Consider the following 56,053-nt stretch of genomic DNA (forward strand, 5'->3'; position numbering starts at 1 on the left):
ACGGCAACCGAGCCGAATCCACCTCGCGGCGGACCGAATTCGGCTCGGTTGTTGCGATTCGGCGTCATGACACACACAACTCGAGCACGAGCGGACATCCGTCTCGGCGCGTCCGGCTAGCCTGAGTCCCTGGCCCCGGCGCGACAGGGGGCATTTCGGGGTGGAAGGCCGCATCTCCCGGGCGCCAGGCGAACCCGACGTCGCACCCAGAGGCGTGTGCCATGAGATGTTTGCGTGCCCTTTTCCTGACGGTGCTGCTCGCCGGTTCGGTGACGATGGGCCACGCAGCGGCCCAGCCGCCCGCACCGCCCGTGCCGCCGAGCCTGCCCGCACTGCCCGATGTTTCGGGATCGTTGCTGCCCGGCCTGCAGGAGTTGATCGATCGGGTGATCCCGCCGCCCGCGATCGTCACCGCGCCGCGACAGGACGGCGCGGTGCTGGAGACCGCGGGCCTCTCACCGACGCTGGCCGCGCTGCGCGAGGCGGTGCTGCCCGCGCCGGTCGGCGATCCGATCTTCGACGCGTGGCCGCCCGGCCTCGCCGACTACACCGAGGGCCAGATCATCGAGGTTCGGGATGTCACCGCCACGGCGGGGCTGCTGGTGCTGGTGCCGTTCCGCCGAGCGCTGCTGATGAAATACCGCACCACCGACGCGCACGGCAGGCCCTCCTTCGCCACCGCGACACTGGTCGTGCCTCCCGGCGTGTGGACCGGCCCCGGCGATCGCCCGGTGGTGGTGAACAACCTGCCGATCGACGCGCTCGGCCGCGACTGCACACCCGGATACAGCCTGGCCAACGGGTGGACCGACAACACCAGCGTCACCGACTTCATTCCGCCCACAACGCAATTGGCGCTGTTGCGGGGCTACGCGGTGCTGATTCCCGATCACGAGGGTCCCTGGATGGCCTACGCCGAACCGTATGTCGCGGGCCACGCGGTGCTTGATGCCATCCGTGCCGTGCGCAACCTGCTGCCCGAGGAGTTCGGCGCCAGCGGGTTCGGCATGTTCGGCTACTCCGGCGGCGCCATCGCCACGCACGGCGCGGTCAAGCTGATCGCGGACTACGCGCCGGAACTGTCCGAGGTCGTCGTCGGGGCCGCGCTGGGCGGGGTGCCCGCCGACTACGAGATCCTGGCGCGCAGCATGAACGGCAATCTGGCCTCCGCGGTCTTCATGGCCGCGGTGTTCGCCATCGGCAGGGAGCGCCCCGAGATCCTGGGCCGGATGAACAACCTGGCCCAATGGATCGCGACCTCACCGGCGAAAGATCTGTGCGGCAGCGTCTTCGGGGCCGCGGGCGTGCTGATGCTACCCATCGACATCGCCGCCAACTTCGCCGATCCGCTGGATTCGGACTTCGCCGCCGAGATCTACCGGGTGACGCGAATGGAAGGCAGGCGCTCGGCGGTGCCGCTCTACATCTTCAACGGCGACCAGGAGTTCTGGATCCCGGCCGAGGGCGCGCGCAACCTCTATCGCGAGCAGTGCGAGCTGGGGGCTTCCGCGGTCTATCGCGGGGTGTTCGGCGAGCATCTCATCGGCGCGGTGATCGGCTATCCCGAGGCAATGTTGTGGCTCGACGAACGTCTGCGCGGCGCCCCCGCGCGAAACGAGTGCTGACCTGCCACTTCTTTCCTCCGGCGTTGCGCTGATGCGCCGCCACGCGATTAACTGACATGACGCTGTACCTCGACACCCCATCCGCCGCCCAGCAAGCCGAGGCGCTGGTCGGGCGGCATTTCCGGCTCGCCGACCACTACGAAGTCGGCCGCGAGAAGATCAGAGAATTCGCCCAGGCCGTGCAGGACGATCACCCGGCGCACTGGAGCGAGGACGCGGCGGCGGCCCTCGGCTACGACGGTCTCGTCGCGCCGCTGACCTTCCCGGCAATCGTCTGGCTGCAAATGCAGCGAACCCTGTTCGAAACGGAGCTCACCGGCTACGACATCAGCCAGGTGCTGCACACCGAACAGCAGGTGCGGGTGCACCGCCCGATCGTCGCGGGCGACGATCTGGTCAGCGAGTGCTCGTTCGAGTCGTTCCGCCAATTCGGCGCGATGGACATACTGGTCATGCGTAGCCTGCTCCGCGACGGCGCAGGGCGGCCGCTGCAAACCGCGCACAGCACCGTCGTCGCGCAGACCGGCGTCGAGCTGGTCGGCGATCTCGCCGCGACGGTGGCGGGCGTCGTGCAGCCGCCCGCCACGCGGGGCGATACCGGCCGCCCCGGCGCGGCGCGGATGGCCGAGTGCGCCGAAGGCCCGGCGGAGGTCGCGGAAACCAGCGACCGGCCCGGCCGGATTCGCTTCGAGGACCTGCGCGTCGGTGATCGACTGCCCGAGCATCGGGTGGCGCTCTCGCGCGGCGGCCTGGTCAACTACGCGGGCGTCTCCGGCGACACCAATCCCATCCATTTCAGCGACGAAATTGCCAGGGCGGTGGGGTTGCCCGACGTCATCTCGCACGGTCTGCTGACCATGGGCTTCGGCGCGGGATACCTGACGCGGTGGCTCGGTGATCCCGGTGCGGTGGTCGACTACGGCGTGCGCTTCGCCGGATTCGCGCCGGTGCCCGCGGACCGCAACAGCACGATCGAATTCGGCGGGCGCGTCAAGGAATTGGATCCGGTCGAACGCACCGCGACCGTGCTCGTCACCGCCACCTGTGGTGACCGCAAGCTGTTCGGCAGGGCCAGCGCGCGGGTCCGGCTCGCCTGAACCCGCTCAACCTCCCTGCATCCAGATCTGCTTCAGGCGCAGGTGGTTCTCCCACCAGGCCGAGATGGCCGCGGGATCGGAACCGACCGGGGGAGGCGGTGATTCGCCGGGGAACAGGCCGTCGCCGTTCGGCGCGCCGACCGCCGTCGTGGTCGGTACCTCCGGTGTGGCGGCCGGCTCCTGACCCGGCGCCGCGGCTTCTCCACCGGGTGTCGCCGGTCCGTCGTACTGTGTCGGTTCCACTGTCCTCGTATGAGTCTCTGGACGCGGGTCGTTCGGATCGTACGGATCGGCCGGGTCGCCGGGGTCGATAGGCCGCGCGGCCGGACGCGGCGTCGGCCGCCCGGGGTTCTGCGGCGCGGCGGAGGTCGGCGCCTGAATGGTGGACTCGATCACGATCGGCGGTGCGGAGGGGTCGGCCGGGTCCGGCGTGGCAGGGGCCTGGGCCTGGGCGGTCTTGTGGTCCGGTTGGCGTGCCCACACCCCGTTGTCGGTGACGTGGGCGACCGCGATGCCGGACGCGGCGAGCACCGCGGCCGCCGCCGCGCCGACCGGCAGCATGACACCGGCTCGCCGCCGCTCGCGGGTGGCGAGCGCCGTGGCGCCGCTCGGCTCGTGGCCGTGCTCATGTCCGGAATCCTCGGGCAGCTGTGCGGCCGCGATGCGGGCGGCGCCGAGCGCGGCCGCGGTGTGCGGCTCGTCGACGATCTCCGCGGGGACACCGAAGGCGCGCTCGCACTCGCGGCGCAGTTCGGCCGTGACGGGTGCGCCGCACAGCGCGACGCCGTCCAGCGTCAGGCCCTGGGACAGCAGCGCGGGGCGCACGCGGTCGTGCGCTTCGGCCGCGGGATCGGATCCGGCGCGCCACGTGCCCGAGCCGAGAATCCTGGAACGTGCGGCGTCCGTGAGGATGAAGGTCAGATCACGGTCGGCGACCTCGAGTACCAGAATGGTTTCGAATCGGTAGAGACTCGGGACGTCACGGACGAAAGCGAGCAGCGCCGAGCGCACCGAGACCAGCGAGGACGTCCGCCACCGGCCGGTGGCCAGGTGGGTGACGATCGCGCGTCGCTCGTCCACCGTCCGGTACGTCAGCGCTATGTTCTCGATGAGCGAGAGCGTCCGGTCGGCCAGCGCTTCGAGAATCTCAGGGATCGTCTCGGCCACGGTGGCCGCGCCGATCTCCTGTTCCACCTCCTCGAGCGGGGCCGATGATGGTTCGTCCGCTGTCGGATGGGAGAGCAGTACTCCGCGGACCGACCATCGGTCCGCTGAAACGCCAACGGTTGCCATACAGATCACCTCTGCTTACGCGACTCCTGAAGATTCGTCGCGGGCCCGTGCGCCGATGGGTCCGAGACCTGTCCGCTGCTTACTCGATATAGCGGCGGGATGCGCGGAAACGTTAGCTCGCCGGATGCCGCGCCCGGTCCGAGCGCGCTGCGCGGGTCCCAGCCGTGCACGTCCCGCCGGGGTTGCCCCGGCCCGCGAAGCCGTTGCCACGCGTGCCCCGGCCGTCGGCGTGCACAGACAACTGTGCATGTCTTACGCACGACACCAGCCTATGCCCTGGAGAGTCGGCACGAAATCATGGCAAACTCGGTGAATGCGTGCTCCGGAAGTGCGACATGCGGCCGAATCTCCTTTTCCAGGAAAGCATCCCGGCGTCGGCGATGGCCCGACGGTGTTGCGGATGCTGCTCGGCGGGCGGTTGCGGCGATTACGCGAGGCCGCGGGCATCTCACGCGAGGACGCGGGCGAGTCGATCCGCGGCTCGCACTCCAAGATCAGCCGCTTGGAGCTGGGGCGCACCGGATTCCGCGAACGGGATCTGGTGGATCTGCTCACGCTCTACGGGGTGGCAGACCCGACCGAGCGGGAGGAGTTCCTCGCGCTCGCCCGCCAGGCCAACGCCTCCGGCTGGTGGCATCGTGACAACGACTGGTTGCCCAAATGGTTCGACACCTACCTCGGGCTCGAACAGGCGACCAGGTTGATCCGCTGCTACGAGCCGAGAGCCGTACCCGAACTGCTCCAGACCGCCGACTACGCGCGGGCGCTGCTGTCGCTGGCGCACCCGAACGAGTCGTTCGCCGCGATCGAACGCCGGGTGGCGTTGCGTATGCGCCGTCAGCACATCCTCACCAAGCCGGAGCCGCCGCGGATCTGGCTGATCGTGGAGGAGGCGGCGTTGCGCAGGCGCATCGGCGGTTCCGCGGTCTGGCTCGAGCAGCTCGACCGGCTGCTCGCGGCGGTCGACCAACCCAACATCACCCTGCAGGTGCTCGCCGACCACGTCGGCGGACCCGCGCTGGCCGACGGCGCGTTCACCATGCTGCGGTTCACCGAGGCCGACCTGCCCGACATCGTCTACCTCCAGCAACTGACCGGCGCGCTGTACCTGGACAAGGAATCCGACCTGGCCGCGTATCGCGCCGTCGCGAATCTGCTCTCGGTGCACGCCGCGCCGCCCCAGTACACGCGCGGTTTGCTGGAAGCGCTGCGCGACCGTCAACCGCCGACCGTGGACCAGCCGACCGGATCGGTCTAGCCCGGCTGCCGCGCGGGCGCGACCGAGCGGCAGCCGAGACGAGCAGACCGCCCCGGCGGTGCGACGGTGTTGGGAGCGATGTCACGCCGACCGGGACGGTCTGCCACAGCGGCTCCGGTACTTGTCGCGCGGCAGGCCGCTGCGGGTCGGCCTGCGCCGGAGCCGTCCCGGCGAGCATAGCCACGGGCTCGGTGGACCGGCAGGTCGGCGAGCGGAATCTGGGGCATGCCCAGCCGCGGCCACGTAGCGCGTTGAATTCTCACAACGCCGCGCCGGAGGTCCGGCCGCGCCCGCGTTCGCCGGACGTCAGAACGAGCCCGGCGCGATCGTCCCGATGATCGGATGCGGCGCCGCGTCCTCGGCGCCGCCGGTGAGCAGGCGCTTGAGGATCTTGCCGGTCTCGCCGCGGGGCAGCGCGTTGAGGAAGGTCACGTCGCGCGGCACCGAGAAGCGGCTCAGCCGATTGCGGATGTAGTTCCGGACCATATCCGAATCCAGGCCCGCCCCTTCGCGTTTCACCACGAAGGCGGCCAGGCGCTGGCCGTACTCGCGATCGGGAACCCCGACCACCGCGACCTCGCGGACCTGCGGCAGATAGGCCAGCGCCTCCTCGACCGGGCGCGGGAAGACGTTCTCGCCGCCGGAGATGATCATCTCGTCATCGCGGCCCGCGATGAACAGCTTGCCCGTGGCGTCGAGGAAGCCGAGGTCGCCGGTGTCGAGCATGCCGTCGGCCTCGTCCGGCGGCGCGGCGTTGACGTAGCCGTCGAAGAGCATGTGGTTGCTGACGAAGATATGCCCCGTCGCGCCGACGGGCAGCGGCTTGCGGTCCGGGCCGAGCACCGCCACCTTGGTGCCGAGCGGCGGCTTGCCCGCGGTGGTCGGCGCGGCGCGCAGGTCGGTGGGATCGGCGATGGTCGCCCAGGACACCTCGGTGGAGCCGTACACGTTGTAGAGGACGTCACCGTAGGTGTCCATGAAGTCGAGCACGGTGCTGGCGGCGAGCGGCGCGCCGCAGCTGGCGACCACCCGCAGGCTCGAGGTGTCGTAGCGGGCGCGCACGTGCGCGGGCAGCTCCAGGATGCGGTGGACCATGATCGGCACCGCGATGAACGTGCTCACCCGGTGTTCGGCGATCAGGCGCAGGCAGTCCTCGGCGTCGAACTGCGCGGGAAGCACGACGGTGGAGCGCAGCGCGGTGCTCAGCTGTAGCGCGGCCAGCCCCCAGGTGTGGAACAGCGGCGCGGGGATGAGCATCGTCTCGTCCATCCGCAGCGGAATGCGCGACAGCAGCGCGGCGATGGTGCTGAAGCCCTTGGCGTGTGGGCGGCGCGCGCCCTTCGGGGTGCCGGAGGTCCCCGAGGTCAGCACGATGAGCTTGCCGGGATGCGAGGGCTTGCGAAAGTTGTTCTGCCCCATGGCCGCGAGATCGTCGAGGGTCGTTCGCCCCGGCACCGGCTTGGTCCGGTCGGTCGCGTAGCGCGGCAGATCGGCGTGCAGGTACTGCACGAGATGGTCGAATTCGCCGTCCACGAACAGCGCGGTGAGCTTGTCGCGCTGCACGACCTCCTCGATGCGCCGGGCGGGCAGGCCGGTGTTCAACAGGGCGACGTCGATGCCGAGCTTGCCCGCGGCGACCATGATCTCCACCATGCCGCCGTGGTTGCGCGCGAGCAGGCCGATGGCATCGCCTGCTCGCAGCCCGAGCGTGGCCATGGCGCCCGCGATGGCGTGGGTGCGCTCGTGCATCTCGTCGAAGGTGCGTGCGCCGTGCGCGTCGATGAGTGCCGTGCGCCCCGGTGCGAACGCGGCCGCGGCGGCGTAGCCGCCCGCCAGGTTGAATCCCCATTCCGAGAGCCTGCGCAGCTGTTTGAGGCCGAGGTCGGGCCGGTGGGCGCGCAGTACGCCGGTGGTCATCATCTGCCTGGCCACCTCGGCGCGGCGGCGGACGGGGGAGTTCTCGCCATTGACCACGACCGAGGTCGCCGCGCCGCGCACCAGATCGGCGATCCGGCGCAGGCCGCGCTCGGTCCAGGCGATGATCGCGCCGTTGCCCGCGTCCGCGACGGACGGATGGATGCGGCCGGGGCCGAAGAAGGTGACCGAGATGCGGGTGCGTTCCTCGGTGCCGCGCAGCCGGATCGAGGCGAAGCTGCCCAGCGTCGGGCTGACCAGCTCGAGGCTTTCGTACCACCGCCCGATGCGTAGCTGGATCACCTGGGTGCGGACGCCGACCCGGGCGGTGCCGACCCGGAAGCGCAGCATCTGGTGTCCGCCAGCGGATTCCAGCGGTTCGCACGCGCCGATTCCGGGAAAGACGCGGGGATAGGTCTGCGGCTCGCGGAGCAGGTCCCACACCGCCTGGCGGGGGATCGGAAATTCCGCGGTCACATCGATGACGTCGGTAACCACTGGCTTGCAATTCTCGTCGGCCGGTTCGAACAGCTCGGGTCGGCGGAGATTTCATTTGTAGCTCCCGGCGCAATCTTGGTCAAGAGTCCGGTGTTTGGCCTGGTGGTCGACTGTTTTCTCGCCTATTAACAAGCGAATTCGGCTGTGGTCGAACACAACTCGAAGCGGCGCGACGGCTTTCTGAGACGGCAATTCCCGAGATGCACACGGGGTGGATTTCCGGGCAATTTTGGACAGCTTTGTGAGAACTCATAACCGGGCGGCGTGAATCGCGGGCGTTTCCCCGGGTCGCCCCGTGTTCGCGTCCGGTGGTGGTCGCCGCGCAAGCGAACGCCGGGCGCCCTCGCCGTCGGGTGGGGCGGTTCCGGGCGCTCGTCCGCGGGTGGTGCCCGGGTATGAGGTCGGGGTTCGCGATCCCGGGGAAACTAATGTCCCAACGGGACAATATTGATAGGATGGGTTCATGGGCACCGGCGACGACGTCGACCTGGACGGCCGCAGGCTGCGCACCCGCCGCAGCCGCGAGGCGCTGTCGCGGGCCGCGTTCGATCTGCTGACCGAGCGCGGTCTGGTCGCGGTGAGCGTGGAGGACATCGCCGAGCGGGCCGGCGTCACCCGGCGCACCTTCAGCCGCCACTTCCCGTCCATCGAGGCGGCCATTCTCGGCGACATCGACCAGGACATGCATCTGCTGAACGAAGCGCTGGCCTGCCGCCCCGCCCACGAGCCGCCGCTGCGGGCCTATCGCCACGCGGTGCACGACTGGCTGACCGCCGAATACACCGGGGTGCGGGCCGGGCTGCTGACCCGGCGGTGGGCCCTGTTCCAGCGCTTCGACGACGAACCGGCCCTGCTGGCCGGCTATCAACGCATCCGCAACGAGGGCCAGCGCGAATCGGTACGAATCCTGGCCGCGCGCCTCGGCGTGGACCCGGCGGAGGATCTGCGCCCGGCGACGGTCGTCGCGGCCTGCTCCGGGCTCATCGTCGCGGCCTTGCAGACCTGGGCCGCGGGGGTCGACCCGGACGGCCTGCCCGACCTCATCGAGGGCTTCTTCGACACCCTCGCCGGGTTGGCCACCGACATCGAGTACGAGGAGTCAGCGTCATGACCAGGGAGCGCCCGGTCGGATCGGCGGGCATCGTGCGCCGGACCTGCCGACGGATGGGATGGGACCGCAATCCGATGCGCCGCCGCGAGGACCGGCTCCAATCCGGGGTCGGCATGCTGCTGACGCTGTTGTTCTTCGTCGTCGTCCCGGTGGTGGCGATCGTGCTCGGCGGTCGGGTCTACGAGACGGAAACCCTTGCCACCGAAAGCCGTATCGCCGAGCTGCATCGCGTCGACGCCACTGTGATCGAGGTGGGCAAGGCGCCGCTGTACGCGCCGATCACGCCCGCGCGGGTGTCCTGGGTGGACGGCCAGAATGTCGCGCACGTCGAGGACTACCGCTCCAGCACACTGGTGAAACCCGGTGCCACCGTGAGCATCTGGCTCGACCCGAGTGGCCGGGTGGTGGAGCCGCCGTCGGAGACCCAGGCGCTGAGCCGCGCGGTGCTGATGTCGGGCGCGGTGTCATGCGCGGTGCTGGTGTGCTTCGCGACCGGGTACTACCTGCTGCGCGCGAGTTTGGACCGCAGGCGTGCGCGCCGGTGGGAAACCGAATGGGCGACGGTGGGACTCACCTGGGGCGGTCGCGGCGCGGTCTGAGTCCTTCCCTGTCGCAGGCATGAATTCCGTTGCGAGAGGTGCGATCCGGCGAGCGGGGCGTCCGGCGCGATGAAGTGCGGCGTGCCCGCCGGGTAAGGGTAGGGAACAAACCTCGGCAGGCACGCCACTGTGTCCGGCCGCTGCGCGGCGAACGAGGGCCGGACACGAATCCGAGGTTAGGCGATGGGATCACCCGATGTCGTCGTATGGACGAACATCCGGCGATCCCACGACCCATCACCGGATGTGTTGTGAGACAGCACAACCGGCGTATTCGGCTAGACGGGGAAGAGGCTGTGCTTGCGCGGATTGTGCTTCGGCTTGGGATCCTTGTCGCGCAGCAGCCGCAGCGCCTTGCGGATCTCCAGGCGGGTCTGCGAGGGCTCGATCACCGCGTCGATGTAGCCGCGCTCGGCGGCGATCCACGGCGTCGCCATGGTGGCGTTGTAGAAATCGATCATCTGCTCGCGAACGGCCGCGCGCTGCTCGGCGGGCGTCGCCTCCAGCTGCCTGCGCCCGATGATGCCGACCATGCTCTCGGCGCCCATCACGGCGATCCTGGCGGTCGGCCAGGCCAGGCTGATGTCGGCGCCGAGCTGCTTGCAGCCCATCACCGCGTAGCCGCCGCCGTAGGCCTTGCGGGTCACCACCGTCACGACCGGCACGGTGGCCTCGATCACCGCGCGGAAGAACCGGCCGCCGCGCTTGATGACGCCGCTGCGCTCCTCCTCGATGCCTGGCAGCACGCCGGGGGTGTCCACGACGAACACCAGCGGCAGGCCGTAGGCGTTGCACAGGCGGATGAAGTGGGTGGCCTTGTCGGAGCACCGCGCGTCGAGGGCGCCGCCCAGCACCATCGGCTGGTTGGCGATCACGCCGACGCTGCGGCCGTCGACCCGCGCGAAGCCGGTGATGAGGTTCTGCGCGGTGCCCGCGCTGACCTCGTGGAAGCCGCCGTCGTCGAAGATGCGCACGAGGATGTCGTGCATGTCGTAGCCGACCTTGTCCGAGTCCGGGATGATCGAGTCCAGCTCGAGATCGTGCTTGGTCATCTCCGGCTCGAGCCCCGGGTTGACGACCGGCGGCTGCTCCAGGCAGCTGGAGGGCAGGTAGCCGAGGTACTCGCGCACCCAGTCGAAGGCGGCGCGCTCGCTGTCCGCGACGTGGTGCACGGTGCCGTTGGTCGCCTGCACGGCCGCGCCGCCGAGTTCTTCGGCGCTCACGCTCTCGCCGGTGACCGCCTTGATGACCTCGGGGCCGGTGACGAACATGTAGGACTTGTCGGTCGCGACCAGCACGTCCATGTTGACCGGGCCGTACACCGAACCGGCGGCGCATTTGCCGAGCATGATCGCCACCTGCGGCACGAAGCCCGACAGGTCCTCCTGGCGGCGGCACATCAGCGCGTACCAGGCCAGCGAGGCGACCGCGTCCTGGATCCGGGCGCCGCCCGAATCGTTGATCGCGATCACGGGGCAGGCGTTCTCGTAGGCGAACTCCATGGCCGCGGCCACCTTGCGGCCGAACATCTCGCCGACCGAGCCGCCGTGCACGGTCTGATCGTGCGCGATCACCACGACCGGCCTGCCCTCGATGTAGCCGCGGCCGGTCACCACGCCGTCGCCGTACATCGCGTTGCCGGAGCCGGGCTGGCGCATGAGCGCGCCCATCTCCACGAAGGTGCCGGGGTCGAGCAGCATCCGGACGCGCTCCCGGGCGCTGGGGATCTCCTTGGCCTTGCGTTTCGCGATCCCTGCCTCGCCTGCGGGCTCCTCGGCGAGCTCCAGGATGCCCCGGAGCTGCTCCAGTTTTTCTCGCGTACCGGTCATATGTCTGGGTAGTCCTTCCCACTCGACGTTGCGCCCGGTCCGCGGTACGGAGGCGCGGCGCTCGATGCTATCGGTGATGAGACGCCCGGCACACTCCGGCCACCCTTCTCACACGACAACTCGCAGCGGGCTTCGCCGCGCGCTTGGTCGGATGTCCTATCGTTCCCGCGACGCGCGGGGTTACGCGTCCGAGCGCAATTGCCGACCGGTCCGGAAAATATTCTGCGCGCCCGTGCGTCCCGAGCCCGTGACATTTTCATCCGGCACCGTTCGGGTCGGTCGGAGCAACCATGCCGTGCGACGGTCGTCGCGCGAAAAGCCGTGATCTGCTTGTGATTACGCCCAACTCCTCCTGTGCGATCTGATGAAAAGCCCGGAACTCGGTAACGCGCCGGGATATCGGCGCGATCGCCGCTATTGTTCGACAGTCATGGCGGGCACACAGGCCGGTTCGGGCTTCAAGACTCTGCGTACCAAGCTAGTGGAACACCTGAGATATCCGGCGCGCGGAGTGCCTCCCGGTGATCTCGCGACGATAACGCGGAGTTGTCTCGCCGAGGCGATGGAGGTACTCGATCCCGGCGCATTTCCGGCACCTCCGGAACCCGCGGAGATCGCCGGAACCGCAATTCGCTGGGCGCGCGAGGGCATCGGGCTGGAAACGGTGCTCGAGGCGTATCACGACGGGATTCGCTCCGGGCTGGAATTCCTCGCCGCGCAGGCGGGCGACGGCGACTCCGACCAGGTGATGGCCGGGGCCACCCTGATCGTCCGTGCGCTGGAGATGGTCACGGTGGCGGCCTCGGCGGCCTACGTCGAGGAGCATCGGCTGGTCGCCAAGGAGCATCAGACCGCGGCCCAGACCCTCGTCTCGGCGCTGTTGAGCGGGCACGGCGTGGCCCAGCTCGCCCGGCAGACCGGCATCGCCCTCGCACCGGCTTACCAGGTGGTAGCGGTGTCCATCCCGCAGCACGGCGACGAACTGCGCCCCGGCGGCGGGGCGACGGCCGGGCGCCGCAAGCTGCGCAGAGTGCAGGCCGCCCTCGCCAATCCGCTGGGCTCGCGAGCGCTGTCGCTGTTGTCCACCGAAGGCGGCACCGTGCTGGTGCCGATCGACGAGGCGTCCGCGCTGACGCCCCTGGCGATGACGGCCGAGGTGCTCGAGGTGGTGAGCGAGGCCGCCGAGGTTCCGCTGACGGCGACCGTCACCGCCGGAGCCCGTTGCCGCATACCGGAATTGGCCGGGCGTGCACACGATCTGCTCGGCCGGATCCGCGCGGCGAACCGCCCTCCCGGCCTGTATCCGTTGGCCGATCTGGGGGAATCGATCGGTTGTGACTCGCCCCAGCAGGCCGACGGGACGGCAGTCACCTCCCCCAACAAACGGCGAATGGGGCGTTCGGCCTGAGTTTTCGGCCCTATCGTCGAAGGCGCCTCGACCTTCGAGGCGGGCAAGGAGTGACCAGTGACCACCGCGTCGACCGATCTGGACCTGCTGCGCGAGTTGGAACCGGTCGCCGAGCGGCTGCTCGACGACCATCTCCGCAAGGCGAAGGACTGGAATCCGCACGACTACGTGCCGTGGGACGACGGCCGCAATTTCGCGGCGCTCGGCGGAATCGATTGGGAGCCAGGACAATCCACACTGTCCGAGGTCGCCCGGGTCGCGATGATCACGAATCTGCTCACCGAGGACAACCTGCCCTCCTATCACCGGGAGATCTCGGAATCCTTTTCGCTGGACGGCGCCTGGGGCACCTGGGTGGGCCGGTGGACCGCCGAGGAGAATCGGCACGCGATCGTGATGCGCGATTATCTGGTGGTCACCCGCGCGGTGGATCCCGTTGCGCTGGAAGCGGCGCGGATGCAGCACATGACCGCCGGTATCGCGAAACCCGTGAAGGGGCCGCAATTTCTGCGTTCGGTGGCGTATGTGACATTGCAGGAATTGGCGACCAGAATCAGCCACAGGAATACCGGGAGCGCGTGCGATGAACCCATCGCGGAGCGTATGCTGCAACGAATCGCGTCCGACGAGAACTTGCATATGATCTTCTACCGGAACCTGAGCGCCGCGGCGCTCGACCTCACGCCCAATGCGATGCTGCGTGCCATCACCGACATCGTCACCCAGTTCCAGATGCCCGGCCTGACCCAGCCCGGCTTCCGCCGCAACGCCGTGCTGCTCGCCAAACACGGCATCTACGATCTGCGACAGCACCTGGACGTGGTGATACGCCCCGTGCTGCGTGCCTGGAACGTCTTCGATCGCACCGATCTGTCCGGGGACGGCGAGCGAGCCCGCGACGAACTGCACGCCTACCTCGAGGACCTGGAGGCGCGGGCGCGCCGTTTCGAGGAACAGCGGGAACGCGCCGCCGCCCGCCGAGCGGAGGGAGCCGCCGCGATCTCATGAGACGAGTGTCGATCACCGCGGCGGCGCTGGCCCTCATCGCCGCCGCGACCACCGCGCCCGTGCTCGGCGAGGTGCTCAGCGCACCCGCGGGCTCCGCGGCCGCGCCGACCCAGCCGCCCGCCGTCGATCCGAAGATGACCAGAACCGGTCTGCTGACCATCGAGACCGTCGGTCCCCGCCGCGACCGCCTGCACATCGCCTCGGCCGCGATGCGGAGGGTCATCGTCGTCGACGTCCTGCGCGGGTCGGGCGAGGGGCCGCGGCCCACGCTGTACCTGCTCGACGGGGTCGACGGCGAGCCGACCTCCGGCTGGCTCACCAAGGGCGGCGCCGAGCAGTTCTTCGCGGACAAGCCGGTCGACGTGGTGCTCACCACCGGCGGCACCGGCAGCATGTACAGCGACTGGCAGCGCCACGACGCCGCGCTCGGCCTCAACCGCTGGGAGACCTTCCTCACCGAGGAGTTGCCGCCGATCGTGGAATCACTGCTCAAGGCCGACGGCCGCCGCGCGATCGCAGGCGTCTCCATGGGCGCGCAGGCGGCGATGATGCTCGCGCAACGCCATCCCGGCCACTACCTGGCGGTCGCGGGGATGAGCGGCTGCTACTCCACCGCCGATCCGCTCGGTCACGCGGTCACCACCATCACGGTGGCCTCGCGCGGCGGCAACGCGGAAAACCTCTGGGGCCCACCGAGTTCCCCGGAATGGGTGGCGCACGACAGCCTGCTCGGCGCGGACCGGCTGCGCGGCACCGCCATCTATCTGTCCGCCGCCTCCGGCGCCCCCACCGGCGCCGATCTGGCCGCGGTGGCGGCGGCGCCGTCGGTCGTCGACGCGCTGCGCCTCGCCGGGGGAGGCGCAGCGCTCGAGGCGGGCGCCCGCGCGTGCACCGAGCGCTTCGCCGCCCGGCTCGCCGAACTGCGGATTCCCGCCGAGATCGAGTACTCGGACGCGGGCATGCACACCTGGCCGGATTTCGAGGCTCAGCTACCGCGCGCGTGGCGGGTGCTGGCGGAGGCGCTTGGGGTGCCTCGAGCTGGCTGAGTGTGCCCCGAGTCGGCTGAGTGTGCCCCGAGTTGACTGAGCGTGCCCCGAGTTGACTGAGTGTGCCCCGAGTTGACTGAGCGTGCCCCGGTGGCTGAGCGCCGCCGGAATGGGCGAGCGGCGGGCGCGTTGAGAAGAGATATGACCGCAGCACTGCCCTCCGTCCGCTTCTCCATCCTGGACCGCTCGCGGGTGCGGCGCGGGCAGTCGCACCCGGCGGCGCTGCGCGAGACAGTCGAGTTCGCGCGGCTGGCCGAGGAGTGGGGCTATCATCGGTTCTGGGTGTCCGAGCATCACAGCGTGCCCGGCGTCGCCGGGTCGGCGCCCACCGTGCTCGCCGCTGCCGCGGCGGCCGCGAGCTCGCGCATCCGGATCGGCACCGGCGGGGTGATGCTGCCGAACCATCAGCCGCTGGTCGTCGCCGAGCAGTTCGGGGTGCTGGAATCGCTGTATCCCGGTCGCATCGATATGGGCCTCGGCCGGTCGGTCGGCTTCACCGACGGGGTCCGCCGCGCGCTGGGGCACGACAAAGCCGACGCCGACGATTTCGACGATCAGCTCGCCGCGGTGCTCGACTACTTCGCGCACGGCAAGCACGGCGTGCATGCGTGGCCCGCCGAGGGCCTGCGGGTGCCTGCGTTCCTGCTGGCCACCGGCTCCGGTGCGGATCGCGCCGCCCGATTCGGGCTGCCGCTGGTCGTCGCGGCGGTGGCCGGAACCGATCGGATGGTCGAGGCGATCGATCGGTACCGCGCGGGATTCCGCGAAACAGCCTGGGGGAGTGCGCCGTACGTGGTGGTGTCGGGAACGGTCCTGATCGCCGACAGCACCGAGGAGGCGCGACGGCTGCTGCTGCCCGAAGCCTGGGCAGGAGCTTGGTCGCGGACCCGAGGTGAATTCCCGGCCTTGCTGCCGCCGGAGGAGATCGAGTCGGCGCCGATGACCGAGCGCGAGCGTCGCATGGTCGCGGAATCGATGCGGGATCAGATCCACGGCACCGAGGACGAGGTCGCCGAGGCGCTCGAGCAGCTGGTCACGCGGACCGGAGCGGACGAGATCCTCGTGCACACCAGCACCTACGACCGCGTCGCGCGCCTCGAATCGCACCGGCGGCTGGCCCGGCTCACCGGTTTGCTTCCCGCGGCGGGGCGCAGGGCGGCTTAGCCGCAGACGCCTCGCGCTCGAACCGCGCCTCGGCGGCGGCGTACCCGAACAGCCGACGGCCCTCGCAGCGCAGGTCCACGGCCAGGGTGGCGGTGCGGTGGCGCCGGTCCAGCCCGGTGACCCGGCCGCGGAGGGCCAGGCGCACGCGGTGGCCGGGCCGGATCCGCAGGCCGTGGACGCCGGGTGCGACCTGGGTGCGCAGCCGGGTGAGGGCGGCGGGATCACCGAGCCAGTCGGTGAGATATCCGGTGGCGAGCCCGAGTTCGTACATCCCCGGCGCCTCCGCGCTCGACAGGCCGGTCACCGCGGCGTATTCCGCGAGGTCCGCCGCGGCGACCTCGAGCAGCTGGACCGGAAGTTCGTCGCCGACGCCGAGGGAAGCGAAATCAACTGCGGTGCACGGCATTCGGTCGGGTACGGGAGGTGGGGCCGTCTCGATCGGGCTCCGGTCGGCGAAGGTCTCCGCGACCGACGACGCGGCTGCTGCGGTGCGCGCCCGCCCGAGCAGCGTCGTCGTCCCGGTCTGCCGCGCGTGACCGTCCTGATCGACGAGCGCGCTCCGGATCGTGAGCACCTCGTAGTCGGAGAAGTATCGCGAGGATTCGACGTGCACCCGGCAGTCCAGGTGATCGCCCGCCACCAGTGGCCCGGCCAGGTCGAGCACGTGGTCGGCGTGCAGGACGCGCGCCGCTGCGGGGCCGGTGCACGCGGCATCGAGCAATTCCCGGTGCACGTGGCCGAGGAATACCGCGGAGAAAGTCGGGGGAGCGACGAGGCCGGAGAAACCGAGTCGATGCGCGGCGTCCTCGCGCAGATGCGCCGGATGGAAATTGCGGACGGCGCGGGCGAATTCGCGAATTGTCGTGGAGCGCACCACACAGCGCGACGATGATCCGTTGCGAGACAGGGGTGTGACGAGGTCGTTCATATTTGCTCCCATATTGCTCGTCCGTCGAGGATCGTCGGTGGGTCAGGCGGGTGTGCCGAAAGGGGAAGCTGGCACGCGCTCGGAAAGACCGTGTCCAGCATGGTATCTCCAGTGATCGGCCATCGAGTGGCCCTCGATGGCGTTGAAACGTCGCTCCATGATTGCGCGGGATCGGCCCGATACCTCGTGATGGTGGCGATATCTGGAGATCTCATCGTTGGGCGACCGCCCGATTGGAGGGTTGCACGCCTGATCGGGAGGCATACCGGAAATTCGTCCTGCGGCTCCGCTATCGATCCGGCGAAAGCCTGCCCGGCGCGGACTGTGCACGTTCCCTATGGCCGTGGCGAACGCTTCGTGAAGTGTCCAGATACCCGTTCGCAGTGTGGGTTTCGCCGTTCATCCGGTCCTAGCGTTGGCGCAGTTTCGGCCCCGCCGACCGACACGGCGGCGCTGCGAACCGAAGGACCCGCGAACGAGGGGACGACGTCGTTCCTACCGAAAGGCATTCGATGAAACGAAGTACCTGCGGCCGTGCGCTCGGCGCCGCGGCGGTGTCGATCGTCTCGGTGCTCGCCATGAGCTTCACCGGCGTAGCAGCCCAGGCCGACCCGGCGCCCGCGCCGACCGAACAGGCCCTTGCGGAGCTCATCGCCGCGGGCCGCGTGGCGACGCCGGTCGCCGGGCCGGGTGGGTCCGGTTCGGCGTGCACCTCCGGCAGCGGTGCGGGTTCGGGCAACGGCTCGGGTAACTGCTACGGCGGATCGGGAAGCAGCTCCGGATCGTCCGGCGGATTCGCCAGCGACACAGTCGGTTACGGCCCGTCGAAGACTTCCTGGGTCGAGGCGTTCGGCTACGGCTTGGCGAACCCCGACGTCGCCCCGCCCGGCGCCAACGACTGGAAATGCAAGCCGACGGCCGAACACCCGCGCCCCGTGGTGCTACTGCACGGCACCTGGATGAACGCCTACAACGGCTTCGCGTTCATGGGCCAGCCGATCAAGGACGCCGGTTTCTGCACCTTCACCTTCAACTACGGCCGAGCCAACCTGCTCGAGGGCGGCGGTCTCGGGTCGGTGCTGCCCGGCGTGATGGGCACCGGCTACATCCAGGACTCCGCCAAGCAGCTCGCCACCTTCGTCGACCGGGTGCTCGCGGCCACCGGCGCCTCGGAGGTCGACATCGTCGCCCATTCGCAGGGCGGCTCGATGGCCAACTGGTACACCAAGTTCGAGGGCGGCGCCGCCAAGGTGCAGAACCTGGTCACCTACGGCGCCACCCATCACGGCACCAGCCTGGACGGTATCGGTGCGCTGGGCCGGGCGATCAACAACCTCGGCATCGACATCCTGGGTTTCATCGAGATCTTCGTCGGGCATGCCGGCATCCAGCAGACGATCGGATCGGATTTCGTCAACAAGCTCAACGCGAACGGCGACACCGTGCCCGGCGTGGACTACACGATCGTGGGCACCCGCTACGACGAGGTCACCAACCCCTACGAGCTGACCTTCCTGCGAGCGGGCCCCGGCGCGACGGTGCACAACATCACCCTGCAGGACGGATGCGAGCAGGACCTCTCCGACCACCTCATGATGATGTACTCGCCGCGGGCGCTGTCGATCGCCTTGCGCACCTTGGATCCGGTGGGGCATCCGCAGCTCGAATGCGCGCCCAACCCCTGGCTGATCGGAGGTGGCGGCCGATGATCTGATGACCGGCCGGCGCTCGGGGATGGCAACCCGACGCCCGCCACCGCGCCCACCGAGCCGGTAACGCATGCACCGTCGCTCGGTGGGTTTCGGCTGTCCCGGCGTCCTCGGTCGTGCTCAGCGCTGTGCGCGCAGGTATTGGGTCCCGTCGTCGATGCCGAATTCGATCCACATAGGCAGGTGGTCGCTCATCCGGTAGGTGCGCCAGTCCTTGAAGCTGCGACCGGGACGTTCGGCGCGCTCGCCCGCGTAGTCGGCTTCCTGGTCGAGGGTGTAGACGTGGCGGTAGAAATCGAACACGCCCGCGCGACCCGTGGGTTGGAGGGCGGTGAGTTTCTCGTAATAGGCGATCTGGTCGTAGTGCCTGTCCTTGGCGACATTGCTGCCCGGAACCGCCTGCAGTTCGTCGGGGACCAGGAACCCGGCATCGGTGATCGCCCGCATGGTGACGTCACGACGGTTGAAGATGTTGAAATCGCCCAGTATCAGCACATTTCCCGGGCGCGGCGGCTGCCCGGGCTCGTATTGCGGGGCGCCCGACAGCCCGCGCGCGTTCTTCGCGATCAGCTTCGCCAGTGCGGTGATCTCCCGCAGTCGCCGCGGATCGTCGGCGGTGCCCGTGCCGTAGTAGATGTGCACGGTCGCCAGCGTCAGATACGCCCAGCCCGCGCGGAAACTCGCCACGTACGGCGACCGCGCGAACTGCACCACGTCGTCCGTCGCGCCCGCTGGCTCGGGCAACACCAGTTCCGCGGCGAGCCCGGTGAAATCCACCTTGCGCCGGTCGAACAGATACGCCATCCGTTCGGTGTTGCCCGATCGCCCCAGCGTCACATCGGTGACCAGGAAATCCCACCAACTCCCCAGATGCCGCCGGATTCGCTGGAGCGGATACAGCCCGTCGCGCACTTCCTGCACCGCCACCAGATCGAAGCGACTCATGATCTCGGCGAGATAGAAATACGACTCCACGGGCCGGAAACCGTACTTGCCTGAGTCGAACTCGCGAATGTTCCACGTCGCCAGCAACAGCGAGTCGGTCGCCGACCGCGCGGGCACCTCCGCTGCCAACCCCTCCCGAAGCCGCAACAGCCCGTCGATCACGCGACCACGCGCTCCCGCGTCGGTGATGTGCTTCAAGTCGGTGTAGTTCGGCACAACGGCCTCCCCTCAGGGCGCCTCGGAACGACGAGGGCGTTCGGGCCGGGACACCGCGCGGGCTATGCCTGCGGTGCGTGCACCAGTCCGGCGCCGACGTCGGCCGGATCGGTATCGGGGGACAGGTCGTCGAAGCGAGCATCGCCGATCAGCTTCGCCTGCAGGAAGATCGGTGCGAGTTGCCCCTGAGCGGTGAGCTTCTCCGCCCACAGTGCCGCGACGCCCGCCGCGTGCGGAGTGGCCATGCTGGTACCGCTCATCGTCGCCGTACCCCCACCGACTCCGGCGCTGATCACCCCGACTCCCGGCGCTGACACCGTCGCCCGCGTGTTGGAGAAGGGCGCGACGGTGAGACGTCCGGGGGTGCCGCCGAGTGCGCCGACGGCGATGATGCCTGCCGCCGCGGCGGGCGGTGCGACACTGATCTCGAACGGCGGCCGCTTGTCCCTGCCGCTTTCGTTCCCGGTGGCGGCGACCACCGTGGGCTGTCCGACACCGGCGTTGAGGAATTCGATCAGCTTCTCGAAGAGCTTCACATTCGCCGTGTACGCGTCGAGCGCTGCCGATGTGGCCACGGGTATCGACACACCGCGCTCGTTGACGAGCTTCTCGACGAACCCGGGGAAGTCGATGCCCAGCGACATCGAGATCACGTGCGCGCCGTTGTCCCGCGCCCAGATCATCGCCTCGGCGAGCATGTCGCTTCCGCCGCCGTTCGGGCCGAGTACCTTGCCGATCAGCGCCCTGGTGATCCCCTTGGCGACGCCGATCCGGAGGCCGTTTACGTCGCGGCCGAAAATCGTTCCCGCACAGTGCGTGCCGTGGCCGTCCTTGTCGTTCGCGCTGCCGCCGCCGGTGAAGTCGTTGGTGATCAATTCGACGCCGGAGAAGGCCGAATGCGACGAGTCGATGCCCGTATCGAGGACCGCCACCGTGATCCCCGCGCCGGTGAAGGGCGAGGTGGTGGCTCCGACGGCCCTAACGCCCCAGGTCGCCCTGCCCGCCTCGGCGGCTTCGCCCGCCGCCCGTTCGGTCGGTTCGACGAGCTTCATGGGCATCGCGGGGCAGAAGCCGATCACGGTCGGATCGTTCACGACCGTGCGCAGCCGCTCGCCGCTCGCGCCTTCGTCGATATCGATCGTGATGTCAGCTCCCGCGTCCATGGGTATGGCCGCCGCGCCTGCGTTCAGGTCACGCAGCACCGAGCGCGCGGGCGCGCGGAGAACGACGAGCTTCTCTTCCGCGAGAAGATGCGCTTTTCGCTTGGTCATGATGGCTCCCCGAGTGGACGAGATGGGTGGTCGATGACGAAAAGCCTGGTCCGTGCGGGCACGGAAGGCGCGAGTAGCCGACTACTCGTTTTCCGGCGCCGACGCCCTGATCCTCGACCTCGAGGACTCGGTGCCGCTCGCCGAGAAGGCCGAGGCCCGCGGTACCGTGGCTGCCACCATCGACCGCCTCCGCCGACGGCGTCCGTCGGCCGAGGGTGTCATCGCGCTGGCGGAGGCGATGTCGGCTCACGCGTGACGGGACAGGCCACACGGTCGGCAGGGGTGGGCGCACCGATCGCCCACCTCTGCTCGATCCGTCCGTAGCGCCATACCAGCAGCGCCGCCGCCCAGGTGGCGACGAACAGCCCGACCACGACATAGCCGAGGACGGTGAGGTCGAGTCCGGTGATCCAGCCCCAGAAACCGCCGGACCAGCCTCGTTGTTCGGCGAGCAGGCCGAGCAGTTCGACGGTGCCGACGAGCAGCGCCACCGTCACCGACAGCGCGGTGACGGTGATGTTGTAGTAGACCTTGCGGACGGGTTCGGCGAAGGCCCATCCGTAGGCGAAGTTCATGAACGTCCCGTCGACGGTGTCCAGCAGGCTCATTCCGGCGGCGAACAGGACGGGCAGGCAGAGGATCGCGTACCAGGGCAGCCCGGCGGCGGCGCTCGTTCCGGCGAGTACCAGCAGCGCGACCTCGGTGGCGGTGTCGAATCCGACTCCGAAGAGCAGGCCCACCGGGTACATCTGCCACGGTCTGGTGATCGCCTTCAGCACCGGCCCGAGGAATCGGTTCATGAATCCCCGTTTGTCGAGCTGGTTTTCGAGTTCCGCCGCGTCGTATTCCCCGGCCCGGGCGCGCTGCAGGACACGGATGACGCCGATCAGCACGGCGATGTTGACGATGGCGATGAGGTACAGGAACGTGCCGGAGACTGTGGTGCCGAACAGTCCGGTGTAGTGCTGCAACCCGGAGGACTCGTCCTCGATGGGGCCCGCGAGCGCCCTGATCCCGATCGACAACAGGAACGCGAGTCCGAACACGACGGTCGAATGGCCGAGCGAGAAGAAGAATCCCACCGAGAGCGGCCGCTGCCCGTCGCCCATCAGCTTGCGGGTGGTGTTGTCGATCGCGGCGATGTGATCGGCGTCGAAGGCGTGGCGCAAACCGAGCGCGTAGGCGGTCAGGCCGACACCGAGTCCGAGTGTCTGCCCGCCGATGTCGAGATTCCGCGGGACGACGAAAGCGATCAGGGTGATCCAGCCGATCAGGTGCAATGCCGCGATCACGGCGAACATGCCTGCGACGCCGAACCATTCGGAGCGGGTCAGCGCGTGTCGTACGACGTCGAGGCGGGATCGTCCGGAGGAGCGAGTCATCGCGGCGCCACTACTTTCGGGACAGCCTGTCGTTCGTCACGCGCAGCTGGCGAGCCGTGCTGTCGGCGAGCACGTCGACTTGGTTCGCCTCCAGCGGTCCGCACAGCCGATCCCAGTGGAGCGCTACGAGATCGTGCGCGCGCACCTGCGGCGCGGGAGAGTAACCGTCGACCCACACCGGGATCTGCCGTGGCTGCGGCGCGGACAGCGCGAGCCGATGTCCGTCCCATTCCAGGCGGCGCGCCAGCACCGTGAGCTCGTCCCCGGTCCGGGCCGCGACCGCTCCCCAGGTGATGCGGCAGTTGTCGAGCACGCGCACGGGGTGTTCGTCGTGTCCTCGCCCGAGCAGCCGGGTCCACGGATAGACGCCGAAGACGTGGAAGCAGTGGTTGGCGGCGGCTTCGGGCGCCAGGTCCGGCGTCAGATGCGCCCAATAGTGACCGGCGACCGGCTCGATGACGGACAGGAGCTCCGCGAGGAACTCCGCCGAATCCAGGCCCGCGCCGATTCCGCCTCCGAGCCAATACGATTCGACGAGCCGACGGTCCAGCGGGTCGTCGATTCCGGTCAGCCGCGACATCACCCGAAGGTACGGCCACGCGCCGGAGAACTGGCGCGCCATCGCCCTGACCGCCGCGGGCGGCAGGGTGGCCATCGGTGCGGTCTCGGCGGGTCCGCAATAGCCGAGCGCGTTGGGCGCGTGGGCGTATCGGGCGAACATCTCGGTACCGTCGATGCCACCCGCGTCGCGTCCGGTGCGCCCGCCGCCTTCCGTCGTCTCGGCTACCGGTGCCGGATCATGGCCCATGTCAACAGATTCGCGGCAGCTGCTCGCCGGCCGGGAGGTCGACCACGCGGGTGCCGCCCAGCGCCGTGCGGGCGACCACCATGCCCGGGTGCTCCTCCACGCAGACCCCGATCGCCTCGGCGCGTCCGCCCAGCGGGTGCCCGCGCATGGCCTCGAGGACCCGCTCGGCGTCCTCCGGCGCGACGAAGGCGATCAGTTTGCCCTCGTTCGCGACGTACAGGGGATCCAGGCCGAGTAGTCCGCAGGCATCGCGAACCGGCGCGGAGACAGGGATCTTCCGCTCGTCCAACGAGATGCCGACCTGCGCCACCCCCGCGATCTCGTTCAGCGTCGCGCCCACCCCGCCGCGCGTCGGATCCCGCAGCACGTGCACGTCGGCCCCGGTGGCCAGCATCGCCGCGACCAAGCCGTGCAGCGGCGCGGTGTCGCTGCACACCGTGGTGCCGAACTCCAAGCCTTCGCGACAGCTCAGCACCGCCACGCCGTGCAGTCCGATCTCCCCGCTGACCAGGACCGCGTCGCCGGGCCGTGCGCGCTGCGGGCGGATGTCGACTCCGTCGTCGATCAGCCCGATACCCGCGGTGTTGACGTAGACGCCGTCGCCGTGGCCCGCGTCGACGACCTTGGTGTCGCCGGTGACCAGTTTGACGCCCGCCCCGAGGGCCGCGGTGCCCATGGCCGCCGCGATGCGGGCGATGTCGGCCAGCGCGGTGCCTTCCTCGAGAATGAACGCGGTCGACAGCACCATCGGCCTGGCGCCGGACATCGCCAGGTCGTTGACGGTGCCGTTGACGGCGAGCTCGCCGATCGAACCGCCGGGGAACTCCATCGGCTTCACCACGAACGAATCGGTGGTGAACGCCAACCGGGCGCCGCCGAGCGTGACGACCGCCGAATCGCCGAACCCCGCTTCGGCCGCCGACCCGAACGCGGGCAGGAACAGATGCTCGATCAGTTCGCCCGACATCGCCCCGCCTCCGCCGTGCCCCATCACGATGGTGGGCGAATCCCGCAGCGGCATCGGACAGACCCAGCCGTCCATGTCGATGGCCGCGGGCGGCTCGGTCTCGTCAAGCATGAGCGGCCTCCGCGGGTAGGTCGAGCCGCCGGTACAGGTAGTAGGCGGCGCACGCGCCCTCGGACGAGACCATGGTGGCGCCCAAGGGATTCCGTGGCGTGCACTGCTTGCCGAAGGCGGCGCATTCGTGCGGCTTGATCAAGCCCTGCAGCACCTCGCCGGACCGGCAGATAGAGGATTCCTCGGTATGCAGATCGTCGACGGAGAATCGCTGCTCGGCGTCGTACTCGCGGTAGCGCTCGGACAGCCGCCAGCCGCTGCCGGGAATGACGCCGATGCCGCGCCAGGCCCGGTCGGTGCGCTCGAAGACGTCCTCGAGCATCGCCTTGGCGGCCGGGTTGCCCGCCGCGGCCACCGCGCGCGGATAGGCGTTCTCCACCTCGTGCCGCCCGGACTCCAGCTGGATCACCGTCCGGCGGATGCCCTCCAGGATGTCGAGCGGTTCGAAACCGGTGACCACCACGGGAACCCGATACTTCTCGGCCAGCGGCGGGTACTCGCCGGTGCCCATCACGGTGCACACGTGACCGGCGGCGAGGAACGCCTGCACCCGGCAGGCGGGCGATTCCATGATCGCCGCGATGGCCGGTGGCACCAGCACGTGCGAGACCAGCAGCGAGAAGTTGGGCACGCCGAGCCGTTTGGCCTGATACACGGTCATGGCGTTGGCGGGCGCGGTGGTCTCGAAGCCGATGCCGAAGAACACCACCTGCCGGTCCGGGTTCGCGCGAGCCAGTTCGAGCGCGTCGAGCGGTGAGTAGACCACGCGCACGTCGCCGCCTTCGCTCTTGACCCGGAACAGGTCCTTGGAACTGCCGGGCACGCGCAGCATGTCGCCGAACGAGCAGAAGATCACGCCCGGCCGCGCGGCGATCTCGAGCGCCTTGTCGATCACCTCGAGCGGTGTGACGCAGACCGGGCAGCCGGGGCCGTGGATCATCTCGATCTGGTCGGGCAGCAGCTGATCGATCCCGTGCCGGATGATCGAATGCGTCTGTCCGCCACAGACCTCCATGATCGACCAGCGTCTGGTCGTGACGGCGCGTATCCGGTCGAGCAGGCCTTTGGCGAGCTGGGGATCGCTGAATTCGTCGAGGTATTTCACGACGTCACCTCCGGATCGTCTCGCTGTGGGGTCGTTTCGGGATTCTCGACTCCGGCCTGCTTCGCGGCGATGGCGAAACCGTCGCCGAACTCCTCGTTGAGCACACCGAGGTGTTCGAATTCGGCCAGGGTCTGCAGCGCGGACTGCTCGTCCAGGCGCTGGATCGCGAATCCGACGTGGACGACGACGTAGTCACCGACCGCCGCGTCCGGTATGTATTGCAGGCATACGTCTTTGTGCACGCCGCCGAAGTCGACGACCGACATCATCGTGCCGTCTCGCTCGTGCAGGCTGAGCACCTTTCCGGGAACCGCCAGGCACATCGTCGCTTCTCCTTCCGCTCATCCCGCTCCGATGGCGAGTAGCTGGCCGAACGCGAGGCCGCCGTCGTTCGGCGGCAGCCTGCGATGACACAGGACTTGAAAGCCGTTCTCCCGCAGCAATCTCCGCGTCGCGGAGAACAGCAGCGCGTTCTGGAACACCCCGCCCGACAGGGCGACCGGCAGCGACGCCGTTCCGTATTCGACGGCGAGGGCCAGAATCAGGCGCGCGACCGCCGCGTGGAAGCGCGCGCCGATGACATCGGCCGGTACCCCGGCCCGCACATCGGCCACGACCGCGGCGATCACCGGCGCGGGGTCGATCGCGGTGACGCCGCGATCGCGCGGGGCATCGATCGCCGGGACAGCGAACTCGTAGAGCCCTGTTCCGGGATCCGCACCGCGGGACAACCCCTCCAACTCGATCGCCGCTTGGGCCTCGTAATCCACTTCGTGGCGCACCCCGGCCAGCGAGGAGACCGCGTCGAAGAGCCTGCCCATGCTCGAGGTCGGGACACATCCGAAACCGGTGTCCAACTGGTGCGCCAGCACCTTTCGCTCCCCGGCCGGGCACGCACGCACCGAGGGGATGTCCTCGGTCCAGTCGATGCCCGCGGCGCGCAAGTGCGCCAGGGCCATGCGGTAGGGCCGCCGGACGCTCAGGTCGCCACCGGCGAGGGGGACGTAGCGCAGATGAGCGAGCCGCCGGTATCCCTTGTAGCCAGCGGCAAGGACCTCGGCGCCCCAGATCGCCCCGTCCGGCCCGAACCCGGTGCCGTCGAAGGCGATTCCGAGCACGGTCGCGGCGGGGTCGAGACCGTTCTCGCCCATCACCGCGGCGATGTGGGCGTGATGGTGCTGCACCGTCCGTAGCGGACGCCCGTCCGCGTGCTGCTCGGCCCACGCGGTGGATCGATACCGTGGATGGGCGTCGGCGGCCAGCTGGATCGGCCGCACGGCGGTGAGCTCCTCGAGATGCCGCTCGGCCTCGGTGAACGCGCGCAGCGTCGCCAGATCGTCCATGTCGCCGATGTGCTGGCTCAGCCACGCGTAGCGGCCGTCGGCCACCGCGCAGGTGTTCTTCAGATCGGCGCCGACCGCGAGGGTGGGCGGCATCGGCGCGGGCAACGCGAGAGGTAATGGCGCGTATCCGCGCGAGCGGCGCACGGGTAGTTCGACGCCGTCGACCAGCCGCACCACCGAATCGTCACAGGGCACGATGATGCGCCGGTTGTGCGACAGCCACGCGTCGGCGAGGCCGACCAGACGTTCGCGCGCGTCGGCGTCGTCGTGGCAGATCGGTTCGCCGCCGAGGTTTCCCGAGGTCATCACCAATGCCCGCGGTCCTGGCGGATCACCGGGCAGCCCGAACAACAGCAGGTGCAGTGGTGAGTAGGCGATCATCACGCCGAGATCGGGATTGCGCGGGGCCACCGACGGAGCCGGGGCCGGGATTGCCTCGGAGACAGGTGATTTCGCATCGGTCCGGCGGCGCGGCAGCAGGACGATCGGCCGGGCGGGGCCGGTCAGCAAGCCGGCGGCGGTGTCGTCGACCTCGACGATCGCGCGCGCGGTCGCCAAGTCCGGCGCCATGATCGCGAACGGTTTGTCGCCGCGCCGCTTCCGGCGGCGCAGCTCGGCCACGGCGTCCTCGTTCGCCGCGTCGCAGGCCAGGTGATATCCGCCGATGCCTTTGACCGCGAGAATTCCACCGCGGCGCAACAACTCTCGTGCCGCGGCGATCGGCTCCCCCGCGCCCGGACCGGTATAGCCGAGGGTCGGGCCGCAGCCGGGACAGGCGATCGGCTGCGCGTGGAAACGACGATCCGCGGGATCGGCGTATTCGCGAGCGCACGCGTCGCACATGGGGAACTCGGCCATCGACGTCCGGTCGCGGTCGTAGGGCAGGCTCGCGATGATGGTGAATCGGGGGCCGCAGTTGGTGCAGTTCACGAAGGGGTGCCGGTAGCGGCGGTTGGCCGGATCGCGGAGTTCGTCGGCGCATTCGGCGCAGATCGCCACATCCGGTGAGGCCAGCGTGCGTCCGCCGCCGTCGCGGGTGGTGTCGGCGATGTGGAAACCGGTGCCGCCGCGCACCGGCGTCTCGGTCGATTCGAGGGATTCGACGACGGCCAGCGGCGGCGGGTGCCAGCGGACGCGGCGCTCGAACTCGTCCAGATCCCGTGCGGCGCCCTCGACCTCGATGACGACCCCGGAGCTGTCGTTGGACACGCGGCCGGTCAGCGACAGCTCGGCCGCCGTCGTATAGACGAACGGCCGGAATCCGACGCCCTGCACCACGCCGCGGACCAGGATCCGCCGCCGGGTCCGCATCACGGCTCCTCCCCGCGCCCGAGCAAGTTCAGACCCGCGAGCGCCTCGGCCGCGCCCGCCTCGTCGGTCTTCTCGACCGCGAAACCCATATGGATGATCACCCAGTCGCCCGCGCCGACCGAGCCCTCGTCGAGCATGCCGATGTTCACTTTGCGCGTCTCACCCGAGACGTCGACCAGGGCGATCTGACCGTGGTAGCCCTCGGCCAGTTGCACGACCCGGCCCGGAATTCCGAGGCACATCGGTCACACCTCCTGTCGATCGAGCAGCTCCGCCACGACCGAATCGACGGCGCTGGCCGCGGGCGCGAGCGCCGCCTCGACCAGATCGGTGAGACCGATCCCCTCCGCCACCGAGACGACCTGGCAGCCGACGATCACCGTGCGTGGCACCGTGCCGCCGAGCGTCCTGACCATCGAGAACACGGCCTCGGGGTTCATGGCGTGGGCGTCGAGCTGGGTGAGGGGGTCGTTCGTCTCGTCGGCGCGGAACACCTCGACCCGGCCGGGAGCGCCCCGATCGGGTAGCGCGTCGACGAGCACCAGCGCGTCCCAGTCGTCGAGCAGGTCGTAGGCGAGGTGCATGCCTCGGATCCCGTAGTCGGTGATGCGCACGCTCGGCTCACGGTGGGGCGGCAGTCGCCGCACCACCGCAGGGCCGAATCCGTCGTCGCTCAGGAAGATGTTTCCGATCCCGGCGACCAGCACCTTCGTCGTCTCACCCCTCCTTTACCCGGTCGGCGCCGTCGCGCCACCGACTTCGGTGGCGCCCACGTCGCCGGTGGCAGTCTCGTCCGGTCGATGTGTCCTCCCGATCGCTACATGTGGCGGATCTTCAGATACCGCCGGATATCCGGTATCGACCGCAGCCCGATGAGGGCGAACACCGCGGCGATCGCCGCGAGGATGACGACCGCGATCACTCCTACCGTTTCCATGGCCGACCCTTCCTTTCATTTCCGTTGGTCTTGCTCGGACGGTCTGTCCAGCGGCTCGATCTCGTCGGGCGCGAAGTAGAGGTAACGGCCGTACCACTCGTGCAGGTCGGCGGCGGGGTCGTTGTCGATGACCACCCCGACGTGCACGTCGCCGTCGACGTCTTCGTGCACCGACACCACCCGCGCCGTCTCGCCGTCGTAGAACAGGTCGTGGGCGTCGGCGCGCCGGGACGGATGCAGACGGACCCGGCTGCCGCGGTGCACCAGCACGCCCGCGACGACGACGGCGTCGGATTCGGGTCGGACGGCGTTGTCGGCCGAGGGATCCCACCAGTCGACACCGTCGGGAACCTCGGGAAGCACACGCGGCCGGTCCGCGGGCTCGCGCAGCACCCCGTGCAGCCGATCCAGCTGCTCGGGAGTGGTGGCGTCGCAGCGGTCGACGATCCGCGCGGCCAGTGGATCGGTGGCGCGCGCCTGGTCCTTCTCCTCGTCGGTCAAGGTCATCACGCGCAGCGTCAGGATCTCGTCGATCTCGGTCGAGTCGAACAGCGGACCCTCGCTCTGTTCGGCGATCTGCGGGTGGTCGTAGAGGATGATCGGCGAGACGAGCAGCAGGCTCCGGTCACCATCCGGCCCGGCGAGGACCGGGAAGCATCGGTGGTGGCCGCACTGCTCGGCGGCCGCGGCCGCTTCCGGCGGGGGCTCCAGCAAGGACACGAACTCGCCGCCCTCCAGCTCCGCGATCACGTGAGCGCCGAGCAACGAGCACGCGAGCGCGTCCTGCTTGTCCCGGGGCGCGGCGGCGATATTGCGCACCGTGATCGTCACGCGGCGGCAGCCCGCCACGTGGTCGACCGACAGCTCGAGCAGGCCGTCGATCGGCTCGCGGGTGCGAACGAGCCTGCCCGCGTGAGCGCCCGCGGCATCGTGCACTTCCTCGACATCGACACCGCCCGCGACGTGCACCCGAAACACCGTGTGCTCCAACGGCATCGGTCCGTAGTCGATCTCGTGTTCCACGCCCTCGTCCCAGCTCACCAAGGTGCGGCCGTCGACGTCGAGCTCGGCGACCGGACTGCCGTGCCGGTCTTCGACCGTGCGCCGCTGCAATTGCAGGAACCGGACGGCGAGGCCGAGCGTGGCGGCGTCGCCCGCGACGACGGGGAACTGCGCCCGCAGCATCGGGTCCTCGCCGAGCCCGGCCTCGGCGGCGCCCTCCGGGCCAAGTACGCCGAATTGCCAGCGGCACTGGTTCTTTCGAGAGTTCGCCCGATACGGGTACAGCAGGTATCCCTCGTACAGCACCGCGTCGGCGACCGCGCGTGCCCTTGCGCGCGCGGACCGGACAGATCGTCCCGTGGTCATGTCGCGTCCCGAGCGGTCGTGAGGAGTTTGGTCACCGCGTCGTCGTAGCCGAGCAGGCCGCGTTCGGATTTGTAGGCCGACAAGGCGTCGAGCGTCTCGCGGGACAAGCGGATCCAGTCGGAGTTGGGGAAGTGCGCGGCCATCAGGTCGTGCCACACCGAGACCGGCATGTCGAAGGTGTCCTCGCGATCCCACGGCACCTGCTGCACCGCGAAACCGCCCTCGCCCCTGATGAATACGGTGCCGCTGAACAGAAACCGCAGCGGCACCGTGCCGTCGCGCAACGCGTGCAGGTACTTCGATCCCGCGACCTCGAAGTCGTAGGTGCACTGCATCGGCAGATCCACTTCCGCGCCCCCGGTGAAGCCAGGAATCGTTGTCGCGCAGTGCATCCAGAGAAAGGTGCGCTGCGTGTCCTCCCATCGTTCGCGCGTGCCGAAGAGGTCCGTCAGCCCGGCTGCTTCCTCGTCGGTGTAGGAACGGCGGCGCGGTTCGATCCTGACCTGCGCCCGCAGCGCGATGGCGTGCACGGGCTCCTCGGCCAGCGCCGCGATGCCGACGCGCGCCGACAGTATCGGCGTCACCGCGTACGGCTCGGGCTTGATGCCGAGCACGGCGAAGGTGATCGAATAGGCCGGGCTCATCGCGCACCGCCCGTTCGCGCCCGCGCCGTCATCGTGGCGAAGAACTCCTCGATGTACCGGTGCGCCTCTTGGCCGCCGTCGAATCCGCGCCACAGCAGCCGCATCCGGCCGACGAACTCGTAGCACGCATCGATGGGCAACAGCAGACAGGCGCCGGGACCGCCGCGGTGCGGCATCCGGATCAGCAGCGCCTCGACATCGTCGGCCGCGACGTCGAGCTGCGGGTGGCGCTCCAGGATCGCGTGCCACCGCGGCAACGGAAGTTCGGACTCGGTCGCGCCTGCCGGGCCGGGATAGAAGGCGACGGTGCGCCCGAGCGAGGAGTTGCGGAAGAAGAAGGCCAGTCCGACCGGGATCTCGAGTCCGTCCCACTCCGCTTGGTCGACGACCACGTCCGGGAACGCCAGGTAGCGATCCGGCACCGCCCGATAACGCAGGTCCGCCGCGCTGTCGGTGAACAGCAGATAGCAGCCGCGGCATACGCACATGAGCTGCCTGCCCTCGATGCTCACCACGTGCTGGTGCGGCTCATGAATGGGTTCGGCGCACATCTCGCAACGCTCACCGGCCGGGACCGGAGTCGGTCGCGGCGCGGTGAGACGTCGCAGCACGCCGAACGGGGACGTCATCCGGCCACCTCCGCCGGAATCGCCACCGACAGCTCGCCCGATCGCACCAGCACCGGCAACGGTTCGAGGTGCCCGTCGCCGTCGACGCGCGCGCCTGCGTGGACCGCGTCGAAATGCGCCCCGCACGATGGACACCGCAGCACGGCGTCGCCCACGGGGAAGCCGAGGCGGCGATGCAGCGCCGCGCCAGCCATGGAACCGTCGCAGGCCGCACACCGGTCGCGGTAGACGAACAGCTCGTCACCGACCCGGCAGGCCAGCACCGCGACCCCGGCCACCGCGAATCCGCCGACTTCACCCGGCCCGATCTCGTCGAGCTCGGGCACGGCGATCCAGCTGCCCTGGTGCTGACTGTGCACGCGCGTGAACAACGACTCCGCCGCGATCACGCCCGAGCCGGACGCCGGTTCGGCCGCGACCACTTCGATCGCCGTGATCTCCGGCGCCGCGGCGCGCACCGCGTCTTCCACGGCCAGCTCCAACGTCACCGACGACGACGGGCAGCTGCGGCAGCTGCCCGCGAACTCGAGTTGCACGACACCGTCCTCGATGCCGCGCAGCTCGACGTCGCCACCATGGGAGCCGAGGTAGGGCCGCACACTGTCGAGCGCGGCGCGCACCCGTGTCGTCACGTCGTGCGGATGCAGTCCGTGCACCAACAGCAGGCTCGCGACCAGGTCGTCTCCGGTGAGCCGTTCGATCGCCGCGTCGTCGAGCAGGTCGATGATGCGCTCCAGGCCCGCGCCGTAGAGGTCGGCGACCTCGCGGACCAGTTGCTCGGCCCGCTCCCTGGCCGCGACGCCGCCCACGGAGCTCGATTCGAGCAGGGTCTCGATGCGCTCGCCTGCGTCACGCCAGCGAGCGTCATCGAGTGCTGCCCCGTCGTGTCCGTTCACAGTGCCCATCTCTTCTCGCGGGCGCGTCATCGGCTACTCCGCGGTGAGCGACTGAGTGGGGGAGTGCACCGTCTCCAGCGTCTTTCCTTTGCCGAGGTACATGTGCACGCCGCACGGCAGGCACGGATCGAAACTGCGCACGGTGCGCATGATGTCGATGCCCTTGAAATGCTCCCTGTCGTTCTCCTCGAAGATCGACTGGCCCTGTACCGCGTCCTCGTACGGCCCCGGCGTGCCGAAGCTGTCCCGCGGGCTCGCGTTCCACGGCGTCGGCGGATACGGGTGGTAGTTGGCGATCTTGCCGTCCCTGATCACCATGTGATGGGAGAGGACCCCGCGCACGGCCTCGGTGAAACCGCAGCCGATGCTCTCGTCGGGAACCTCGAACGTCTCCCAGGTCTTGGTCTTCCCGGCGCGGATCTCCTCGATCGCCTTCTCGGCGAAATGCAGCGCGCACGCCGCCGCGTAGGCCTGGAAGTAGGTCCGGGCGCGGTCGCGTTCGATGGTGTTGCTGCCCGCCGCCGGGATCTTCCATTCGAGCTCGACCGGTCCCTTCAGGGCGGTCTTGGGCAGGTTGATCTGCACGCTGTGCCCGGTCGACTTCACGTAGCCGATGTCGACCAGCCCGGCCAGCGCCGTGACCCACAGCCGCGCCAGCGGTCCGCCGCCGGTGTCCAGCGCCAGATGGTCGGTGCCGTCGAACCAGCGCGGTGACATCACCCAGCTGTACTTGTCCTCCAGGTCGCGCTTCTGCGGCTTGGGGTTGGTGTGCTGGTTCCACGGGTGGCGCCGATCCACCGGATTGCCGAGCGGATCGGTCTTCACGAACATCTCCTGATCGGACCAGTCGTCGTAATACGAACTGCCCAAAAGGATTCGGATGCCGAGGTTGATGTCGACCAGGCTGGTGGTGAGCAGCTTGCCGTCCACCACGATGCCGGGGGACACGAACATCTTGCGACCCCAGTCCTCCATGTCCTTGTACGCGAAGTTGCATGCCGCCGGGTCCTGGAACGAACCCCAGCACCCGAGCATCGTGCGGCGCAGGCCCACCTTGTCGTAGCCGGGCAGCGCCTCGTAGAAGAAGTCGAACAGATCGTCGTGCATCGGCACGGCCTTCTTCATGAACTCCACGTAGCGCATCAGACGCGTCGTGTAGTCGGTCATCAGCTGGATGGTGGCGACGGTGCCGACGCCACCGGGATACAGCGTCGATGGATGCACGTGCCTGCCTTCCATCAGGCAGAACATCTCCCGCGTGTACCGGCTGACCTGAAGCGCCTCGCGGTAGAAATCACCGCTGAACGGGTTGAGGGCCCGCATGATGTCGGCGATCGTCCGGTATCCGTGCGCGTCCGCGTGCGGAGCCTCGGTGCGCTCGGCGCGGGCCAGCACGCCGGGGTTGGTCTCGGAGACCATTTTCTCGCAGAAGTCCACGCCGACCAGGTTCTCCTGGAAGATGTTGTGGTCGAACATGTATTCGGCGGCCTCGCCCATGTTGACTATCCACTCGCCGAGGTTCGGCGGCTTCACCCCGTAGGCCATGTTCTGGCAGTAACACGAGCAGGTGGCGTGGTTGTCACCGCAGATACCGCAGATGCGGCTGGTGATGAAGTGGGCGTCGCGCGGGTCCTTGCCCTTCATGAAGATGGAGTAGCCGCGGAAGATCGACGAGGTGCTGTGGCACTCCACGACCTGCTGATTCTCGAAATCGATCTTGGTGTAGATACCAAGGCTGCCGACGATCCGGGTGATCGGATCCCACGCCATCTCGACGAGGGCGTTCGGGTCGATCTTGCGGTGCGACGGCTCCGGAACGATCTGAGTCATCGAAGTCCTCCTACCACGTGCGGGTCGCGCCGGATTCCAGCTTTTCGCCGCGGTGTCGCCAGCGCGGCTCCTTGTCCACAGTGCGGCCGGTGACGTGCCGCAGGCTTCGGATCACCGATCCGTACAGTCCCGAGGTCATCGACGAGAACTTGCCACCGGGTGGCTCGTCCATGAACGGCATGAACTTGTCCGGGAAACCGGGCATGGTGCAGCCGATGCAGATGCCGCCGACGTTGGGGCATCCGCCGATGCCGCTCATCCAACCTCGTTTGGGCACATTGCATTTCACGACCGGGCCCCAGCAGCCGAGCTTCACGATGCACTTCGGCGATCCGTACTCGGTGGCGAAATCTCCCTGCTCGTAGTACCCGGCGCGATCGCAGCCCTCGTGGACGGTCGCGCCGAACAGCCACTTGGGCCGCAACGCTTCGTCGAGCGGGATCATCGGCGCCTGGCCCGTTGCCATGTAGAGCAGGTAGGTCAGGGTCTCGGAGAGGTTGTCCGGTTGGATCGGGCAGCCCGGCACGCACACGATCGGAATACCGGCCTTGCTCTTCCACTCCCACCCGAGATAGTCCGGCACGCCCATCGCACCCGTCGGGTTTCCGGCCATCGCGTGGATGCCGCCGTAGGTAGCGCAGGTGCCCGCGGCCACCACGGCTGTGGCCTTCGGGGCGAGGCGATCCACCCATTCGCTGGTCGTCATCGGCTGGTTGGTATCGGGGTTGTTGCCGAACCCGCACCAGTAGCCCTCGGTGTGGAGCTGCTCGTTGGGGATCGATCCCTCGACCACGAGGACGAACGGTTCCAGTTCGCCGCGGTCGGCTTTGAAGAACCATTCGAGGAAATCGTCGGCCCCACCGGCCGGACCGCATTCGAAATCGATCAGCGGCCAATGGACGGCGACCTTGGGGAGACCTGGGAGCGCACCCAGAGCTATCTCCTCGATGCTGGGCTGGGCAGCGGCAGTCAGCGCCACCGAGTCACCGTCACAACTGAGGCCGGCATTGATCCAGAGAACGTGGATCAACGTATCTTCGGCTTTGACTGCTTCCTGAGTAGGCATCAAATGCCACCTTTCGAAGCTGGAGCGCCGTACAGACGTCTCAGTGGTAAGACCGTACGGAATGTGACACTCGTCACGTCAGTCTAGGCGGGGGTTGTAGCTTCCTCAAGGGAGGCGGACGGCGGGGACAACTGCCCCGAAATCCACGCGTACCAGCTAGGCAAGCCCTCGCCCGTGATCGCGGACACCGGCAGAATCGGCACGCCGGGATTGATCGAGTGCGCGTACTCCGCGCACCGGGTGAGATCGAAATCGACGTAGGGAATCAGGTCGATTTTGTTGACGACCACCAAATCGGCGGCCGCGAACATGTGTGGATATTTCAGCGGCTTGTCGGTGCCCTCGGTCACCGAGAACACCACGACTTTGGCGAGTTCTCCCAAATCGAACAGCGCGGGGCACACCAGGTTCCCGACATTCTCGATGAACAGCAGCGTGCCCGGCGCGGGGTCGAGCTCGTCCAGCGCGTGCCGCAACATTTCGGCATCCAAATGGCAACCCGAGCCCGTGTTGATCTGCACGACCCGGCACCCGGTCGCCTTGATGCGCTCGGCGTCCAGCAACGTCTCCTGGTCGCCTTCGATCACCGCGACGGGGCGATCGTCCAGATCGCCGAGGGTGCGCTCGAGCAGCGTCGTCTTGCCCGCGCCCGGCGAGCTGGTGATGTTCAGGGCCACGATGCCGCTGCGGCGCAGCCGTTCTCTGTTGTGCTGCGCCAGCCGATCGTTCTTGGCGAGCACCTTCTGCTCCAAGGTCACCGTCTCGGTGACCGGCACGTGCACGTGGTCCGCGTGGTCGTGATCGTGGCCGTGCGGGTCGTCGTGCTCGTGGTAGTGGCCATGGCCCTGATGGTGCTCGTGGTGGTGCTGATCGTGCTCGTGCGGCTGGTCGCGGAGGACCGTGATCATGGCCGCCGAATCGCCGCCGCATCCGCAGGTTGCGCACATGGTTCGCTCACCTCCATCGTTCGTATTCGAAGCTCCCGCCCGGATCTGACCTCGACGTCGGCGCTGCCGCACGGACAGAGCAGAATCAGGTCGGCGAGGTCGAAATCGGCGCCGCAAGACCGGCAGACCGCGGTGCCGGGCACCGTCTGGATGACGAGCGCCGCACCGTCCGCCTCGGTCCCTTCGGTCGCCAGCTCGAAGCAGAACCGCATCGCCTCGGGCACAATCGCGCACAGCGCTCCGACTTCCACGGTGACGCTGTGTACCCGTCGGCCCGCCGCATGCTCGCACACGGCGTCGACGACACTCTGAGTTATCGCCATTTCGTGCATCGTGGCCTCGGCTTTTCGGAGTTGGCCTCATTCGAGGCTACTCCGCAGCACATCGCGCCTGCGTCGTAACGGAGAATCCTTCGCGTGGCGGCGGGCGGCGCGGTTCAACCTTGTCTCAACCCACGCGCGCGAGAGTGATCCGCACCACGACATGTCGTGTGATCCGATCCGTGACTCAGCGAGGAGTATCAGCCATGACCTACGCCAAGCCCGGTGCCGAAGGCAGCGTCGTCGACTACGCGCGCCGCTACGACAACTTCATCGGGGGCGAGTGGACCGCGCCGGTGGAGGGCCGCTATTTCGAGAACCCGTCGCCGGTGGACGGCGAGGTGTTCTGCGAGGTGGCGCGGTCGACCGCGCCCGATATCGAGCTGGCGCTCGACGCCGCGCACCGTGCCGCCGACGCCTGGGGCGCGACCTCGACCACCCAGCGCGCGAATCTCCTCAACAAGATCGCCGACCGGATCGAGGAGAATCTCGAGTCGCTCGCGGTCGCCGAGACCTGGGACAACGGCAAGCCCGTCCGCGAAACCCTGGCCGCCGATCTGCCGTTGGCGGTCGATCACTTCCGCTACTTCGCCGGGGCGATCCGCGCCCAGGAGGGCAGCATCTCCGAAATCGACGCCGACACCATCGCTTACCACTTCCAGGAGCCACTGGGCGTGGTCGGTCAGATCATCCCGTGGAACTTCCCGATCCTGATGGCGGTGTGGAAGCTCGCGCCCGCGCTGGCGGCGGGAAACTGCGTGGTGCTCAAGCCCGCCGAGCAGACGCCCGCGTCGATCATGAAGGTCGTCGAGCTCATCGCGGACCTGCTGCCGCCGGGTGTTCTCAACGTGGTCAACGGTTTCGGCGTGGAGGCGGGCAAGCCGCTCGCGTCCAATGCGCGGGTGGCCAAGGTGGCGTTCACCGGTGAGACCACCACGGGCCGGCTGATCATGCAGTACGCGAGCGAGAACATCATTCCCGTCACGCTCGAGCTCGGTGGCAAGAGCCCCAACATCTTCCTGCCCGACGTGGCCGCCGCGGACGACGAGTTCCTGGACAAGGCGGTCGAGGGTTTCGTGATGTTCGCGCTCAACCAGGGCGAGGTGTGCACGTGCCCGTCGCGGGCGCTGGTGCACCGCTCGATCTTCGACGAATTCATGGGCCGCTGCGTGGCGCGCACCAAGGCCATCAAGGGCGGCAATCCGCTCGACGAGAGCACCATGATCGGCGCGCAGGCCAGCAACGACCAGTACGAGAAGATCCTGTCCTACATCGACATCGGCAAGCAGGAAGGCGCCGAACTGCTCACCGGCGGCGGGCCGCGCAAGGTGGAGGAGTTCGCGGGCGGTTACTACATCGAGCCGACGATCTTCCAGGGCCGCAACGACATGCGGATCTTCCAGGAGGAAATCTTCGGTCCCGTGGTGTCGGTGACGGCGTTCGACTCCGTCGACGAGGCGCTCACCATCGCCAACGACACCCTGTACGGGCTCGGCGCCGGGGTGTGGACGCGTGACGGCAACACCGCCTACCGGCTCGGCCGCGGCATCAAGGCGGGCCGGGTGTGGACGAACTGCTACCACGCCTACCCGGCGCACGCCGCGTTCGGCGGCTACAAGAAGTCCGGCATCGGCCGCGAGAACCACCGGATGATGCTGGACCACTACCAGCAGACGAAGAACCTGCTCGTCAGCTATTCGACCGCGAAGGCCGGGTTGTTCTGATGCCCGACCGCGTCGAGCGGGTCGGGCTGACCGAACGCGCGGAAGCGTTGCTGCGCACGCTGATCGAGCGGCACGGCCCGGTCATGTTCCACCAGTCGGGCGGGTGCTGCGACGGGAGTGCGCCGATGTGCTACCCGCGCGGCGACTTTCGCGTCGGAGCGTCGGACGTGCTGCTCGGCGTCCTGCCGATGGCGACGCCGTTCTGGATGAGCGCCGATCAGTTCCGCTATTGGCGTCACACCCATCTCACCGTGGACCTGGTGAGCGGGCGCGGCGGCGGGTTCTCGCTGGAAGCGCCCGAGGGCGTGCGGTTCCTGATCCGCTCGCGGTTGTTCACCGACGCCGAGACCGCGGCGCTGGAGGCGCAGCCGCCACCGCCGCGCGGCGCGGATTCGACGGCGCCGGACGCCGCGAACTCCTAGCGAAGACAACGCGCCCGGCTCCGGCATCGGCCTCGTCGCCAGTGCCGGAGCCGGGCGCGCGACCGCCTTTCCCCGACCTCCGGTATTCGCGGCGCGCGCGGGTTACCCTCGGTGCGGCGAGGATCGCGGCTTCCTGCGGCCGTGCGAGGACGAACGCAGCGAGGAACCGCGGACGGCCGAGGACGGAGGGAAGCAGTCGCGAGATGGCAGGACACGACTCCCTCTCGCAGCGCCGCGCCGCGTTGGAAAAGGAATGGGCGCGCTGGGTGCCCGCCCGCGCGGCGGCCGCGGGGATCGACAGCTCCCAGCTGCGCGGCGAAGTGGCCCAGTCCTGGATGAGATCCCGGCGCACCGTCGATCCCGAACTGAACTGCGCTCCCGCCGCCGGTGACGACGTGGGCAGGCGCTGGGCCGAATCCCCACTGCGCGCGCCGATGTCGGAACTGTCCGACCACCTGCACGCCATCACCCACGATTCCGATTTCGTCGCCGCCGTCACCGACGAGGACGGCACCATCCTGTGGTCACACGGCGGGGCGGTGATGCGCAGGCGCGCCGAACGCGTCGGCTTTGCGCCGGGCGGTCGATGGGACGAGACCCACATGGGCACCAACGCACTGTCGCTCACGCTGCGCACCGGGCAGCCGAGCAGTGTGTTCGCCGCGGAGCATCTGGTGGCCGCACTGCACGAGTGGGTCTGCTACTGCGCGCCGATCCGCGGCGCGGACGGACGGCAGCTCGGGGTGCTCGACCTGTCCACCACGTGGGACCGGTCGCACCCGCTCGCCATGTCGACCGTGCGGACCTTGGCCACCGCCATCGAGGCGAAATTGCAGCAGAACAGGCGGGCACTCGCGCCCGGCCCCAGGCTCACCTGTCTCGGCGGCGCCGAACTGATGCGCGAAGACAAACGAATCCCACTGCGACGCAGACATTTCGAGATTCTGACCTTGCTCGCGCTGGAACCCGACGGTTTCACGCCGGAGCGATTGCAGCTGGCAATCTACGGCGACCGCGCGCCCGCGGCGAGCACCGTGAAGGCCGACGTCTCCCATCTGCGCCGCACCGCGGTCGGCGACATCACCAGCCGAATCTACCGATTGGCGACCCCGCTCTCGTGCGACGCCGCCGACGTCCTCGCCGCGCTGGCGGCCGGGGACACCGCCACCGCGGTCCGGTTGTATCGCGGTCCCTTGCTTCCCGGTTCGCAGACACCCGGCATCGTCGAATGGCGCGAGTACCTGGAGGTCGGCGTCCGCACCGCGGTCCTGGCCTCGGACGACCCCGCGCTGGCGCTGCGATACGGCGAGAAAGCCCTCACGGACAGCGAGATTCACGAGCACGCCTGCCGTCTGCTACCCGCCGCCGACGCGCGGCGCGCGATCGCGACCGCTCGCCTGCGCGCGGCGACGCGCAGCTGAGCCGCACCGGCGTGGCCGCGTCACATTCGACGCGGTCGGCTACATGCCGGAAATGAACGTACTGTGCGCCATCGGCGACTACAGCACACAGAGCGACCAGCCGATCGTGAAGAACGTGAAGGTGACCGTGCAACCATCCGGCTGACCGGTTTCCCGGTGTTCTTTCGAAAGCTGCCGCATGGCACGACCAATGGTTGCGCGGTGGTGTGTATCGCTTGTCGGACAATGCCTGCCAGGTCTTCGGCGAGTCGTCCCGGCACTGACGCCGCTGGACCGGTCGTATGCGACTCTGTTCAGAGGATCGCGCAGGTGGTGATGGTGAGCATGAGGAGAGTCAGGGTGGCGCCGAAGCCGACGCCTCCGGCGCGGATCGCCGCCCACACGGTGGCTCCGTCCGCCTTGGCGAGCAGGGCGGCCACCATGCCCGCGACGAGGGCGCTCGAGACCGCGGAGGTCATCAGCAAGGCTTTCGTGATGAGCGACATGGCTTTCCGTTCGGGAGAGTGGTGAAAGTGCTGGTCTCCATACAGCCCGCGGACGTCGATGATCACCAGCCGCCGAAGCCGGATCCGTGCGGCCGTGCCCAGGTCGGCGGCGGTTTCCCGGGTTTGCGACTCGTACCGAGTCGGGCCGAGCCGGATCGGGGACCGCGCCGGTGAGCGACGGGGATTCTGCGCGGGCGGTATTCCTCGCCAGATGGCGCGAATTGCATGCGGCGGCAGGGGCGCCGTCGCCGACCGCGATGGCGCGGGCGATCGGCGGTGCGGTCCCGGTCAACACCTTGTCGGGCTGGTTCCACGCGGACGACGACGTGGTCGTCGTGCCGCGCGACGAACGCGGATTCGAGACCGTGCTGCGCTATCTGTACGGCAGGTCCGGGCGAGTGCCCGCCGGCCGTGCCCTGGATGGGCGAACGCTGTCGAGCTGGCAGCAGCTGCGCCGCGACGCGCGCAAGCGCGCTGTCACTCCGGGCCCGGTCGAGCCGGAGGACGATCCGGTGCGCTCACTCGTGCCGACATCGCGTCCCGTCGTGACGAGCGCGTTGCGCAGGGATGTCGCGGCGCTGCTCGGCCGAGACGATGCGCTGGAGCGGATTCTGCGCCTCGCGGACCGGGACAGTCCGTCGCGGATCGTCACCGTCGACGGAATGGCAGGCGTTGGGAAGACGGCATTGGCCACGCGCGCGGCGCATCGGCTGGCGCCCGCCTTCCCCGACGGCCGGTATTTCGTGGAACTGCACGCGCACACTCCGGGCCACAGCGCTGTCGACCCCGACGACGTGCTGGCACGGCTGCTGATCGGCATGGGCATGGACCCCGGGAGCATTCCGGAGAGTTTGCCCGGCAGGCGCGACCTGTGGCGAGATCGCTCCAGCGACAAGCGCATTCTGCTCGTACTGGACGACGCACGAGACGTCCACCAGATCGAACCCTTGCTTCCGACGGGCGGCGGGTGCTTCACGCTGGTGACCAGTCGCAGACGGCTGGTCGCGCTCGACGGAGCGACGCCGCTTCCCCTGTCCTTGCTCGAACCGGAGCCCGCGGCGGAGCTGTTCGCCGCGATGGCGAACCGGGAGCGGCGCGCGGACGCCGACGCCGCGGCGGTACGGCGCATCGTGGCGCTGTGCGGGTACTTGCCGCTGGCGATCGTGTTGCTCGCCGGTCGTGTCGCGCATCATCCCGCCTGGAGCATCGCCGAGCTGGCCGAGGAGTTCGCGGCGTTCGACAACGGCCGATTGGACGAACTCGATGTCGGCGACCGCGCCGTGCGGATCGCGTTCACGATGTCCTACGACCGTCTACCCGCTCGACGGCAGCAGTTGTTCCGATGGCTCGGCCTGCACCCCGGCAGCGAGCTCGATGTCGCCGCGGCGTCGGCGTTGTGGGACTGCGCACCCGGCCAGGCGCGTCGCGAATTGGAAGCCCTGTATGCCGACCACCTGCTCGAGGCGACAGTTCGCGGCCGCTACCGATCTCACGACCTGCTCAGGGAATACGCACGCACGCTGTGCGCCACGGAATCGGCCGAGGTGATCGACCGAGCCTTGTCCGGACTGCTCGGCTACTTCGAGTCCCGCTCGGCGGCCGCGAGCCGGCTCCTGACCCGTTTGCATCAACCCACGACGACATCCGTCGAGCCTGCGCAGCGTGCCGAATCGGGCCCGGAATTCGACGACGAGCGCGCCGCTTTGGCGTGGATGCGACTCGAGCGCGCCAACCTATTGGCCTGCCTCGACCTCGCGGCGTCGAAGTACCCGCGCAGGGTCGCGATGCTGGCCGCGTCCCTGGCGAGTCTGGTCGAACGGGACGGACCATGGGGCGAAGCGGTCCGGCTGCACCGACTGGCGGTGGAGACAGCGCGTCGGCTGCGTGATCGGTCCGCGGAAGCCGATGCGCTCGACAGTCTCGGTGTCGTCTACCGGTTCACTGGCCGGTACCCCGAATCGGCGGACGCGCATCGAGCGGCGCTCGCAATCTATCGCGAGCTGGGACACCGTCATGGTGAAGCCAACGCGCTCAACAACTTCGGGGCCACACGCTGGTTCTCGGACGATCAGGACTACGCGGAGGCCGCCGAACTGCACGGCCGAGCATTGACGATCTATCGCGAAACAGGCCACCGCTGCGGTGAGGCGTCCGCGCTCAACAGCCTCGCCATCGTGCACCGGGCCGGAGGTCGTCACGCCCAGGCCGCGGAGTTGCACGAAGCGGCTCTGGCGATCTACGCGGAGCTCGGCGACCGACGGGGGATGGCGGGCGTTCTACAGGGTCTCGGCATCGTGGCGAGACTGACCGGCGATCACGGCGAAGCATCGCGCTTGCACGAAGAGGCGCTGCGTTATTACCGCCTGCTCGGTGACCGTTACGGCGAAGCCACCGCACTGAACAATCGGGGAGTCGCCATCAGACTGACCGGCGACTCGACCGCGGCCTTGGAGCTGCACACGCAGAGCAGATCGCTCTATCGAGACGTCGGTGTGCGTCTCGGTGAGGCCTACGCGCTCCTGCAACTCGGGATGGCCTACGCCGCGCTCGGCGATCACCGCGCGGCGAACGGGCATCTCGAGCAAGCATCCGAGCTCTATCGTGACCTGGCACATCCGGAAGGTCGAGCCGACGCGGCGAACGGTCTCGGAGTCGTCGCGCGGTCGGTCGGGAATTACCGTGCGGCAAGGGATCTCCACGAGCAGGCGCTGCGGATCTGCCGCGATCTCGGCTATCGGCACGCCGAGGCCGAGGCGCTCGCCGAGCTCGGCTCGGTGCACGTGGCGACAGCGGAGTACGCCGACGCGGCCGCCCGCTTCGACGAGTCGCTGCGCATCTTCACAGAACTCGGCGACGCGTTCGGCCACGCGACGGTCTCGAACAAGCTCGGCGCGCTGTTCACCGCGATCGGTGTGCACGAACAAGCCGCGGCGCACTACGCCGAAGCGCTCGAGCTCGGTCACCGAACCGGCGGACGCCTCGAGGAGGCCCGAGCCCTGGAAGGTCTCGCCCGCAGCCGATTCGCACTCGGCGATCGAGCACGAGCGGTGGACGATCTGCGTGCCGCCGTCGAAATCTACCGGCGTGCAGGGGTGCCCGAAGCCGCCTCGGCGGCAACCTTTCTCGCGTCGATTACCGGCGATGCGGAGTAAGCCGTCGATAGCCCGGCCGATAGCGGGCGTAATGCCAGGCGGTTCCGGTGAACAAGCCGCCGTTCGACTTTTCGGGCGAGTCGGTCATGGTGGCCTTTCCTGGAGAGGTTGTCAGCTGCTTGCGAGTTCGTGGGTCGGTGGCGTGCGGTGACCTTCTCGGTCGGCGACCCTCTCGCCGTGCCTGTCGATCGGGGTAGGTTGTCGAGACCTCACGGCACCGGCGCCGCAGGGCTGGTTGCTCGTTCGAGCGCCCGGTACAGCCAGTAATGGGCGGCTCCGGCGGTGGTTTCTCCGGTGATGTCGGTGGTGAGCTTCCAGTACCGGTGGATGCGCGGATCGGTGTCGTTGCCGCCGTGCAGCATTCGCTGCCGGAAGCGCGGTGTGTCGCGTTCGCGGCGCGCGGTGGCGTGGGCGGCGAGGAATTGATCGAGCTCGGCTCCCGGCCGCGGTTCGACGTGGCCGACGACCAGTGGCCCTGCGATCGCACAGGCTTCGGCGACTCCGGTCAGTAGTTCTCGCTTGTCGTGGATGCCAGTGGGGTCGGGCCGCCAGAGCTGGCGTGACATCGCGGGCGCCGCCGCCGGATCGCTGGTGACGGTGACGAGTTCGGCGTAGGCGACGACTTGACGGGGAGTCGGATCGGTCGGCGGGGCCGGGATGTTCATGCCCACGAACCCGTCGAACATGTCCGACGGCAGGGGAGCGAGCACTCGTCGCCAGAATCCGACGAGGCCGTCGTAGGCGGTGTGGCGGTCGTGCACGGTGGCGAGCAGTGCCAAGCGCGCGGCTCGTCGCATCGGTGGTGCGTCCTCGACGGCGACCAGCGAGGCCCGCCGCCATCGCAGTGCGCCCAATTCGGTGTCGAGCGCGGTCCGTTCGGCGGCCACGGCCTCGGTGATCGACACGGCGTCGGTGAGGACGCCGACGATCGTGGTGAGACTCAGGCCGAGACCGCGAAGCCTGCGCACCAACAGCACCCGATCGACCGTGGTCACCGGATCGAACAGCCGGTGGCCGCCCGAGCTGCGGTGCGGCTGGAGTATGCCTTCGTCGCAGTAGAAGCGCAGGGTGCGGACGGGCACGCCGGTCTTCTGGGACAACATTCCGATGCTCACCAAGCCGTCACGGCGCGTGTTCTCGGTCACAATCGCTGGAACCTCCACCCCACTGGAATTCCTACCGTACTGGAACGTCCACCGGGAGAAGGAGAATGCGAATGGCCGCCTACGAACCGATGACCACCGAGCAGATCTGGCTGGCTGTCGCCACCGAGCGCGCGACCATGGTCGAACTGCTGACGTCGCTGCCGGAAGCGGCCTGGGACCACGCGTCCCTGTGCGCGGACTGGCGGGTGCGTGATGTCGTCGCGCACGTGATCCTGTCCGCCCGGCCGAATCTCGGCTCGATCCTGGTCAATCTGATTCGCGCCCGCGGCGATCTCCATCGGCTGATCCGCGACACCGCCGTTCGTCACGCGCAGCGCCGCACGACCGCGCAGTTGCTCGCCGAGCTGAGCGACAGCATCGACACACGGGTCGCGGCTCTCGGCACGACCCCGGCCGACCGGCTGATGGATGTGCTCGTGCACGGCCAGGACATCGCCGTCCCACTCGGCATCGCGCGGGTTATGCCGGTCGCCGCCGCGCGATCGGCCATCGAACGCGTCTGGGTGATGGGTTCCCCGTTCCATGCCCGCGAGAAGTTCGCCGGCTACCGGCTCGTGGCCACCGACGACGAGTGGGCCGTCGGTGACGGACCGGTGATCGAGGGGTCCTCGACGGCCTTGCTGCTGCTGGTGACCGGTCGCGAGGCTGCGCTGGATCAGCTCACCGGGGAAGGGGTGGCACGGTTGACCTCGGAGCGCAAATTGCTCTAGCGATAGGTCCGGTCGGAGGTGCATCGTAGAAATTACGGAATTCGAGTCGCCACGCACCGAGGAAGGTCGTCGTGAGCAAAAGCGAGAGCGAACGGGTGATCGAGTCGACGCGTCCCACTCCAGGGCGCGCGACCATCGACGAGCTGCCGCCGCTGCCTGCGGAGGCTGTGTCCGTCGTCGACCGGCTCGTGGCGCGGATCGGCAGGCGGCTGTTGCATGCGCCGTCTTGGCTTCGGCTGCGCCTGTCGGGGAGGCCGCAGGTCCGCATCGATGGCCAAGAGCTCGATCCGGGGATCCAGCTCGCGCTGCGACTGCTGGAGCTGCGTGGCGTCGCGACGCTCGTTCCGGATTTGCGGCGGGGCCGACCCGATGTCACCGACGCGCGCGCGAGCGTTCGGCACACGGCGGCGGCGTTCACGCTCGACAGGACCGAGGTCGGCGGCGTCCGGGATATCGAGATCGAGGGCGCCGACGGTCCGCTGCGCGCACGGCACTACCGGCCGTTCCCGTCGGGCACCTCCGGCGCGCCGCCTCTGCTGGTGTTCTTCCACGGCGGCGGGTACGTGCTGGGCGACGTGAACACCCACGACGAGCCGTGCCGCATGCTGTGCCGTTACGCCGAGGTGCAGGTTCTGTCCGTCGACTATCGGCTCGCACCCGAGCATCCGTTCCCGGCCGGGGTCGACGACGCGCTGGCCGCATTCCGGTGGGCTGTCGCGCACGCGTCGGCACTCGGCGCCGACCCGGAGCGCATCGCAGTCGGCGGAGACAGCGCCGGTGCGACCTTGTGTGCCGCGATCGCTCAGGTCACCACGCGCCAGGGCGGCCCGGTCCCCGCGCTGCAACTCCTGCTGTACCCCTCGATCGATCTCACAGAGGCCCGGACCACCTCTGATGAACTGTTCGCCGAAGGCTTCTATCTGACCGACGACGATCGGCAGTGGTGCCGTGGGCACTACCTGTCGGGGCCGGGGAACGCCGACGGTTCCGACTCGCGCACCTCACCCGCGTTGGCCGAAGATCTGTCCGGTCTGCCACCGGCCATCCTTATCTCCGCGGCCTTCGACCCCTTGCGCGACGAGGACGAGGCCTATGCCGCCGCACTGCGCGCCGCCGGGAATCGGGTTGTGCTGCAACGCGCTCCGGGATTGATTCACGGTTTCCTCAACATGACGGTAGTGCCGAGCGCGCGTGACGCCGTCTTGCAGATCGCCGGAATGCTCCGCGCGGGACTCGGAGCGTAGGGGGTATCTCTTCGACACGGCCGAGCGTCGACTCCCCGCTACTCTGGACCCGCGCCTTCCTTTTCCATCCCTACCAACGCGGCGATCGACTCGGTGCCGGGTTCGGGAGGCAGGCGGAGCGCCCTGACGGCGAATGAGATGGCGTGGTACCAACCGCAGATCAGGACCAGCTCGAGCGCGGCATCTTCATCGGTGACGGCGGCCAGGTTCGCCCAGGTCTCGTCGGAGAGATCGAAGGTCGCATGGAGCTCGTCGACCGCTTCGAGCACGGCACGGTCAGTCGCGTCCCAGCAGGCGTCCGCGGGCTTTCCGGTCGCGAGGGACCTGAGCTGTGCGGCGTCGAGTCCCGCCTTCTCGGCGACGCCCGCGACGTGCACGGCCCATTCGTAGTCGGCGCCACACAGCGCGGTCGTCCGGTCGATGACCAGCTCGCGCTGGCGGAGGGTGAGAGCGGAGCGCCGGGAGAAGTAATAGCTTCCCCAGCCCGCGATGGAGCGAGCGAGCTCCGGCCGCCGTGCCCACACCCGGAACAGCTGGATGGGTGAATGCCCGAGGAGCTCGAGAGCTGCGCCGGCTTCTTCGTCGTACGGCGGTGAGAGCGGTTCGATTCGTGGTTGCTTCGATTTCAGAGGCATTAACACATGCTAGCTTTGATGCTTCGGAAAGGGAAGCAGATGACAGGACCAACACCACTCCCCGGCCGCAAGGTCCGCGGCTCACGCACGGGCCGCCCGATCATGGCGCTCCTCGACCTCCTGGGCCGGCGCTGGGCGCTGCGAGTCCTGTGGGAGCTACGAGACGACTCGACTCCAACCTTCCGTCAACTACAGCAGCGATGCGACGGCGTCTCCTCGAGCGTCCTGGCAGACAGGCTTCGTGAGCTTGGGCAGGCCGACCTCGTCGAGCACGCCGGCGAGGGCTACCTGCTCACCGGACAGGGCAGGACCCTTCTCGAATGTCTCGCCCAGCTCGACGCGTGGGCCGCTGACTGGCGACCCAAGGCAGCGGACTGGCAGCCGTGACAACCCGCCCGTGTCGCTGCGCCGAAACCGTCCTTACTGTCGGGCCAGTGCTTCGCGACGAATCCACCGGAACAGCGTGGGGTTGTCTACGGTGGTGATGACGCCGACCGCTGTGCGCAGGTAGCGGTCGTCGTCCAGCACGGCCAGCAGACTCGCCGCCAGATCCACACGGGCGGTGAACCGTCCGTCGGCGTGGCCTTCGACGACGGTGTAGTCGGTGACCGACGGCAGGTGGTAGAGCCCACTCGGGCGCACGATCGTCCAGTCCAGATCGGTGGCGCGGATCAGCGTTTCCATTCGCCGCATGTCGTCATAGAGGGTTTTGCCCAGCACCCGCGTCACATACGGGAGCAGCACCCGGTTGAACAGGATCCCACCGTCGGAGTACGGGTGTGGATCGACCCCGCTGGAGCTGACCACGGCGAGCCGACGCACCCGATGCCGCTGCATCGCCGCGACGATATTGGCCACACCACGCGAATAGGTGCTGATCGGTTCCTTCCCGGCGGGTACCCCGAGCGTCGACAGCACCGCATCCCGCTGCGCCACGGCGGCATCGACGGCCGCAGGATCGAGCACGTCGGCGCCCACCACCTCGAGCCGATCGTGGTGCAGCGGAAACGATTTCGGCTGCCGGGTGACCGCAGTGACCTGATGCCCGGCAGCCAGTGCCTGACCGGTCAGCAGACGACCGGTGGGACCATTGGCGCCGAAGACGGTGATACGCATGACGGTTGTCCTTCCTAGAAGCTGGAGAAGGGTAGTGGGGCGAACACAAGTGCCCGGCAGCCGCGCACCTGTGACGGCGCGGCCCTGTGACGAGCACCACCACGTCCGGGTGTCACACAGCGGTCGGTGCTCGCTACTGATGCATGACATCGTCGACGAAGCCCGGCAGACAGGACCACACCATGAGCGACGGCGAACGCACCGCCCCCGCCACCGAGACCTTCGTCGCCCACCGCAACCTGCTGTTCACCATTGCCTATGAGATGCTCGGCTCAGCCGCCGACGCCGAGGACGTCCTGCAGGAGACCTGGCTGCAATGGGCAGCCGTCGATCTCGGCACGGTGCGCGATCAACGCGCCTTCCTGGTCAAGATCACCTCCCGGCAGGCGATCCGGCGACTGCGCACCCTGGGCCGCCGCCGGGAGTCCTACGTCGGCCCCTGGCTGCCCGAGCCGCTGCTCACCACGCCCGACGTCGCCGAGGACGTCGAGCTGGCCGACAACCTCTCGATGGCGATGCTGCTGGTGCTCGAAACGCTCGCCCCGACCGAGCGAGCGGTATTCGTGCTGCGCGAAGTGTTCGGCATCGCCTACGACGAGATCGCGCACACCGTGGCCAAAAGCCCGGCCGCGGTCCGCCAGATCGCCCATCGCGCTCGCGCACACGTCGCCGCGCGCCGGCCGCGCGGAGCCGTGACTGCGGTCGAGGCCCGGCAAGCGCTCGGAGCGTTCCAACGAGCAGTCGAAACCGGCGATCTACAGAGCCTGCTCGACATCCTGTCGCCGGATGTCGTCTTCCTGGGCGACGGCGGCGGAGTCAAGCAGGCAACGCTGCGGCCCATCGTGGGCGCCGATCGCGTGCTACGTGTGGTGAGCGGCGGCACGGGCTGGATGGGTGGGCCTGCCTCGGCCGAACCCGCTCACGTCAACGGCTGGCCTGCACTGGTCATCCGACTCGACGGAGAGATCGACGGCGTCGTCGCGGTGCGGATCGACAACGGCCTGGTCACCGGGCTCTACTACGTGCGCAACCCCCACAAGCTCGAGCACCTTCACCGGGAAACCGCACTGGACCGTTGACACCCAGGACGACCGGCCCGAAGCCGTCGTCGCACCGATGCTGCTGTCCAGGCGCGGTACCCAGGCGAGTGGAATGGGGGCACGGTCCACGTTGTGGTCGGGTTCGGTCTGGCATTCGGCCTTATCGGACCTGCGGCGGTATCCGTTCTGCTCGCAAATTCACTGCCAGCTCCAGCATCGCAACCGCCGGTCCCGGTGCCTGGGCCACCGCCCCCTCCCCGGGCCCAGAACCCACGCCTGCCGCATAGGGACTGAGTGATATCGCGACCGTTCCTCATTCCGAGTTCCGTGTGCGGCGCCCACGTCATCGGGTCGGCGGCTCACAAAGGCCACCTGATCACCGGACCCGGTGAACGTTCCCGGTCGGAGTGCGGTACTGGCCTGCCGGAAGATCAACAGCCCGAAAACATCTCAGGCCACTACTCGCCGTCGACGGTGCGAGCTCATGCCGATGTGCGCACGGGCTGCACTCTTCGAGCCGATTGGACCTTCAACGTCTGGATCAGTGGCTCAGGGACCCAACCTTTTCAGAGGAAAACGCGAGCGATCTCCAGCCACTTCCGTGCGTCTTCGCCGACCGCCGCGAGGTCGGTCTCGGCCAGTGGCCTGCGTTGGGTGACTCGAAGGCAGAAGTCGAGGGCACTGCCTCGCACCCGTTGCCCGGCATCTTCTGGACCCGAGACCCAGGTCTGGCCGTCGGGACCGGTCAGCTCGACACGAAACGGCTCTGCCGGAGTAGGCAATTGGGCCGCGTAGAACGACAGCTCTCGCCCTACGACTCCCAAGGAGGCCACATGCCGCAGCCGACCCGTCGGACGGCGCGAGACACCCAGCGCATCGAAAACGTCCTGCCCGTGAGCCCACGTCTCCATCAGTCGAAGCGGCACCATCAGCGCGGCGGTCAACTGCGAGCCGTACCACGGAAACCCATGGTCCAGTGGAACATCACGCAGCGCCGCCGCCACCTCGGTTCGACCGGCACGCCATTGTTCCAGCAGTACCGATCGCGGTTTCGCAGCTCCCGCGGCAGCGTCGAGATCAGCGTATCGACTGCCTGCGGCTTCGGCCTGCTTCAGCACGGCGCCGAACGCCTCCGGGGTTCGTATCGCGATGAGAACGTTCGCATCAGCAGCAGCAAGATGAGCGATCTGGTGGGCGATCGTCCACCCCACTGCCGGCGTGTCCTTGGACCAGTCGGCCTGCGCTGACACCAAGGCGTCGAGCTCATCTCCTTCAGCCACCAAGTCGGGCAGAGCCCGATCGCGCTCCACATCGGACGTATCAAGACCGTAATCCAACATCCAGTATCACCTTCACGCGCATGGTCGAACATGATCACCACCAAGATAGACGCCGACCGTGCCACACAGCCGGCGCATCTGGAAATGCCGCATATCGGTCGTTCGAGAATGCGGCGTCCGCCAATTTCTCTCTTCCGCACGGTCGGGCGTTGACTCCCCGTCGCGGCTCGTATTCTGTGGTGGGAAGAAGACGAGGGAGCGAAATGTACTCGGCGGTCGAATCTTTCACGTTCGAGCTATCAGTGATCACCTCACAAGTCGTCGAAGGGCAGCGGAATTGATCGCGATCAGAGACGCCTACCTCGAGGCAGCGGCGTCGGCGGCGGCGCTGCTCGGGGATCCAGCGGTGGCCGCGGCGTGGGACCGGCCCAGCGCGTTGCGGGAATTCAGCGTGCACGGGCTCGCAGGCCATCTGGGGTCGCAGGTCCTGCACGTGTCCCGGCTGCTGGAGACCGAGGCTCCGGACGAGAAGCCGCTGACGGTTGCCGAGTTCTTCGCCGGGGCTTCCGCGTTCGACGCCGAGGTGGACGCGGAGATCAGCGTGCGCATCCGGCACGGCGGTGAGGCCGCGGCGGTCGAGGGTGCGAAACCCTTGGTCGGCGAAGTCGAATCGGCGATCGCTCAGCAGCGGGTGGCGCTGGCGGCCGAACCGGCCGACCGGGTCGTCGAATTCGTCGGAAAGGCGATGCTTCTCGACGATTTCCTGCTGACACGCCTGATGGAGATCGTCGTGCACTCCGACGATCTGGCGGTGAGCGTCGACATCACGACGCCACCGTTCCCACCGCAGGTCTTCGAACCGGTGCTGGACCTGCTGTCGCGACTCGCGGTGGTTCGACACGGACAGCAGGCTGTGCTGCGCGCACTGAGCCGAGCCGAACGCGCCCCCGGAACAATCGCAGCCATCTGAGCCTGTGTCGAAATCAGGAGCAACGCTGCTCGCGGGCGCGCAAGGCCACCGGTGCGGCTCAGTACGGCATATCCACCGGCAGCACGGCGAGCTGGGCGATATTGACCCCTGACCGCCGACTGGCGACGAAGGCGACGATCTCGGCGATATCGTCCGGCGACATCATCGTCACCGTGCCCGCCATCTCGGTCAGCTGCGCGGCGAAGTCCGGGTCGGCGACCTGACCGCCGATCTCGGTGCCGGTCATCCCCGGTTCGACCGCGCTGACGCGAATCCCCTTCGGCCCCAGATCGGTACGCAAGTTGCGAACCAGGTGGCTGACGGCCGCCTTGGTGGCGAAGTACACGCTGTAGCCGGGGTAGGCGACCTGGGCGCCCAGCGAGGAGATCGCGACGAGGTCCACCTGGCCGCCCCGTTCGGCCGCGGTGAGCAGCGCGGGCAGGAAGGCATCGACGGTGTGCAGCACGCCGTTGAGGTTGACTTCGATCTGGTGCTGCCACAGGTCGGTGCGCCGGGCTTGCGGTAGGGCGGGCTGCATGACACCGGCATTGGGCACCAGCAGATCCACCGTCCCCAGCGCCCGATCGATCTGCTCCGCCGCGTTCGCCAGGGCGGTCGGATCGGTGACATCGGCGGCGATCGCGAGCGCGGTGCCGCCCGTGGCGGCGATCTCCTCGGCCAGGTCGGCGATGCGGTCCTTGCGCCGGGCCAGCAGCGCCACCGAGGCGCCTGCGGCGGCCAGCTTGCGCGCCGTCGCGGCGCCGATGCCGGAGGACGCACCGGTGACGACGGCGACGCGTCCGGCGAGAGGCTGAGTGGTCATATTTCGCTCCGTTCGATTCGGCCCGGCCAGTGCCGGTGACATCGCCATCGTGTCGCCGGGCGACCAGGGCGAACCAGGTCCGCCGTGAACGCGGGTCCGGTGTGCCTGGGTCCGGCAGTACCAGGCTGGCCCGTCGGGCGTGGCCGATAATCGGCTCATGAGCAGAAACCGGGAACTCGGCGAATTCCTGCGCAATCAGCGCGCCCGACGGATGCCCGAACCGGGCGCGGTCTGGTCGGGCACCCGCCGGGTGGCCGGAATGCGGCGCGAGGAGGTGGCGCAATCGGCCGGGGTGAGCGTCGACTACTACGTGCGGCTCGAACAGGGCCGGATCGGCGCCGTCTCCGAGGAAGTGCTCGACGCGGTCGCCGGTGCGCTACGGCTGACCGATACCGAACGCGCACACCTGTTCCGGCTGGCCGCCCGTCGGCGGTCCGCGCCGGGCCGGGAACACCGCGCCCGGATCGATCCCGGTCTGCAACGCCTGCTCGACTCGTGGCCGACAACGCCCGCGCACATTCTCGACCACCGGATGAACGTGGTGGCCGCCAACGACCTGTGTCTCGGCCTCTTCGCCGGTGCGGGCTGGGACCTGACCGGTGAATCCAACGGCGCGCGACTGGTATTCCTCGATCCAGCCGCCCGCGAGTTCTATCTCGAATGGGCCGAGAAGGCGGAAGGGATCGTCACCTACCTGCGGCTGGCCGCGGGCCGTCATCCCGGTGACACCGAATTGTCGGCTCTCGTAGGTGAACTCGCCGTCGCGAGCCCCGAGTTCGCGACCTTGTGGGCGGCGCACCTGGTGGCGGAGAAGGGCAGCGGGACGATGCGGGTGCGCCATCCCGTGGTCGGGGTGATCACGCTGCTGTTCCACGGTTTCCCGGTGCCCGGCGACACCGATCTCACCTTGGTCACCTTCACCCCGGCCACGGCCGCCGACGAAGAGGCGATCCGCCTGCTCGGCAGCTGGACCGCACCGCAGCCGTCACCGGACGAGCGGGAATCGGCTGTAGCGGAAGCCGATCCGGCCGTGCGACGCGACATCGGCTAGTGCTGCGTTCCTCGGCGGCCGCGCGGATGCGGCGTGTGATCGAACTCTTCGTGGAGGCGAATTCGATCCGGGAATCCGAAGCGGACACTATGGTTCCGATGCGTGATTCGTACTTCTGGGACGGAATGTCGATACTGTCGTCGCTGTGCCGGGAGAGTCGCGAAGCGGAATCTTTCTCGGAATGGGCGGGTTTCCGTGAGCGGATCGTCGCGCTGATCCGGTCGAATGGATGGGCGTTCCACAACTACATCGAGACCACCGCGGACAAGGCGCGCGGTTCCGGTGCTGATGGTTGGGCGAGTTGGTCCGCGGCGTGTGAATTGCGGTCCGCGGTGCAGTTCGTGCTGGACGAACTCGGTGGTCCGGCACTGTTCTACGCCGGTGGCTACGACGTCGAGTTGCTGGAGGAGGCCGACGAGAGCTTCAGGGAGCAGGCTTCGTGGGTGGCGCCGGGGCCGGGGTATCGCCCTCCGGCGGGCACCCCGGACAGTCACTGGTGGTGGCTTCTACCGCGGTTTCCGTGAGCATCCCGCTTGCGAATACTGCGCTCCTCCAAGGCATCCCGTGTTCGTGCGGGAAGACCAGCGAAGCTCTCCGACGTGTCGGTGGATTCTCCGCAACCTTGCACGATGATGCCCCGCTATACAGACTTGCACGAATTGCACACGAATATTGCAGGTGCCCAACAGCATTCGCGATCCGCGATGCTTCGCGCCGCCGCGACAACTTATCGACCGACTGTTACGGTCTTCGCGTCCAATAGCTTCAACGGGATGAGAACCGAAATGACAGTTGACGCAACTGATTCGACACCCACGGACGAAACGCCGCTGTGGTTGCAGGGCCGGGATGCCGTGGTCGCGGCCGCCGCGGCCGAGGATTGGCGCGACGGCGCACCGGACTACCGGCTGACCGATGAGATCGTGCCGCGGGAGCGGATCACCGAACACGCACCGGGATCGCTGGAAGCGATCGTCGAGGATCTGGTGCGGGTCTTCGAGATGGAGGTCTCGCACAAGAAGGATCCGGCGACATGGGTGTCGCTGGTGGCCGAGCACTACCGCGGCCGTGTGAACGGCGGCCCCTGGCAGGATGCGGAGGAATTCGCGCGGATCGGGAGCTACAACATCCTGATCGGCGACAACCCCTACTATGAGGCCGCAGCCGAGACCTTCGAAAGCTCACACAAGATCTTCCACACCGCCTTCCCGAACGGCTTCTTCTGGGAGGTGCTGGAGGTGCTGTCCGGCCCGCCCACCGTCAGCTTCCGCTGGCGGCACTGGGGCAGCTACGACGGCCCGTACCGGGAGCACCAGCCCACCGGAGCGACGATCGAGATGTTCGGCGTCACGATTGCCAGGGTCAGTGAGGATCTGCGCATCCTCGAGCTCGAGCATTTCTACGACAACAACCAGCTGCTGAGCCCACTGGCCCACGGCTGCCCGGTTTCCAAGTCCTGACCGCGCCTTCCGGATCGGGCGTGACGCTGAGCTCGTTCCGGGAGTTCAGGATTCGCGGCGCGGCGGCAGCTCCGCCCGCCGAGTAGGTCGGCACCCGGCTCACGTTCTCCGCGCTGTCGCAACTCGCGGTGGTCCGACACGGCCAGCCGGGCGTCGCGGCCGAAAGCCGTTGGTCTCCAGCGTAAGACGGACTCGAGCGTGCTATGTGCCATCGAGTGTGCACGCGCGGCAGCAAATCCGATCCCGGGGCACCGGTGGCAGACGAATTGGGGGCATTCGCGACTTACCTCCAGCCGGTAGCTTTCCGACCGGATATCCGGCGGTGATATCCGGCGAGGACGGTCAACAGATGAGCGACGAAGGCACCCCACCACATCCGGAGTTGGTGGAGCGGCTGGTACGGCATTTCAGCGCGGTCACGGCGACCCGGCTCGGACCGGACGATGACTACTTCGGTATGGGCCTGGTTAATTCGCTGCGGGCACTGGAGATCGTCGCCTATCTCGAGCGCACCTTCGACTTCGAGATCGATATCGACGATCTGGATCTGGACAATTTCCGGACCGCGCGGCGGGCCGCCGCGTTCGTCACCCGCAAGTGCGGGACCACCGCCGACCTCGGTGCGGACAGGTGAGCGAACTACCGGCATTGCTGCATCGCGCCGCCGCGGGCGCGGCCGAATGGGACAGCACGGGGATGCCCCGCGAGATGGTCGCCGCCGCAGCGGAGGCGGGCGTGCTCGGCATGGATCGACCGGCGCGCTACGGCGGT

Annotated in this window: 54 protein-coding genes (1 of these 54 cut by a window edge); 25 read left to right on the forward strand and 29 right to left on the reverse strand. The window is 68.5% G+C overall.

Annotated features, from left to right (window positions below; translation table 11 throughout):
• Positions 1-221 precede the first annotated feature (221 nt).
• Both ACRWNM_RS31210 and ACRWNM_RS31215 read left to right on the forward strand, forming a co-directional pair.
• Positions 222-1,625 (forward strand): lipase family protein, encoded by a 1,404-nt coding sequence (locus ACRWNM_RS31210; RefSeq protein WP_431971724.1) that lies wholly within the window; start codon positions 222-224, stop codon positions 1,623-1,625.
• Between the two features lie 56 nt (positions 1,626-1,681).
• Entirely contained in the window at positions 1,682-2,722 is a 1,041-nt protein-coding gene (locus tag ACRWNM_RS31215; RefSeq protein WP_431971725.1) for a fused (3R)-hydroxyacyl-ACP dehydratase subunits HadA/HadB, read from the forward strand.
• Between the two features lie 6 nt (positions 2,723-2,728).
• On the opposite strand, the gene ACRWNM_RS31220 is transcribed toward ACRWNM_RS31215, so the two are convergent.
• A complete protein-coding gene (locus ACRWNM_RS31220) occupies positions 2,729-4,015 on the reverse strand; it encodes a hypothetical protein (protein WP_431971726.1) in 1,287 nt (428 codons plus the stop codon).
• Positions 4,016-4,415: 400 nt separating this feature from the next.
• Here ACRWNM_RS31220 and ACRWNM_RS31225 point away from each other — a divergent pair, with 400 nt between their 5' ends.
• Complete coding sequence (locus ACRWNM_RS31225; RefSeq protein ID WP_431971821.1) at positions 4,416-5,273, forward strand: helix-turn-helix domain-containing protein; 858 nt, start codon at positions 4,416-4,418, stop codon at positions 5,271-5,273.
• A 306-nt stretch (positions 5,274-5,579) separates the two neighbouring features.
• Here the strand turns inward: ACRWNM_RS31225 and ACRWNM_RS31230 are convergent, their stop codons facing one another.
• Positions 5,580-7,685: an AMP-binding protein gene (locus ACRWNM_RS31230; RefSeq protein WP_431971727.1), complete on the reverse strand. Its 2,106-nt coding sequence runs from the start codon at positions 7,683-7,685 to the stop codon at positions 5,580-5,582.
• Between the two features lie 463 nt (positions 7,686-8,148).
• Between ACRWNM_RS31230 and ACRWNM_RS31235 the strand changes: the two genes are divergently transcribed.
• A complete protein-coding gene (locus tag ACRWNM_RS31235) occupies positions 8,149-8,796 on the forward strand; it encodes a TetR/AcrR family transcriptional regulator (RefSeq protein ID WP_431971728.1) in 648 nt (215 codons plus the stop codon).
• Positions 8,793-9,395 (forward strand): Rv1733c family protein, encoded by a 603-nt coding sequence (locus ACRWNM_RS31240; protein WP_431971729.1) that lies wholly within the window; start codon positions 8,793-8,795, stop codon positions 9,393-9,395. Before ACRWNM_RS31235 ends, ACRWNM_RS31240 begins: the two co-directional genes overlap by 4 nt.
• A gap of 278 nt (positions 9,396-9,673) precedes the next feature.
• Here ACRWNM_RS31240 and ACRWNM_RS31245 read toward each other — a convergent pair whose 3' ends face one another.
• Entirely contained in the window at positions 9,674-11,224 is a 1,551-nt protein-coding gene (locus ACRWNM_RS31245) for an acyl-CoA carboxylase subunit beta (RefSeq protein WP_431971730.1), read from the reverse strand.
• Positions 11,225-11,786: 562 nt separating this feature from the next.
• Here ACRWNM_RS31245 and ACRWNM_RS31250 point away from each other — a divergent pair.
• From ACRWNM_RS31250 to ACRWNM_RS31265, 4 genes are all read left to right on the forward strand, one after another.
• Positions 11,787-12,632 (forward strand): transcriptional regulator, encoded by an 846-nt coding sequence (locus ACRWNM_RS31250; protein ID WP_431971731.1) that lies wholly within the window; start codon positions 11,787-11,789, stop codon positions 12,630-12,632.
• Between the two features lie 57 nt (positions 12,633-12,689).
• The gene (locus ACRWNM_RS31255) at positions 12,690-13,640 is read left to right on the forward strand and encodes an acyl-ACP desaturase (RefSeq protein ID WP_431971732.1); all 951 of its coding nucleotides are present in this window, start codon (positions 12,690-12,692) and stop codon (positions 13,638-13,640) included.
• Positions 13,637-14,686 (forward strand): alpha/beta hydrolase, encoded by a 1,050-nt coding sequence (locus tag ACRWNM_RS31260; RefSeq protein ID WP_431971733.1) that lies wholly within the window; start codon positions 13,637-13,639, stop codon positions 14,684-14,686. The genes ACRWNM_RS31255 and ACRWNM_RS31260 overlap by 4 nt, the downstream gene beginning before the upstream one ends.
• A gap of 141 nt (positions 14,687-14,827) precedes the next feature.
• On the forward strand, positions 14,828-15,850 hold the full coding sequence (locus ACRWNM_RS31265; RefSeq protein ID WP_431971734.1) for an LLM class flavin-dependent oxidoreductase: 1,023 nt from the start codon (positions 14,828-14,830) through the stop codon (positions 15,848-15,850).
• Here the strand turns inward: ACRWNM_RS31265 and ACRWNM_RS31270 are convergent.
• Complete coding sequence (locus ACRWNM_RS31270) at positions 15,810-16,778, reverse strand: FAS1-like dehydratase domain-containing protein (protein ID WP_431971735.1); 969 nt, start codon at positions 16,776-16,778, stop codon at positions 15,810-15,812. The two genes, ACRWNM_RS31265 and ACRWNM_RS31270, sit on opposite strands and share 41 nt — an antisense overlap.
• Positions 16,779-17,290: 512 nt before the next feature.
• Between ACRWNM_RS31270 and ACRWNM_RS31275 the strand changes: the two genes are divergently transcribed.
• Positions 17,291-18,487: an esterase/lipase family protein gene (locus ACRWNM_RS31275; RefSeq protein WP_431971736.1), complete on the forward strand. Its 1,197-nt coding sequence runs from the start codon at positions 17,291-17,293 to the stop codon at positions 18,485-18,487.
• A 120-nt stretch (positions 18,488-18,607) separates the two neighbouring features.
• Here ACRWNM_RS31275 and ACRWNM_RS31280 read toward each other — a convergent pair whose 3' ends face one another.
• Positions 18,608-19,648 carry an endonuclease/exonuclease/phosphatase family protein gene (locus ACRWNM_RS31280; RefSeq protein ID WP_431971737.1) on the reverse strand — a complete coding sequence of 347 codons (1,041 nt, stop codon included), beginning with the start codon at positions 19,646-19,648 and terminating at the stop codon, positions 18,608-18,610.
• 62 nt (positions 19,649-19,710) lie between these two features.
• Positions 19,711-20,919, reverse strand: a complete 1,209-nt coding sequence (locus ACRWNM_RS31285; RefSeq protein ID WP_431971738.1) for a S8 family peptidase — start codon at positions 20,917-20,919, stop codon at positions 19,711-19,713.
• Positions 20,920-20,971: 52 nt separating this feature from the next.
• Between ACRWNM_RS31285 and ACRWNM_RS31290 the strand changes: the two genes are divergently transcribed.
• The gene (locus ACRWNM_RS31290) at positions 20,972-21,175 is read left to right on the forward strand and encodes an aldolase/citrate lyase family protein (RefSeq protein WP_431971739.1); all 204 of its coding nucleotides are present in this window, start codon (positions 20,972-20,974) and stop codon (positions 21,173-21,175) included.
• Here the strand turns inward: ACRWNM_RS31290 and ACRWNM_RS31295 are convergent.
• The 17 genes from ACRWNM_RS31295 to ACRWNM_RS31375 all read right to left on the reverse strand — a co-directional run bounded on the left by ACRWNM_RS31295 (position 21,138) and on the right by ACRWNM_RS31375 (position 36,595).
• On the reverse strand, positions 21,138-22,301 hold the full coding sequence (locus tag ACRWNM_RS31295) for a HoxN/HupN/NixA family nickel/cobalt transporter (protein WP_431971740.1): 1,164 nt from the start codon (positions 22,299-22,301) through the stop codon (positions 21,138-21,140). The genes ACRWNM_RS31290 and ACRWNM_RS31295 overlap by 38 nt on opposite strands.
• A gap of 10 nt (positions 22,302-22,311) precedes the next feature.
• Positions 22,312-23,022: a DUF6390 family protein gene (locus tag ACRWNM_RS31300; protein ID WP_431971822.1), complete on the reverse strand. Its 711-nt coding sequence runs from the start codon at positions 23,020-23,022 to the stop codon at positions 22,312-22,314.
• A gap of 88 nt (positions 23,023-23,110) precedes the next feature.
• Positions 23,111-24,187 (reverse strand): hydrogenase expression/formation protein HypE, encoded by a 1,077-nt coding sequence (gene hypE / locus ACRWNM_RS31305; RefSeq protein ID WP_431971741.1) that lies wholly within the window; start codon positions 24,185-24,187, stop codon positions 23,111-23,113.
• Positions 24,180-25,292, reverse strand: coding sequence for a hydrogenase formation protein HypD (hypD, locus tag ACRWNM_RS31310; RefSeq protein ID WP_431971742.1), 1,113 nt, complete (start codon positions 25,290-25,292; stop codon positions 24,180-24,182). The genes hypE and hypD overlap by 8 nt, the downstream gene beginning before the upstream one ends.
• On the reverse strand, positions 25,289-25,615 hold the full coding sequence (locus ACRWNM_RS31315) for a HypC/HybG/HupF family hydrogenase formation chaperone (protein ID WP_431971743.1): 327 nt from the start codon (positions 25,613-25,615) through the stop codon (positions 25,289-25,291). The genes hypD and ACRWNM_RS31315 overlap by 4 nt, the downstream gene beginning before the upstream one ends.
• A gap of 18 nt (positions 25,616-25,633) precedes the next feature.
• Positions 25,634-27,946 carry a carbamoyltransferase HypF gene (gene hypF, locus ACRWNM_RS31320; RefSeq protein ID WP_431971744.1) on the reverse strand — a complete coding sequence of 771 codons (2,313 nt, stop codon included), beginning with the start codon at positions 27,944-27,946 and terminating at the stop codon, positions 25,634-25,636.
• Positions 27,946-28,188: a HypC/HybG/HupF family hydrogenase formation chaperone gene (locus tag ACRWNM_RS31325; RefSeq protein ID WP_431971745.1), complete on the reverse strand. Its 243-nt coding sequence runs from the start codon at positions 28,186-28,188 to the stop codon at positions 27,946-27,948. The genes hypF and ACRWNM_RS31325 overlap by 1 nt, the downstream gene beginning before the upstream one ends.
• A 3-nt stretch (positions 28,189-28,191) precedes the next feature.
• Entirely contained in the window at positions 28,192-28,653 is a 462-nt protein-coding gene (locus tag ACRWNM_RS31330; RefSeq protein ID WP_431971746.1) for a hydrogenase maturation protease, read from the reverse strand.
• A gap of 110 nt (positions 28,654-28,763) precedes the next feature.
• Positions 28,764-28,883 carry a DUF6893 family small protein gene (locus tag ACRWNM_RS31335; RefSeq protein ID WP_431971747.1) on the reverse strand — a complete coding sequence of 40 codons (120 nt, stop codon included), beginning with the start codon at positions 28,881-28,883 and terminating at the stop codon, positions 28,764-28,766.
• Between the two features lie 15 nt (positions 28,884-28,898).
• Complete coding sequence (locus ACRWNM_RS31340) at positions 28,899-30,251, reverse strand: hypothetical protein (RefSeq protein WP_431971748.1); 1,353 nt, start codon at positions 30,249-30,251, stop codon at positions 28,899-28,901.
• Entirely contained in the window at positions 30,248-30,895 is a 648-nt protein-coding gene (locus ACRWNM_RS31345) for a DUF6084 family protein (protein ID WP_431971749.1), read from the reverse strand. Before ACRWNM_RS31345 ends, ACRWNM_RS31340 begins: the two co-directional genes overlap by 4 nt.
• Positions 30,892-31,524 carry a DUF5947 family protein gene (locus ACRWNM_RS31350; RefSeq protein WP_431971750.1) on the reverse strand — a complete coding sequence of 211 codons (633 nt, stop codon included), beginning with the start codon at positions 31,522-31,524 and terminating at the stop codon, positions 30,892-30,894. Before ACRWNM_RS31350 ends, ACRWNM_RS31345 begins: the two co-directional genes overlap by 4 nt.
• Complete coding sequence (locus ACRWNM_RS31355; protein ID WP_431971751.1) at positions 31,521-32,450, reverse strand: NifU family protein; 930 nt, start codon at positions 32,448-32,450, stop codon at positions 31,521-31,523. Before ACRWNM_RS31355 ends, ACRWNM_RS31350 begins: the two co-directional genes overlap by 4 nt.
• 3 nt (positions 32,451-32,453) lie before the next feature.
• Positions 32,454-34,250 (reverse strand): nickel-dependent hydrogenase large subunit, encoded by a 1,797-nt coding sequence (locus ACRWNM_RS31360; RefSeq protein WP_431971752.1) that lies wholly within the window; start codon positions 34,248-34,250, stop codon positions 32,454-32,456.
• A gap of 10 nt (positions 34,251-34,260) precedes the next feature.
• A complete protein-coding gene (locus tag ACRWNM_RS31365) occupies positions 34,261-35,316 on the reverse strand; it encodes a hydrogenase expression protein HypE (protein ID WP_431971753.1) in 1,056 nt (351 codons plus the stop codon).
• A gap of 83 nt (positions 35,317-35,399) precedes the next feature.
• On the reverse strand, positions 35,400-36,263 hold the full coding sequence (hypB, locus tag ACRWNM_RS31370; RefSeq protein WP_431971754.1) for a hydrogenase nickel incorporation protein HypB: 864 nt from the start codon (positions 36,261-36,263) through the stop codon (positions 35,400-35,402).
• Entirely contained in the window at positions 36,221-36,595 is a 375-nt protein-coding gene (locus ACRWNM_RS31375) for a hydrogenase maturation nickel metallochaperone HypA (RefSeq protein WP_431971755.1), read from the reverse strand. The genes hypB and ACRWNM_RS31375 overlap by 43 nt, the downstream gene beginning before the upstream one ends.
• Positions 36,596-36,789: 194 nt before the next feature.
• On the opposite strand from ACRWNM_RS31375, the gene adh reads away from it, so the two are divergent.
• From adh to ACRWNM_RS31390, 3 genes are all read left to right on the forward strand, one after another.
• The gene (gene adh, locus ACRWNM_RS31380) at positions 36,790-38,307 is read left to right on the forward strand and encodes an aldehyde dehydrogenase (protein WP_431971756.1); all 1,518 of its coding nucleotides are present in this window, start codon (positions 36,790-36,792) and stop codon (positions 38,305-38,307) included.
• The gene (locus ACRWNM_RS31385) at positions 38,307-38,729 is read left to right on the forward strand and encodes a DUF779 domain-containing protein (RefSeq protein WP_431971757.1); all 423 of its coding nucleotides are present in this window, start codon (positions 38,307-38,309) and stop codon (positions 38,727-38,729) included. Before adh ends, ACRWNM_RS31385 begins: the two co-directional genes overlap by 1 nt.
• A 203-nt stretch (positions 38,730-38,932) precedes the next feature.
• Positions 38,933-40,150, forward strand: a complete 1,218-nt coding sequence (locus ACRWNM_RS31390) for a transcriptional regulator (protein ID WP_431971758.1) — start codon at positions 38,933-38,935, stop codon at positions 40,148-40,150.
• A gap of 293 nt (positions 40,151-40,443) precedes the next feature.
• Here ACRWNM_RS31390 and ACRWNM_RS31395 read toward each other — a convergent pair whose 3' ends face one another.
• A complete protein-coding gene (locus tag ACRWNM_RS31395; protein WP_431971759.1) occupies positions 40,444-40,635 on the reverse strand; it encodes a hypothetical protein in 192 nt (63 codons plus the stop codon).
• Positions 40,636-40,805: 170 nt separating this feature from the next.
• On the opposite strand from ACRWNM_RS31395, the gene ACRWNM_RS31400 reads away from it, so the two are divergent.
• Positions 40,806-43,787 carry a tetratricopeptide repeat protein gene (locus ACRWNM_RS31400; RefSeq protein ID WP_431971760.1) on the forward strand — a complete coding sequence of 994 codons (2,982 nt, stop codon included), beginning with the start codon at positions 40,806-40,808 and terminating at the stop codon, positions 43,785-43,787.
• A gap of 209 nt (positions 43,788-43,996) precedes the next feature.
• Here the strand turns inward: ACRWNM_RS31400 and ACRWNM_RS31405 are convergent, their stop codons facing one another.
• Positions 43,997-44,932 (reverse strand): MerR family transcriptional regulator, encoded by a 936-nt coding sequence (locus ACRWNM_RS31405; protein WP_431971761.1) that lies wholly within the window; start codon positions 44,930-44,932, stop codon positions 43,997-43,999.
• A gap of 71 nt (positions 44,933-45,003) precedes the next feature.
• On the opposite strand from ACRWNM_RS31405, the gene ACRWNM_RS31410 reads away from it, so the two are divergent.
• Positions 45,004-45,663 (forward strand): maleylpyruvate isomerase family mycothiol-dependent enzyme, encoded by a 660-nt coding sequence (locus tag ACRWNM_RS31410; RefSeq protein ID WP_431971762.1) that lies wholly within the window; start codon positions 45,004-45,006, stop codon positions 45,661-45,663.
• A 167-nt stretch (positions 45,664-45,830) separates the two neighbouring features.
• A complete protein-coding gene (locus ACRWNM_RS31415; protein WP_431971823.1) occupies positions 45,831-46,907 on the forward strand; it encodes an alpha/beta hydrolase in 1,077 nt (358 codons plus the stop codon).
• A gap of 38 nt (positions 46,908-46,945) precedes the next feature.
• On the opposite strand, the gene ACRWNM_RS31420 is transcribed toward ACRWNM_RS31415, so the two are convergent.
• A complete protein-coding gene (locus ACRWNM_RS31420) occupies positions 46,946-47,542 on the reverse strand; it encodes a carboxymuconolactone decarboxylase family protein (RefSeq protein WP_431971763.1) in 597 nt (198 codons plus the stop codon).
• A 39-nt stretch (positions 47,543-47,581) separates the two neighbouring features.
• Here ACRWNM_RS31420 and ACRWNM_RS31425 point away from each other — a divergent pair, with 39 nt between their 5' ends.
• Positions 47,582-47,929, forward strand: coding sequence for a winged helix-turn-helix transcriptional regulator (locus ACRWNM_RS31425; RefSeq protein WP_431971764.1), 348 nt, complete (start codon positions 47,582-47,584; stop codon positions 47,927-47,929).
• 33 nt (positions 47,930-47,962) lie between these two features.
• Here the strand turns inward: ACRWNM_RS31425 and ACRWNM_RS31430 are convergent, their stop codons facing one another.
• Positions 47,963-48,658: an NAD(P)-dependent oxidoreductase gene (locus ACRWNM_RS31430; RefSeq protein ID WP_431971765.1), complete on the reverse strand. Its 696-nt coding sequence runs from the start codon at positions 48,656-48,658 to the stop codon at positions 47,963-47,965.
• Positions 48,659-48,840: 182 nt separating this feature from the next.
• On the opposite strand from ACRWNM_RS31430, the gene ACRWNM_RS31435 reads away from it, so the two are divergent.
• Positions 48,841-49,737, forward strand: a complete 897-nt coding sequence (locus ACRWNM_RS31435; protein ID WP_431971766.1) for an RNA polymerase sigma-70 factor — start codon at positions 48,841-48,843, stop codon at positions 49,735-49,737.
• A 527-nt stretch (positions 49,738-50,264) separates the two neighbouring features.
• Here the strand turns inward: ACRWNM_RS31435 and ACRWNM_RS31440 are convergent.
• Entirely contained in the window at positions 50,265-51,038 is a 774-nt protein-coding gene (locus ACRWNM_RS31440; protein WP_431971767.1) for a TIGR03084 family metal-binding protein, read from the reverse strand.
• A gap of 277 nt (positions 51,039-51,315) precedes the next feature.
• Here ACRWNM_RS31440 and ACRWNM_RS31445 point away from each other — a divergent pair, with 277 nt between their 5' ends.
• Positions 51,316-51,948, forward strand: coding sequence for a maleylpyruvate isomerase N-terminal domain-containing protein (locus ACRWNM_RS31445; RefSeq protein ID WP_431971768.1), 633 nt, complete (start codon positions 51,316-51,318; stop codon positions 51,946-51,948).
• A gap of 58 nt (positions 51,949-52,006) precedes the next feature.
• Here ACRWNM_RS31445 and ACRWNM_RS31450 read toward each other — a convergent pair whose 3' ends face one another.
• Entirely contained in the window at positions 52,007-52,771 is a 765-nt protein-coding gene (locus tag ACRWNM_RS31450; protein ID WP_431971769.1) for an SDR family oxidoreductase, read from the reverse strand.
• Between the two features lie 157 nt (positions 52,772-52,928).
• Between ACRWNM_RS31450 and ACRWNM_RS31455 the strand changes: the two genes are divergently transcribed.
• From ACRWNM_RS31455 to ACRWNM_RS31475, 5 genes are all read left to right on the forward strand, one after another.
• Positions 52,929-53,822, forward strand: coding sequence for a helix-turn-helix transcriptional regulator (locus ACRWNM_RS31455; RefSeq protein ID WP_431971770.1), 894 nt, complete (start codon positions 52,929-52,931; stop codon positions 53,820-53,822).
• 98 nt (positions 53,823-53,920) lie between these two features.
• Positions 53,921-54,346: a hypothetical protein gene (locus tag ACRWNM_RS31460; RefSeq protein WP_431971771.1), complete on the forward strand. Its 426-nt coding sequence runs from the start codon at positions 53,921-53,923 to the stop codon at positions 54,344-54,346.
• A gap of 261 nt (positions 54,347-54,607) precedes the next feature.
• A complete protein-coding gene (locus ACRWNM_RS31465; protein ID WP_067834173.1) occupies positions 54,608-55,282 on the forward strand; it encodes a SnoaL-like polyketide cyclase in 675 nt (224 codons plus the stop codon).
• A 349-nt stretch (positions 55,283-55,631) separates the two neighbouring features.
• Entirely contained in the window at positions 55,632-55,916 is a 285-nt protein-coding gene (locus tag ACRWNM_RS31470) for an acyl carrier protein (RefSeq protein ID WP_431971772.1), read from the forward strand.
• A protein-coding gene (locus tag ACRWNM_RS31475; protein ID WP_431971773.1) for an acyl-CoA dehydrogenase family protein crosses the window boundary here: on the forward strand, positions 55,913-56,053 show its 5' portion. The gene runs 990 nt beyond the window's last position; only the first 141 of its 1,131 coding nucleotides appear in the window; it begins with the start codon at positions 55,913-55,915; its stop codon lies beyond the right edge, outside the window. Before ACRWNM_RS31470 ends, ACRWNM_RS31475 begins: the two co-directional genes overlap by 4 nt.

It is taken from the genome of Nocardia sp. bgisy134, from assembly GCF_965341865.1.
In the GTDB taxonomy this organism is placed as follows: Bacteria; Actinomycetota; Actinomycetes; order Mycobacteriales; family Mycobacteriaceae; genus Nocardia.

Bases quoted from the DNA above. Each gene is read 5' to 3' on its own strand.
- ACRWNM_RS31210 (WP_431971724.1), top strand. From the start codon at position 222: ATGAGATGTTTGCGTGCCCTTTTCCTGACGGTGCTGCTCGCCGGTTCG.
- ACRWNM_RS31215 (WP_431971725.1), top strand. From the start codon at position 1,682: ATGACGCTGTACCTCGACACCCCATCCGCCGCCCAGCAAGCCGAGGCG.
- ACRWNM_RS31220 (WP_431971726.1), bottom strand. From the start codon at position 4,015: ATGGCAACCGTTGGCGTTTCAGCGGACCGATGGTCGGTCCGCGGAGTA.
- ACRWNM_RS31225 (WP_431971821.1), top strand. From the start codon at position 4,416: ATGCTGCTCGGCGGGCGGTTGCGGCGATTACGCGAGGCCGCGGGCATC.
- ACRWNM_RS31235 (WP_431971728.1), top strand. From the start codon at position 8,149: ATGGGCACCGGCGACGACGTCGACCTGGACGGCCGCAGGCTGCGCACC.
- ACRWNM_RS31240 (WP_431971729.1), top strand. From the start codon at position 8,793: ATGACCAGGGAGCGCCCGGTCGGATCGGCGGGCATCGTGCGCCGGACC.
- ACRWNM_RS31245 (WP_431971730.1), bottom strand. From the start codon at position 11,224: ATGACCGGTACGCGAGAAAAACTGGAGCAGCTCCGGGGCATCCTGGAG.
- ACRWNM_RS31250 (WP_431971731.1), top strand. From the start codon at position 11,787: ATGGAGGTACTCGATCCCGGCGCATTTCCGGCACCTCCGGAACCCGCG.
- ACRWNM_RS31260 (WP_431971733.1), top strand. From the start codon at position 13,637: ATGAGACGAGTGTCGATCACCGCGGCGGCGCTGGCCCTCATCGCCGCC.
- ACRWNM_RS31265 (WP_431971734.1), top strand. From the start codon at position 14,828: ATGACCGCAGCACTGCCCTCCGTCCGCTTCTCCATCCTGGACCGCTCG.
- ACRWNM_RS31270 (WP_431971735.1), bottom strand. From the start codon at position 16,778: ATGAACGACCTCGTCACACCCCTGTCTCGCAACGGATCATCGTCGCGC.
- ACRWNM_RS31275 (WP_431971736.1), top strand. From the start codon at position 17,291: ATGAAACGAAGTACCTGCGGCCGTGCGCTCGGCGCCGCGGCGGTGTCG.
- ACRWNM_RS31285 (WP_431971738.1), bottom strand. From the start codon at position 20,919: ATGACCAAGCGAAAAGCGCATCTTCTCGCGGAAGAGAAGCTCGTCGTT.
- ACRWNM_RS31295 (WP_431971740.1), bottom strand. From the start codon at position 22,301: ATGACTCGCTCCTCCGGACGATCCCGCCTCGACGTCGTACGACACGCG.
- ACRWNM_RS31300 (WP_431971822.1), bottom strand. From the start codon at position 23,022: ATGTTCGCCCGATACGCCCACGCGCCCAACGCGCTCGGCTATTGCGGA.
- hypE (WP_431971741.1), bottom strand. From the start codon at position 24,187: ATGCTTGACGAGACCGAGCCGCCCGCGGCCATCGACATGGACGGCTGG.
- ACRWNM_RS31315 (WP_431971743.1), bottom strand. From the start codon at position 25,615: ATGTGCCTGGCGGTTCCCGGAAAGGTGCTCAGCCTGCACGAGCGAGAC.
- hypF (WP_431971744.1), bottom strand. From the start codon at position 27,946: ATGCGGACCCGGCGGCGGATCCTGGTCCGCGGCGTGGTGCAGGGCGTC.
- ACRWNM_RS31325 (WP_431971745.1), bottom strand. From the start codon at position 28,188: ATGTGCCTCGGAATTCCGGGCCGGGTCGTGCAACTGGCCGAGGGCTAC.
- ACRWNM_RS31335 (WP_431971747.1), bottom strand. From the start codon at position 28,883: ATGGAAACGGTAGGAGTGATCGCGGTCGTCATCCTCGCGGCGATCGCC.
- ACRWNM_RS31340 (WP_431971748.1), bottom strand. From the start codon at position 30,251: ATGACCACGGGACGATCTGTCCGGTCCGCGCGCGCAAGGGCACGCGCG.
- ACRWNM_RS31345 (WP_431971749.1), bottom strand. From the start codon at position 30,895: ATGAGCCCGGCCTATTCGATCACCTTCGCCGTGCTCGGCATCAAGCCC.
- ACRWNM_RS31350 (WP_431971750.1), bottom strand. From the start codon at position 31,524: ATGACGTCCCCGTTCGGCGTGCTGCGACGTCTCACCGCGCCGCGACCG.
- ACRWNM_RS31355 (WP_431971751.1), bottom strand. From the start codon at position 32,450: ATGACGCGCCCGCGAGAAGAGATGGGCACTGTGAACGGACACGACGGG.
- ACRWNM_RS31360 (WP_431971752.1), bottom strand. From the start codon at position 34,250: ATGACTCAGATCGTTCCGGAGCCGTCGCACCGCAAGATCGACCCGAAC.
- ACRWNM_RS31365 (WP_431971753.1), bottom strand. From the start codon at position 35,316: ATGCCTACTCAGGAAGCAGTCAAAGCCGAAGATACGTTGATCCACGTT.
- hypB (WP_431971754.1), bottom strand. From the start codon at position 36,263: ATGTGCGCAACCTGCGGATGCGGCGGCGATTCGGCGGCCATGATCACG.
- ACRWNM_RS31375 (WP_431971755.1), bottom strand. From the start codon at position 36,595: ATGCACGAAATGGCGATAACTCAGAGTGTCGTCGACGCCGTGTGCGAG.
- adh (WP_431971756.1), top strand. From the start codon at position 36,790: ATGACCTACGCCAAGCCCGGTGCCGAAGGCAGCGTCGTCGACTACGCG.
- ACRWNM_RS31385 (WP_431971757.1), top strand. From the start codon at position 38,307: ATGCCCGACCGCGTCGAGCGGGTCGGGCTGACCGAACGCGCGGAAGCG.
- ACRWNM_RS31390 (WP_431971758.1), top strand. From the start codon at position 38,933: ATGGCAGGACACGACTCCCTCTCGCAGCGCCGCGCCGCGTTGGAAAAG.
- ACRWNM_RS31395 (WP_431971759.1), bottom strand. From the start codon at position 40,635: ATGTCGCTCATCACGAAAGCCTTGCTGATGACCTCCGCGGTCTCGAGC.
- ACRWNM_RS31410 (WP_431971762.1), top strand. From the start codon at position 45,004: ATGGCCGCCTACGAACCGATGACCACCGAGCAGATCTGGCTGGCTGTC.
- ACRWNM_RS31420 (WP_431971763.1), bottom strand. From the start codon at position 47,542: ATGCCTCTGAAATCGAAGCAACCACGAATCGAACCGCTCTCACCGCCG.
- ACRWNM_RS31425 (WP_431971764.1), top strand. From the start codon at position 47,582: ATGACAGGACCAACACCACTCCCCGGCCGCAAGGTCCGCGGCTCACGC.
- ACRWNM_RS31430 (WP_431971765.1), bottom strand. From the start codon at position 48,658: ATGCGTATCACCGTCTTCGGCGCCAATGGTCCCACCGGTCGTCTGCTG.
- ACRWNM_RS31435 (WP_431971766.1), top strand. From the start codon at position 48,841: ATGAGCGACGGCGAACGCACCGCCCCCGCCACCGAGACCTTCGTCGCC.
- ACRWNM_RS31440 (WP_431971767.1), bottom strand. From the start codon at position 51,038: ATGTTGGATTACGGTCTTGATACGTCCGATGTGGAGCGCGATCGGGCT.
- ACRWNM_RS31450 (WP_431971769.1), bottom strand. From the start codon at position 52,771: ATGACCACTCAGCCTCTCGCCGGACGCGTCGCCGTCGTCACCGGTGCG.
- ACRWNM_RS31455 (WP_431971770.1), top strand. From the start codon at position 52,929: ATGAGCAGAAACCGGGAACTCGGCGAATTCCTGCGCAATCAGCGCGCC.
- ACRWNM_RS31460 (WP_431971771.1), top strand. From the start codon at position 53,921: ATGCGTGATTCGTACTTCTGGGACGGAATGTCGATACTGTCGTCGCTG.
- ACRWNM_RS31465 (WP_067834173.1), top strand. From the start codon at position 54,608: ATGACAGTTGACGCAACTGATTCGACACCCACGGACGAAACGCCGCTG.
- ACRWNM_RS31470 (WP_431971772.1), top strand. From the start codon at position 55,632: ATGAGCGACGAAGGCACCCCACCACATCCGGAGTTGGTGGAGCGGCTG.